Here is a 57,671-nt window from a genome sequence, read left to right on the forward strand (position 1 = left end):
TTTAAGGGAATATGTAGGAGGATATGCTACTATAAATCTATCGGGTGCAGTACAATCGGCAACTTCTATAGATGAGCGTATTAATAACGATGGTTCTAAAGGAACTAAAAAACCGGGGCCATTTATTCCGGTAGCTCAGGGATTTTTCGTGAATACAGTTTTAGACCCGGGTCTGGCGCCTGGTTTAAGCATAAGCGGAGGAGATATTAACTTCAATAACGGTCAAAGAGCTTTTGCTTCCGAAGTTAACCCAAACAATTCCCAATTCTTAAAACCGAACGAGCTTACCAAGGGGCAAAAAACCGAAATAACTAAAGATTCACGATATAAAATAAGGTTGAACTTTTCTTCCCCACTTGGTTATCAAAGAGAGATTTTGGTTACTGCCGATAATTATACTACAAACGGGTTTGATTTAGGCTACGATGCACTTTTAAATGACAACATTCCTGAAGACATGTACTGGCTTATAAAAGATAGCAAATTTGTTATTCAGGGCGTTCCCAATTTTAACCTGGATCAAAAACTACCTATTGGGATTACTCTTGCTGAAGAAAAGGAATTTAGTATAGAACTTGGGGACTTGGAAAATATGCCCGATATCATTGATATTTATCTACGCGATAATAGTGATAGTTCTTATCACGATTTACAAAAGGCAGAATATAAAGCGAGTTTACCCGCAGGAGAATATAATAGCAGGTATGAAATCGTTTTTCAAGATCCAAATTCAATGCTGGAAGATAAAGAGCCGGGCCAGGGACCTATCGATTACTATTACTCTTTAGCCAATAGAGAATTTGTAATTAGCAATCCCGAACTTCATAAAATTGAACACATCAATATTTATAATATTGGAGGTCAATTAGTAGACCAACACTTTGGTATACCAGACATTAAGGAAATTCATATTCTACAGAAAAAATCCTTAAGCTCGGGCGTTTACATCGTAAAAGTTTATACCGATGCTGGAGATTATGCTAAAAAAGTAATAATTAGAAAAGATTGATTTGGTAGTTCTCGGTTGCAGGATGTGAGTTATCAGTTGTGGGATTTCAATTGTGAGTTTTGGTTTAAAATTTTTTCAACAAAAACAACAAACAAACAAGCAGCGATAAACAAAAACCGAGTTGGTAGTCCCAATTTCAGTAGGCAACACAACAGAGCCAACAACAGATCGCAAGTACTTCGTCCTCGCGATGACAAATCAAGAACTGAGAACAATAAATGTCAGAATCTAGATCGCCACGTGTTTCGGCCTACCATTCACATTTTTTTTAAATTACTTCTTTATTGATTATTAGAATCCAAAAAAACTGCCACGAATCCACTAATCACAAGTAAACTACCTCGAGGTATTACATCCTTTGGAAGTGCCTATAAAATATGTGTATTCATGGCACCAGGAAGTCTAAATTAAACTCAGAATTACCAGGAACTGAAAACCGAGAGCTGAGAGCTAATTCTAGGGTTTATACTTCAAAGGTAAATACACCACTTTTTTTGTATGAAAGAATTCCTCTTCAAAATAATCTCGTAATTCGTGTATTTCAGCTTTCGGATAATCACGAAGTTCTACGCTAAGATCTCCACCTTTAAGATAAAGAATGCCATTTTTAAGTTCGTGATTACTTTTCTTAGCTATTTTCCCTTTGGTCCAATGCACAAAAGTAGGCATGGCAGCTACCGCCCTGCTAACAATAAAATCGAAGGTACCGGGAATCTCTTCTACTCTGGAGTTAGTAGTTTTTACATTGATAAGTTGTAAACCTTCTACCACTTCGTTTACTACTTTTATCTTTTTCCCTATAGAATCTACAAGGTGAAAATTAGTTTCAGGAAATAGAATAGCCAGTGGAATTCCCGGAAAGCCACCACCGGTTCCAACATCTAAAATTTCTGCCCCCGGCTTAAACTTTAAAATTTTTGCTATGCCCAGCGAGTGTAACACATGCCTTAAATAAATTTCGTCAATATCTTTACGCGAAACCACGTTAATTTTAAGATTCCAGTCTTTATACAAGGCCTCTAAATGCGCAAATTTAGCATACTGGTCATCGGTTAAATTGGGAAAGTATTTCTTTATTAATTCCAAAGTTTTCAAATTTTGGACAAAAATACATAATTTGCCGCTTTAAAAATACCGTATATTAATACGTACTGAATTATAGATTAACTACGTAAAAATTTTACCTTTACCGCTTACAAAAATTACATGGAAAAAATTCAAAATCACATAAAGTTCTCCCGAAAAGATTCTACAAAATTCTTTAGGTTACTTAATAAACGCGTTAATGACTACTTCAAAGAAAATAATCTTAAAAAAACTGGAAACTGGAAACTACACCTGAAAGCTGTAGTGATGTTCTCTCTATTTCTAACTCCATATTTTCTAATTCTCACCCTGGATATTTCTCAATGGTGGATGCTATTGCTTACAATGGTTATGGGTGCCGGAATGGCAGGAGTAGGAATGAATATTATGCATGATGGGAATCACGGTTCTTACTCTTCAAAAAAATGGATCAATAAATTTATGGGAGGAACCATATATGTTCTTGCCGGAAATGTTTACAACTGGCAGGTACAGCATAATGTTTTGCACCATACCTACACAAATATACATGGACATGACGAAGATTTAGATGCCGGTAGAATAATACGTTTTTCTGAACACGCTAAATGGTATAGCTTTCACCGCTTTCAACATTACTATTCAGTGTTTTTATATGGTTTATTAACTTTTAATTGGGCCTTAACCACAGATTTTAAACAGACCCATAATTATTTAAAGCGCAAATTATCCTATGGTAAAATGCCTAATCCTGTAACACAATGGAGTATTATAGCCATCACTAAATTGATCTATTTAGCTATATGGATTATTATTCCTATGCTTATCCTGTCTATTGCATGGTGGAAGATTTTGATAGGATTTTTCGTAATGCATTATACAGCCGGATTAATATTAAGTATCGTATTTCAATTGGCCCACGTGGTAAAAGAAACAGAAATGCCATTACCAGATGAAACCGGCTCTATGAAAAACACCTGGGCTATTCACCAATTGTTTACCACGGTTAATTTTGCAACAAAAAACAGAATAGTAAACTGGTTTACCGGCGGATTAAACCACCAGGTAGAACACCATATTTTCCCGAATATTAGTCATATTCATTATTCTAAAATAGCTAGCATAGTTAAAGAGACAGCATTTGAATGCAATCTCCCCTATCACGAATATAAAACCACACGCGCAGCAATAATTGCCCATTTTCAACATTTAAAAGAAATGGGTGCCAAACCTGCAATTTCGTAGATTTTTTTAAAAAGAATTCTACGAGATAGAGATTGAAAAGGATCATTTTATTTTTCTTCAATCTCATTTAGTAAGTAATTAATTTGTAACCATTAAAAAAATGCAAGAACACTTATCCAACCGAATTAACAATTTAGCCACTTCCCAAACGCTGGCTATGGCGGCAAAAGCGCGTGAACTTAGAGCCGAAGGGAAGGACATTATAGGTTTAAGCCTTGGAGAACCAGATTTTAACACTCCAGACTTTATTAAAGATGCTGCTATTAAAGCAATTAACGACAATTACAATTCTTATACGCCTGTAGATGGTTATGTAGAATTGAAAGATGCGATAATCAATAAATTTAAGCGGGATAATAATCTTACTTATGACCATTCTCAAATTGTGGTTTCTACAGGGGCTAAACAATCTTTGGCAAATGTAGCTATGGTTTTATTAAACCCAGGAGATGAAGTTATTTTACCCTGTCCTTACTGGGTAAGTTATGCTGAAATAGTAAAATTGGCCGAAGGTGTTCCGGTTGAAGTTCCAACTTCAGTAGAAACCGATTTTAAGATGACTCCGGAGCAACTAGAAGCAGCAATCACCCCAAAAACCAAAATGATTTGGTATAGCTCACCTTGCAACCCCAGTGGTATGGTTTACAGCAAAGAAGAGCTTAGGGCCCTTGCCGATGTATTAAAAAAGCATCCAGACATTATTGTGGTAAGTGACGAGATTTATGAGCATATTAATTTTGTAGGCGGGCACGCTTCTATGGCTCAATTTGAAGACATGTACGATCGCGTAGTAACCGTGAACGGTGTTTCAAAAGCTTTCGCCATGACCGGCTGGAGAATTGGATATATAGGTGCCCCAACCTGGATTGCACGTGCCTGTAACAAGATGCAGGGACAAATTACCAGTGGTGCCAATTGTATAGCTCAGCGAGCAGTGATTACAGCCCTGGAGGCTCCGGTTAGTGAAATTAGCTATATGGTAGACACTTTTAAGAAAAGAAGAAAGCTTATTATAGATCTACTAAATGATATTGAAGGTTTTGTAACCACTGAACCCGAAGGTGCTTTTTATGTATTCCCGAATGTTTCCCATTTCTTCGGAAAAACAATTAAAGGACATAAGATTGAAAACGCCACAGATTTTTCTATGTTTTTATTAGAAGAAGCCCTGGTAGCTACCGTTACCGGCGATGCATTTGGAAACCCAGATTGTATAAGAATTTCTTATGCGGCAAGTGAATCTCAAATTGAAGAAGCGCTGAAAAGAATTAAATCGGTACTCTCTGAAGCTTAGATTTTAAGTGCTTAATAATATTAAAAAAAAAATCCTGATGCGGTTAAAACCCATCGGGATTTTTTTATTTCACTTAAACCATTAATAGTTCTAATTTTTATTCAATATTTTAATCTTGAATTTGTTTCAAAGCCAACTCCCTAATTTATTCGAAGATGCAGGTTGTTGGAGAATAAAAAACGGGTTAGAATACCGAAGCAAATTCTTGATAAAGTCTGAAACGAATTCAACTTGACAGAAAATTATTCTTTTAGACAAGTTTTCTATTTTCTTAAATAGAATATTAATATCACCTATTTCTCCAGAAAAATGGTGTAAGAAGTATAAGCACCGTAAAAAGTTCTAACCTTCCAATAAGCATTAGAAAAGAACACCACCATTTCCCTAAAGGCGGTAGAATATCGTAATTATTTACCGGCCCCAAAGCCCCAAAAGCAGGACCAACATTCCCCAGGGAAGAGGCTGCTCCACCAATTGCTGTTTCAAAATCAAGACCCAGCCCACCTAAAACAACAGACCCAATAATAAAAGACAACATATAAAGGATAAAAAAGCCCAAAATATTAAAGGTTACTCCTTTTCCGATAGATTTTCGGTTAAATCGTACAGGAAGAATAGCGTTTGGGTGTAATGCCCGTTTAAATTCTATCCCTCCATTTCTTATCATAATGATATGTCGCATCACCTTAACCCCACCCGCAGTTGACCCTGCCGAGCCACCCAGAAAAAACATTCCAAAGAAGAAAATTGTAAGGAAGGGAGTCCACATGGTATAATCGGCGCTTACAAAACCCGTGGTGGTAATAACCGCTAAAACCTGAAAAAGTGCATGCCTAAATGCACTTTCGGCCTCTCCCCAAACCATGGGATGATCTATTTGCGAAAGCGCAACATCGGCTTCAAAATAAATAAATAATGAAGCTACGAGGGTAAAAATACCTATAAAGTAAAAGTACCATTTAAACTCATCGTCATGCAAAACCTTTTGAATTCGGCCTTTAAAGCTATAATAGCTTAAAACAAAATTAGCACCCGCCAAAAACATAAAAAGCATAATGATATACTGAATAATAGGCCTATCGTTCCAGTAAGCAACGCTAATGTTCTTAGTGGAGAACCCACCGGTAGAAAGCGTACTAAGGGAATGATTTATTGCATCAAAAAAACTCATTCCGGCTACCTTTAACAAGATAGTTTCAGCCGCAGTATAACTTACATAAATTAGCCATAGTCTTTTAGCAGTATCGGTAATCCTTGGCTTAAGTTTATCGGCACTTGGGCCAGGTGCTTCCGCAGCAAAAAGCTGCATCCCTCCTATTCCTAACAAAGGCAAGATTGCTATAGCAAGAACAATTATTCCCATACCACCAATCCAATGGGTAAGGCTTCTCCAAAACAACACACCTTTTGGAATAGATTCTATATCATTTAAAATAGAAGCGCCCGTCGTGGTATACCCAGACATGGTTTCAAAAAAGGCATCGGTAAAGGCAGGAATAGATTCGCTTAAAACATAAGGCAATGTTCCGCTTAAAGCCATAAAGATCCACCCAAAAGTTACAATAATGTAACCTTCCCGCTTTTTTACTTCCTTGCGGTGACCTCGTGTGGTAAACATAAAAAGCACCCCCAAAAACAAGGTAATGAAGGCTGCAGCCAAAATATCTATAGTTACACCGTCTTCATAAAACCAACTCACTAAAACCGCTGTAAGCATAAAGCCACCATTACAAAGTAACAGCAGCCCCATAACATGCAGAATAATTTGATAATTGAGTCTAGGCATTACAGAAAGAGTTTTTCAACCTTTTTTATAGATCTTGGCAGGCAACATACCACTATACGATCTCCACGAGTGATAGTAAACTCGCCTAAGGCAATTATACCCTTCCCATCTCTTATAATTCCACCAATTATAGCCGATCTCGGGAAATCGAGGTTTTTAATCCTTTTGTTGCAAACTTGCGAATTTGGCTTTACTATAAACTCCAAAAGTTCAGCGTTCATATTATTAATCTTGGTCATTGCAACTACCTCGCCCTTTCGCACATATCTAAAAATGTTATTTGCAGCAAGTAATTTTTTATTGATTAGAGTATCAATTCCTATAGAATGACTCAATTGATAATAATCCATATTCTCCACCAAAGAGATAGTTTTCTTTACACTTTTGGATTTGGCCACAAGACAGGACATAATATTTGTTTCTGAATTGCCTGTAACGGCAATAAAAGCATCCATATCATGTACATTTTCTTCTTCCAGCAGTTCTACATTTCTACCGTCTCCGTGAATAATTAGTGCATTGGGCAACTCATCGGCAAGATCGTAAGCTTTTCCTTTGTCACTCTCCACCAATTTCACATTAAAATTATTTCTGCAGAGATCCTTGGCTGTTTTTTTCCCAATTTTGCTTCCACCCAGAATCATAATATTTTTAATAGACTGCTTGGTTTTTCCGGTAAGCTTATAAAGATTTTCCACACCGCTTTTCAGGGTAATGAAATTTACCTGATCCCCCTCCTTAAACTGTGTATCCCCTCGCGGAATTAATGTATACTGCGTTCCATAACGCTGTATGGCTATAGGCACAAAATTAAGGTCTGGAAAAATATTAGCTGCTTCTTTTACTGTTTTTCCCACAAAAAGTGCGTTGCGGGAAAGGCTAAGGCCTATCATAGTTAGTGCACCATTTTCAAATTCATAACTATCGTTAAAAGCAGATTGATTTAAAAGTAGGGCAATTTCCCTGGCGGCCAATGCTTCAGGAGAGATCAACTCGTCTATACCAAAGCGTGTAAAACCAATTTCCTCCTTATTTTCAAGAAATTCTGTATTAGAAATACGGGCTATTGTTCTTTTTGCACCCAATTGTTTGGCCAAAACACAGGCTGTAATATTAGTCGCTTCGCTAGAGGTTACACTAATAAGCATATCTACATGCTTTACCTGTGCATCCTTTAAAATAGCAATAGAAGTAGCGTCTCCTTTAATGGTCCTTATATCCAAATGTGTATCGGCATAACTAAGATTGTCCCGGTTGGTATCAATCAATGTAATATCCTGGGACTCGAAAGAAAGCAATTTTGCCAAATGAAAGCCCACTTCACCCGCTCCGGCAATAATTATCTTCATATAACAGCTTGAAATTGAAAAGAAGAACAAATGTAAGGTATTTTAGACAAACCAAAAACCAAAGTCTGTTACAACAAATCCTAAAAGTTTCAGGTACAATTATTTCTTATCGTGTATCTTTGACGCAAAAATAGTACTATGGGCAAAAAATTGACTCCATATCAAGACTCAGGTCTCAATAAAAAGAAGCAGGTTGAGCAGATGTTTGACAAAATATCTGGGAAATATGATGGCTTAAACCGGGTTATTTCCCTGGGCACCGATGTTAAATGGAGAAAAAAAGTTATTGCTTTGGTAAAAGCGCACCAACCAACTGCTGTGTTGGATATTGCTACCGGCACCGGAGATCTAGCTATACAAATGGCAAATATTAATGCCAGGAAAATTGTTGGCCTCGATCTTTCTGAAGGTATGTTAAAGGTGGGACGTAAAAAAATTGCAGCTAAAAACCTAAGCGATAAAATTGAGATGATTCAGGGAGATTCTGAAGCACTGCCCTTTGAAGACAATGCTTTTGATGCCATAACCGTAGCTTTTGGTGTACGCAATTTTGAGGATTTAGAAAAAGGGCTATCAGAAATAAGAAGAGTGCTAAAACCCGGTGGAATTTTTGTAGTTTTGGAAACTTCGGTACCTACTAAATTCCCGTTTAAACAAGGTTATAAGCTCTATTCAGGCCACATACTACCTTTAATTGGACGAATATTTTCTAAAGACCGTGAAGCTTACTCTTATTTAAGTAAAAGTGCAGCCGAATTTCCTCATGGGGAAGCTTTCAACAATATTTTAAAGAAAACTGGGTTTATAGATATAGAAAACAAGCCACAAACTCTTGGAGTTGCAACCATTTACACTGCTTCAAAATAAAATTATGAAGAAACTTTTTGTTATTACCTTTCTTTTTTGTGTTCAATTTGGAAACGCACAAATTTTTGGAGGAGATAAAATTATAAATAACGAGAATTTTGACAGACAACGTTGGTCCTGGGGATATTACCTGGGTTTTAACACCTACGATTTTAAATTTAAATATAATGACGAAGTAGCTCCCAACGGGAATGACCTCATTATTGAAAAAACCCTTGGTTTTAACGTAGGCCTGGTTGGGAATTTAAGACTAAACAACAATCTGGACCTTCGGTTAGAGCCGGGTGTTACTTTTAATACGCGTAATTTTAGACCTCCTTACACCAAAGATATTGAAGAGATAAATGCTACTTATGTGCACATTCCTTTATTGTTGAAGTTTTCAGCAGACCGAAAAAATAACTTTAAACCATTTGTTGTTGGAGGTTTATCTACATCAATAAATCTTTCCAGCAATGAGAACAACCCAGATGTAGACACGCGTTTAAGAACCAATAATTTCCACTATGAAGTTGGGCTGGGAATAGACCTTTATCTTTATTATTTTAAGTTCTCACCTTCAATAAGAGGTGTGTTTACCATAAACAATGAAATGGCAGAAACGAAATTCCAGGCTGTAGATGCCATGCGATCACAAGCTGTTTTTCTCAACTTCACATTCCAATAAAACGGTTCTGAAGGCTATTTAAGAAGCATATCTTAACTTCCCGGCAAACCAACACGGATTTTCGGGTTTGATTTGTTGATATTTTGAAGCAGATATCTGCAGGAAAATAGCAAACCAGAGGCTTTAAGTAAAACTTTTGCGTCTAAATTCACTTAAGAGAATTGCTGTTGCCGTGGCCACATTAAGACTTTCGGTTTCTTTTAATTCTCCAAAACGCGGAATGCTTATTTTCTTTTCTACCAATGCTTCAATTTCTGTTGAAACTCCATTGGCTTCATTCCCCATTACCAAAATTGCCTTTTCCTTAGTTTCAGCATTGTAAACATTCTCCCCATCCATAAAAGCTCCGTATACGGGCAATCCTGATTCTTCAATATAATTCTTTAAATCACGGTATACAATATTCACGCGGGCCAAAGACCCCATAGTTGCCTGTACTACTTTGGGGTTAAAACAATCTACCGAGTCTTTAGAGCAAACCAGGCTCTTTATTCCAAACCAATCACAAAGTCTAATAATAGTACCCAAATTTCCAGGGTCTCTAATTCCGTCTAAAGCCAGAATTAGGTTTTCATCTTTAATCTCAAACTCCTGTGGAATTTTAAATAAAGCCAATGCAACCTGTGGGGTTTTAAGAAAGCTTATTTTCTTAAGTTCCTTTTCGTCTATTTTTTGAATTTTACCGGCAGGAACTCCAAAATCCCGTTCGGTAGTAAAAAGTCGCTCTAAAGAAAATTTCGAGTTTATAAGCTCGTTTATTGTTTTAATACCCTCAGCTACAAAAAGTGTATGTTTAGAACGATATTTTTTTTGTGCAAGACTGGTTATTAACTTAATTTGGCTTTTACTAACCATACAAAAAATGTAATTTTGATCTCTTAAAAATGTGTGTTTGAATCGGCATTTCGCAAAAATATCATTATTTTTTTTAAGCTTGCTTTTTTTAATTTCCTGTAATGCCGTAAAACGCGTAGAGGGTGATGACAAACTGCTCACTGGCAATGAGATTTTCGTAAATAACGAAAAGATTAAAGAAAGCCGTATTTATAATCAGCTCTACCAGGAACCAAACACCAGCTTTTTGGGCATACCGCTACGACTTCATTTTTATAATCTTGCCCGCCCCGATATAGATTCGATTTTAAGCGAAAAATACTTAAAGAATGAAAGTAAGAAAAATACGCTTACAAATATTCTATCATACAAGCAGTTTGAAAAATTATTACATTCAAAAAAATCTTTAAATGAATGGATAAAAAGTACGGGGGAAGCTCCGGTAATTGTAAGCAAAGAAGAAACTCAAAAATCTGTTAATCGATTAAATTCGTGGTATTGGAACAATGGATGGTTTAATGTAGAAACCAATTATGAGATAACCCCTTCAAATAAAAAAAAGAAACGCGCCCATGTTACTTATAATGTAACGACTGGAGAAGCATATCAGTTAGATTCTATCACTACCAGCATCTCTTCTAAGGTTTTAGACTCTTTATATGAGTTGCATAGAGATAAATCTATCATAAAAGAGGGCATGCAGTATAAGACACTAGACATTAATGAAGAAAGAGACCGGCTTACTTCTCTTTTTAGAAATAGCGGTGTTTATAATTTTGACCAGGAATACATAAGCTTTAATGCAGATACCATAAACACCGGAAAAAAGGTAAACACGGCCCTTATTATAAAAAATCGTTTCGCATCTGAAACCGACACCAGTTCAAGGGTTCCATTTAAAATCCATCAAATAAGCAAGGTTAACATTTTTACAGATTATAAATACGCTAACCGAAATCAAACACTTACAGATAGTATTACCACCGAAGATGGCTACACGCTTTACAGTTTTGAAAAGCAGCGCTATAAACCGCAAGCCATTACCGATGCCGTTTTTATAAAACCCGGAAATACCTACAGTGACATTTCTCGTTCCAGGACCTATAATCGCTTAAACTCTTTACGAATTTTTAAATATCCCAATGTACAATTCACCCCAGATCCTGCAGATTCTACCCGTAGTGACCTTATCGCTAATATTTTTTTAACGCCACAACCAAAATATTCCCTGGGATTTGATTTTGATGTTTCACAAAGTAATATCCAAAAATTCGGGATTGGTTTTGGGGGGTCACTTTTAATAAGAAACGTATTTAAAGGAGCTGAAAATTTTGAAATTTCAGGCCGTGGAAGCATAGGTTCTTCTACAGACGCCGCTATAAGTGGCAATGACGATCGCTTTTTTGATATTTCAGAAATTGGAGCCGACCTAAAACTTACTTTCCCACGAATATTTCTACCTATTAATACAGATCGTTTTATTCCAAAATACATGCAACCCTTTACATCACTTAGCCTTGGGGTTAGCACTCAAAACAATATTGGGCTCGACAAACGTAACCTAACGGGCATTCTTAATTATAGATGGAATCCTTCTTCAAAGCTTTCAAATCGCCTGGATTTTTTAAATATTCAATATGTAAGAAACCTGAATATAGATAATTACTTTAATGTATATAGGAATTCTTATAACGATCTAAACCAAATTATCCAGTCGGGAAATATAGTGACCAATCCTTCGTATTTAAATTCAGAAGGCTTGTTAAGTATTCCTACGGGTGCTGAAAATTTTATTAGGGACATTTCTAACAATACCGGAGGAACCACTGGCTTAAACCAAGACCAAAAACGACTGGTAAATAACATAGGAGAGCGCAAAAAGCGTCTTACCGAGAACAACCTTATATTCGCTACCAATTACACCTATTTATGGAATACCAAGAAGAATCTATACGACCAGGAGTTTACCCGATTTAGATTTAAAATAGAAACTGCCGGGAATGTACTATCTGCCATTTCTTCCCTGGCCGATTTTACCAAAAATGAGAATGGAACTTATAGTGTATTAGGGGTTAATTATTCCCAATATGTTAAAACCGAACTCGATTTTATTAAGCATTGGGATTTAGGCAGGGACAATATCTTTGCATTCCGTGCTTTTGGAGGGGTAGCCATTCCTTATGGAAATGCAAACAGCATCCCTTTTGTAAGAAGCTTTTTTGCCGGAGGCCCTAACGACAACAGAGCCTGGCGAGCCTACGACCTTGGCCCCGGAAGCAGTGGCGGCCGAAATGAATTTAACGAGGCTAATATGAAACTGGCCCTTAATGCCGAATATCGTTATAATTTATTTGGCTCTTTAAATTCGGCCGTTTTTATTGATGTTGGAAATATTTGGAATGTCCTGGATATTGTTGAAGACGAAAAAGCGACTTTCGAGTCTTTTGCAGACCTTAAAAACATCGCCATAGGTTCGGGTTTTGGACTAAGGTACGATTTTAACTTTTTTGTTTTAAGATTTGATATTGGCTTTAAAACCTACGACCCTGCCCTGCCTGAAGGCAATCGCTGGTTAAGAGATTACAACTTTAATCACGCCGTCTACAATGTAGGTATCAATTATCCTTTCTAAGCTAACATATTTTCTTATTTTTGTATTTCTAATTCAACTAAAATTATGAGTCATAACATTAAACCTGGCGTAGCTACAGGAAAAGAAGTACAAGAAATTTTTAATTACGCCAAGAAAAAGGGCTTTGCCCTTCCCGCAGTAAACGTAATAAGCTCCAGCAGTATGAATGCTGTAATGGAAACCGCTGCCGAATTAAATTCTCCGGTAATCATTCAGTTTTCCAATGGGGGTGGCCAGTTTAACGCTGGAAAAGGTTTGTCTAACGAAAATGAAAAAGCTGCTATTTTAGGAGCTGTAGCAGGCGCTAAACACGTACACGAACTTGCTGAAGCTTATGGTGTCGTGGTAATTTTACATACAGACCATTGCGCGAAAAAATTACTTCCCTGGGTAGACGGTTTACTTGATGCCAGTGAAAAACATTTCGAGCAATTTGGAAAGCCATTATACAGCTCGCATATGATAGATCTTTCAGAAGAGTCGCTTGAGGAGAACATTGAAACCTGCAAGAAATATCTGGAAAGAATGAGCAAAATGGGAATGACCCTTGAAATTGAGCTTGGAGTTACCGGAGGTGAAGAAGATGGTGTAGATAATACCGATATCGATTCTTCAAAATTATACACCCAACCAGAGGAGGTAGCTTATGCCTATGAAGAATTAAGCAAAGTAAGTGACCAATTCACTATTGCTGCTGCTTTTGGAAACGTACACGGGGTTTACAAACCAGGAAACGTAAAACTTACACCAAAAATTCTTAAAAATTCGCAAGAGTATATTTCAGAAAAATATGGTGTGGAAGAAAACAATATTGATTTTGTATTCCACGGAGGTAGCGGTTCTACAGTTGAAGAAATTCGCGAAGCAATTGGCTATGGCGTAATTAAAATGAATATAGATACAGACCTTCAATATGCTTACCTTGAAGGAATTCGCAATTATATGGGAGAAAAGAAAGATTATCTTGCTGCCCAAATTGGTAATCCTGAAGGAGACGATGTACCTAACAAAAAGCATTACGATCCAAGAAAATGGTTACGTGAAGGAGAACTTACTTTTAAAGCCCGACTAAAAAAGGCTTTCGAAGACCTTAATAACGTAAACACTCTATAAATTTAATTTTTTAAAACAGCTGGAATTTTAAAATTCCGGCTGTTTTTATTTTAAGTAAAACTTTTGGTTTATTTCCCATACAATAAACCAAAACCTGAAACCTGAAAAATATATGGCTTGGTTTAAAAGAACACAAAAAGGAATTCAAACACCCACAGAACACAAAAAAGATGTTCCAAAGGGTCTTTGGTATAAATCACCTACCGGTAAGATTGTAGATGCAGAGCAATTAGAAAGTAATTTTTATGTAAGTCCGGAAGACGGATATCACGTAAGAATTGGTAGTAAAGAATATTTTAAAATCCTTTTTGATGATAATAAATTCAAAGAATTGGATAAGGGTATGACTTCTAAAGACCCTTTAAACTTCAAGGACACTAAAAAATATACCGAGCGCTTAAAAACAGCTCAGGAAAAGACCGAGCTTAACGATGCCGTGCGTACCGCTGTTGGAAAGTCTAAAGGAAAAGACCTTGTAATTGCCTGTATGGACTTTAGGTTTATTGGTGGCTCGATGGGTTCTGTTGTAGGTGAGAAGATTGCCCGGGCAGCAGATTATTCACTAAAAAATCAAATTCCCTTCATGATTATCTCTAAATCTGGTGGGGCGAGAATGCAGGAAGCCGCTTTATCTCTAATGCAATTAGCAAAAACTTCGGTTAGGCTGGCACAATTAGCAGAAGCTCGTATTCCGTATATTTCACTAGCCACAGATCCAACTACCGGAGGTACTACCGCCTCTTTCGCGATGTTAGGAGATATCAATATTTCAGAACCTGGTGCTTTAATTGGTTTTGCGGGCCCACGGGTAGTAAAAGATACTACCGGGAAAGACCTTCCAAAAGATTTTCAAACTTCAGAGTTTTTAAAAGAACACGGCTTTTTAGATTTCATAACAAAAAGGTCTGAGCTTAAGGATAAAGTAAATCTTTATTTAGATCTTATTCAAAATCAACCAGTAAGGGCTTAAAATAAATTTTTCTTTGAGTAGGTAATTATATTTAAAGTAGTATCTTTGCCGCCTGACGGAAAAACTGTCAATACATAAAAATCATTAAAATTAATATTGGAATGTATTTAGCCAAAGAAAAAAAAGAAGAAATTTTTGAGAAACACGGAAAAGGCAAAACCGATACCGGTTCTGCAGAAGGACAAATTGCATTGTTCACTTACCGAATCTCTCATCTTTCAGACCACTTAAAAAAGAATCGTAAAGACTTTAACTCAGAACGCTCTTTGGTAAGATTGGTTGGTAAAAGAAGAAGCTTACTTGACTACTTAAAAAAGAAAGATATCATGAGATATCGTGCTATTATTAAAGAGTTAGGATTAAGAAAATAAATTTCAGAGGGGGCTTTACGCCCCCTTTTTTTATAATAATAATTTATAAATCACTTTGTTTTAGGTGCGTTTATTAAACTAAAAGTAATTGCCCTACCCGAAGTAATTTAAATCTCGATTATCAAATAAAGTATCTCTAAGAGACCTTATACAAGAGGATTATCGAGAAAATTGTCGCTCAAAGAGAGTAGTTTTTCATTGGTCTACACAACACACAACAACACAACACCCGGCCGTCCGGTATAGGCGGAGACCATTGTTTAACAAAAAGATCTGGTGAAGTTATTCAGATCAAACGAAGAATTCAAAATTATGATTCCACAAACATTTAAAGAGGTTATCGATTTAGGAGATGGAAGAGAAATCTCTATCGAAACCGGAAAATTAGCAAAACAGGCCCACGGGTCGGTTGTTGTTCAAATGGGCAACGCTATGTTGCTTTGTACCGTAGTATCTTCTTACAAAGAAAGTACTATGGATTTCTTTCCACTAACTGTAGATTACAGAGAAAAATTTGCTGCCGCAGGACGCTACCCGGGTGGTTTCTTTAAAAGAGAAGCAAGACCAAGTGACGGCGAAGTTTTAACCATGAGAATTGTAGACCGTGTTTTGCGCCCGCTTTTCCCATCAGATTATAAAACAGAGACCCAGGTAATGATTCAGCTGATGTCTCATGACGAAGAAGTAATGCCAGATGCTTTGGCAGGACTTGCTGCTTCGGCTGCTATTCAACTTTCTGATATTCCTTTTGAAACTCCTATTTCTGAAGCCCGTGTAGCAAGAATAGATGGAGAGTTTATAATAAATCCAAGCCGCAGCCAGTTACAAGATTCAGATATTGATATGATTATTGGTGCTTCTGCAGATTCTGTGATGATGGTAGAAGGTGAGATGAAAGAAATTTCTGAAGAAGAAATGGCTGAAGCCATCCAATTTGCCCACGAACATATTAAAAAACAAATAGACGCTCAAGTACGCCTTGCAGAAGCTTTTGGCAAAAAACCGGTTAGGGAATATGCTACCGCTGAAGAGAAAGAAGATATTGAGCAAAAAGTTCGGGAAGCTGCCTACGATAAAATCTACGAGATTGCCAAAGGTGGCCACAGCAAAAAAGAACGTAGTGAAGCTTTTGCTGCCGTAAAAGAAGAAGTACTGGCTTTATTTTCTGAAGAAGAATTAGAAGAAAACGAAAAGCTAATCAAACAATATTATAGCAAAACCGAAAAAGAGGCAGTAAGAGAACTTACTCTTGCCGAAGGTATTCGTCTTGATGGTAGAAAAACCGACGAGATTAGACCTATTTGGTGTGAAACCGATTATTTACCATCGGTACACGGTTCGGCTATTTTTACCCGTGGGGAAACTCAAGCATTGGCAACGGTAACTTTAGGTACTTCCAGAGAAGCCAATACCATAGACATGCCAACACACCAGGGTGAAGAAACTTTTTACCTACATTATAATTTCCCTCCATTTTGTACAGGAGAAGCTTACCCAATTAGAGGTACTTCAAGACGTGAAATTGGACACGGAAACCTTGCCCAGCGTGCATTAAAAGGAATGATTCCTGAGAACAACCCTTACACGGTAAGAGTAGTTTCAGAAGTATTAGAATCTAACGGATCGTCTTCTATGGCAACGGTTTGCGCCGGAACTATGGCCATGATGGATGCCGGGGTAAAAATGACAAAACCTGTATCTGGTATTGCTATGGGATTAATTTCTGATGGCGAACGTCACGCGGTACTTTCAGATATCCTTGGAGATGAAGATCACCTTGGAGATATGGACTTTAAAGTAACCGGAACAGCCGACGGAATTACTGCTTGCCAAATGGACATAAAAGTAAAAGGACTTCCTTACGAAATTTTAGTAAAAGCCTTGAAACAAGCGCGTGCAGGAAGACTACATATCCTTGAAAAACTTACTGATACTATTGCTCAACCAAATGAGCAGGTAAAAGCACATGCTCCAAAAATTATCACCAGAAGAATTCCTAATGAGTTTATTGGTGCACTTATTGGGCCTGGTGGAAAGGTAATCCAGGAACTGCAAAAAACTACCGGAACTGAGATTGTGATCAATGAAGATCCAGAAACCGAGGAAGGTATTGTTGAAATTCTAGGAACAGATCAGGCGGGAATTGACAAAGTTCTGGCTAAAATAGACTCAGTTACCTTTAAACCTGAAAAAGGAAGCGTTTACGAGGTGAAAGTAATTAAGGTATTGGACTTTGGTGCAGTAGTAGAGTATGTAGACGCTCCCGGAAATGAGGTGCTATTACATATTTCTGAGCTTGCCTGGGAAAGAACCGATAATGTTACTGATATTGTAAACCTTGGTGATATAATAGATGTAAAGTACTTTGGTATAGACCCTAAAACCCGAAAGGAAAAAGTTTCAAGAAAGGCTTTATTGGAAAAACCAGAAGGTTATCAGTCTCGTCCGCCTAGAGATAGTAATCGCGATAACCGCGGCTCTAGAGACAATCGTAGTCGTGATGATCGTCGAGGTAGAGATCAAAAAGATCGTAGAAATAAAGACTAATTAGTCTTAATCTTTACAAATTAAATCCCCGGGAATTTTTTTCGGGGATTTTTTTATGCCTTTTCTTATATGTTAGAAATGTATTAGTAAAACTTCGGCGATTGCAAACTACATATTTACCTGAGTTGTTAGTGGGTAAAGGCTAGTAAGTTTATGCATTCCTTACATCGTGATTCGTTAGTTTGCTACACTGAAATATATACTGTTACCCCAACTGCAAACTTAAGACTGAGACTGCAAACTTTTTTATGCGTTAGGGATTGCAGTGGAAAACCCACAGTGAGTGCAACGAACGCGGACTTGCAACGAAAAGCCCGACCCGTAGGGGAACGTCTACGAAGTACCTAAAACCTAAAACAATATACTATTTAATGAATAAGTTACCTGGCTACCTATCAACAAAGCATTAAATTATAAGTGTAGTATGCAATCTACGTTACAGGTGATATAAGCTTTTTAGCGAAAATAATTTTTAAAAGCATCCAATTCATCAAAAAAATTTTTGACGACAAAAAGCGTGTATCATCCTATATACCAATCAAAAAGCTATAAAAAACTCTACAAGGTTTTTTAAAATAAAAAAATAATTACGGTTTTCTGTAACATTTAGACGAGTCTTTACGTATAAACTAATACAAGAGCTATTCACAATTAAAATCCAAGGAGACGATAGATGAGACAACTTAAGATTACGAAGCAGGTAACGAACCGTGAAACTGCTTCGCTAGATAAGTATTTGCAAGAAATTGGTAAGGTTGATCTAATTACTGCCGATGAAGAGGTAGAATTAGCACAACGCATTAAAGCGGGTGATGACCGCGCTTTGGAAAAATTAACCAAAGCGAATTTACGTTTTGTGGTGTCGGTGGCAAAACAATATCAAAATCAGGGGTTAACCCTACCCGACCTTATTAATGAAGGAAATTTAGGATTGATTAAGGCTGCGAAACGTTTTGATGAGACTCGTGGTTTTAAATTTATCTCCTATGCTGTATGGTGGATTCGCCAGTCTATTCTTCAGGCACTGGCAGAGCAATCACGTATTGTTCGTTTACCACTAAATAAAATTGGATCTATAAACAAGATCAACAAAACCTTTGCTTTTCTTGAGCAATCTCACGAGCGGCCACCAAGCGCAGAAGAAATAGCGAAAGAGCTGGATATGACTATTAATGATGTTAAGGAATCTATGAAGAATTCCGGACGTCATGTTTCTATGGATGCTCCACTGGTAGAAGGTGAAGATTCTAACCTTTATGACGTTTTACGTTCTGGAGAATCTCCAAATCCCGATAAAGAACTTTTACACGAGTCTTTAAGAACCGAGATAGAGCGTGCTTTAGAAACTTTAACTCCGCGTGAAGCTGATGTAATTCGTTTATACTTTGGGCTTGGAGACCAGCACCCTATGACGCTTGAAGAAATTGGGGAAACTTTTGATCTTACCAGAGAAAGAGTTAGACAAATTAAAGAAAAAGCAATAAGAAGATTAAAGCATACTTCAAGAAGTAAAATTTTAAAAACCTATTTAGGTTAAGATATTTAAGATGACAACAGTTAACTCCGGCGACGGCCGGCTAACATAACTGTTCGTTTTTTGATTGATGAATGACCCCGGCGTGATGAACCGGGGTTTTTTTATATGCCTTTATTAATTACATTTAACAAATTAGAATCTAAAAGCGTTTCTCCTCTCTAAAAACATAATTACCATACTTTTTAAACCGTCCAATATTTAAGTTTATGATGAAGTTATATGAAATAAAAACTGCCTCTTAAATAATTTTACAGAAAGCATCAAATACGTATAATCTTGTTATTTTTGCGTGTACATACATACAGCACAAAAACTATGACAACAAAACTTATTGCTCCATCTATACTTGCTGCCGATTTTGCCAATCTTCAGCGTGATATTGAAATGGTGAACAAAAGTGAAGCCGACTGGTTTCATATAGATATTATGGATGGTGTTTTTGTACCCAACATCTCCTTTGGAATGCCCGTACTTCAGGCTATTTCCAAACATGCAGAAAAGACCATTGATGTTCATTTAATGATTGTAGATCCTGATCGGTACATTAAAGAATTTGCAAAATTGGGAGCCGATAATCTAACGGTACATTACGAAGCCTGCCCCCATTTACACCGTACGCTGCAAGCAATAAAGGCCGAAGGAATGAAAGCCGGTGTAGCCATAAATCCCCATACGAATGTAGATTTATTGAAAGATGTGATTAATGATATCGACCTAGTATGCATCATGAGTGTAAATCCAGGTTTTGGCGGGCAAAGCTTTATTGAAAACACTTACCAAAAAGTGCAGCGTTTAAAGGAGCTTATCGTTACGCATAATGCCGCTACTTTAATTGAAATTGATGGTGGAGTAACCAATGAAAATGCTTCTCAACTGGTAAAGGCCGGTGCAGATATTTTGGTGGCCGGCAGTTATGTCTTTAAAGCTGAAGATCAGGTAGAAACCATAAAAGACTTAAAAAATCTTGCAAACTCCTAAAAACATTTACGATTTAATTATAATAGGTGGCGGCCCTATTGGTATTGCCTGCGCCCTCGAAGCAGAGAAAAAAAATCTGTCGTACCTCATCCTGGAAAAAGGTTGTTTGGTAAATTCGTTATACCATTACCCGAACAACATGACCTTCTTTTCTACATCAGAAAAACTAGAGTTGAATGGCATCCCTTTTATCAGCAACAACCCGAAACCCAGAAAAGCCGAGGCGCTAGAATATTACCGGCGAATAGCCACTTCAAATAAAATTAACATCAATTTATTTGAAAAAGTTACCAAAGTAAAATCGCAAGGAGAAATTCACAAAATAACCAGTTCTAAAGGAGAATACGAAGCAAAGAATATAGTGGTTGCCACCGGTTTTTACGATATCCCAAATTATTTGAATATCCCCGGAGAAGATTTGCCTAAAGTGGCCCATTATTACGGAGATCCGCATTATTATGCCACCTTAAAAACCGTTGTGGTTGGTGCTAGCAATTCGGCTGTAGATGCAGCCCTTGAAATATACCGAAAAGGTGGTGATGTTAGCATGATAGTTAGAAAGGAAGATATTGGCTCCAGGGTAAAATATTGGGTTCGCCCTGATATTGTTAACCGAATTGAAGAAGGTAGCATTAAGGCATTCTTTAATGCCAACTTAAAGGAAATTAGGCCAAATCAGGTAGTTATTGATACTCCGGAAGGCTTAACAACCCTGGAAAACGACTTTGTACTCCTGCTTACCGGATACCGTCCTAATTTTGATTTTCTGAAAAGTATGGGTATTAATCTATCTGATGATGGAAAAAAAATCCCGCAATATAATAAGGAAACAATGGAAACGAATGTAAAGGGAATTTACCTTGCAGGAGTTATTTGTGGCGGCGTAGAAACTCATAAATGGTTTATAGAAAACTCTCGGATACATGCTAAAATGATTATGGAAGATCTGGCTAAATAAGTTACGGCTTACTTTAAAGATCTTCCAAAAATTCTTTTAAAACTAAGGCGTGATTATGCTTTTTATCCTTAGATCCGTATAAAAGTTGAAGCGTTTTTCTTTTATCCAGTTCTTCTAAATCTTTTAAAATGTTTTCTTTATTATTCTTTAATTCTATCCTATAACTTTTTCTAAACTCATCCCAGGAAACTTTATTTGAATGAAATTTCTTTCGTAAATCATCTCCTGGCGCCCATTCTTTATGCCAATAACCTAAAGATGCATCTTCTTTAGAGATGCCCCGGGGCCAGAGCCTGTCGACTAAAATCCTTATATTTTTCGAATCCTTTTTATCTTCGTATATTCTTGCTATTTCTATATTCATATTCTAAAAATAAAAAGCAGATATATAAAAACCGCCTACATAACTTTATTCGTTTTACTAAAAAAAAAGAACAACGAATAAAATTACTTAGGCGGCTAATTACTGGTGATTAAATCCTTATCTATTCATCAAAACAATTTCAGAGGAATTAAAGTTATCATTCCTATTTAGAAGTTTCCCATAAAATTCTAAATCTCGTTTTTGATCTTTAAATGATTTATCCAACCATTTTACCGCTTTCTTTACCGGAAATTTATAAATTTTAATGTCCGGATACGTGTCTGGAGCTTCAGAAGCCTCAATCCCTATTTCAATTTGCTGTTTCTCTTTGTTATAGTAAACATATTTAGCACAAAAATTATGTTTAATCAGGCTAACAAATTCATCAGAGAGTTGTTTACAAGATTCGCACTCTTCAACATATTGTTTCACCAGTTGCTGAAGGCTCAATCTTATTTCGTTGGTATTCAAGTAAGATGCCATAGGTGTTAATTTTATTGGTTTGTTTTAGGCTAAATTATAGGTATACTTAACGGGCAGAAACTTTTTATGCGAAATTTAACTCCTAGTTGTTAATATATCTAAATTAATTCAATTTTTCGTAACAAAAAAGTACTTAAAAGACTTTTTTGTTACCGAATTACAGACAAAAACACAATTACACTTTTAACTTTTTATTAGTAGAACACCTGAAAATAGTTGGAAAATAAAGGGTTTATGTGGATTTTCTGTAAGGATTTCTCACCTATTTCGGCTATGTACAGATATAAAATACACCTAAAATGGATATAAAATTAAGGGATATCCCCTATTCGATTCTTGAATTGGCCACCGTAGCTAGAGACTCTAATGTTAAAGAAACTTTTGACAGAAGTTTAGACCTTGCACAAAAAGCCGAAGTACTGGGATACAACAGGTTTTGGCTTGCCGAGCATCATAACATGCTAAGTATTGCCAGTGTTGCCACTTCAGTATTAATAGGATATATTGCAGGTGGTACTTCCAAGATTAAAGTAGGCTCAGGTGGGATTATGCTTCCTAATCACTCCCCTTTAATTGTTGCCGAACAATTTGGCACCCTGGGCACACTATATCCCAATAGAATAGATTTAGGACTGGGAAGAGCTCCTGGCACCGATCAAGTTACCGCACAGGAAATCCGCTCAGATAGAATGAAGTCGGTTTTTAAGTTTCCCGAGGAAGTAAAAAAAATCCAAAACTATTTTTCTGCAGAGAATACAAAGGCACAGGTACGGGCCACCGTGGCAGAGGGTGTAAATGTTCCTGTTTATATTTTGGGTTCCAGTACAGATAGTGCCCAACTCGCGGCTGAACAAGGCCTGCCATACGTTTTTGCCAGTCATTTTGCACCTGCCCAACTACACCAGGCGCTTAGTATTTATCACAATAATTTCAAACCATCAAAATTTCTACAAGAACCCTATACTATGGCCGGGGTAAATATAATCGCTGCCGACACAACGGCTAAAGCTGAAAAAATATCGACATCGCTTATTAAAATGATGCTTGGCGTGATGAGCGGAAATATAGATTATATGCAGCCTCCGGAAGAGTTTACCAGTGAGCATAAAGAAATTCTTGCTCACCCAGGTTTTCAACGAATGCTTAAATACGCATTTATTGGGGATGCTAAAACAGTAAAAGAAAAAACCAATGCTTTTATTCAAGAAACAGGTGTAAATGAGATTATTGCAGTTTCCCACATCTATGACCACAATGATAGATTACGATCTTTTGAAATATTTTCAGAGATTATGAAGGGAGAGATTTAGAAGAAAAATGGTTGGTTCGGGATTCGTTAGTTCGTTAAGTTGGATATCGAAAGCTTCATGTCTAGTGCGCTGGATAAAAATCTATAAAAAATGCGTGCTGAAACCGCATACTGCATACTAAATTACTGCTTACTGAAACTGCACACTGCCTACTGAGTTACTGCTTACTGAACAAGAAACCCTTCCGGCACCTCTGCGATGCACCACCTTCCCTTACAAAGGGAAGGAGCTTTTTAAATTTTAGCTACAAAATTTATAAAATTGAATAATGCATACTGAGACTGCCTACTAAATTACTGCATGCTGAAACTGCATACTGCCTACTGAATTACTGCTTACTGAACAAGAAACCCTTCCGGTACCTCTGCGATGCGCCACCGTCCCTTACAAAGAGAAGGAGCTTTTTAAATTTTAGCTACAAAATTTATAAATTTGAATAATGCATACTGAGGCTGCATGCTGAAACCGGTAAGAATAAAATTTAGAGCTCTTTTCGCAAGTTTATACCCAGGCCGTATAAAGGTTCTGCAAGGTTGCTTACTTCCAGCCCTAGTTGCAGATTTAACTCCACAAAAGATTGCAATAAACGTATATCAAACAAACCAGAATAGACATCTTTATTAGGCACGAAAAAAGCGCCATGCCTTCCTTCATTATGAGAAAAGCTTAACAACAACTTCCAGGGATAACTTACAAAATAATTAGAAAAACTCCCTGAAAGTCCCAGGTGGTGAGCACTAAACTTATTGTTCACAACCCGATCCAAGGCTTTATCATAAGTAAAAAACGGTGCTCCAAGAATTCTATTTTCATACGTAAAACCAGAATGATAGGTTAGAAAATTGTTCAAATAATTATCATTGTTATGGGGAGCCCCCGAATTAATACTCTGGTTTCTCGTATAGTAAAATTCATATAATATACCATTAAGCAAGCGACGCTTATCATCAAAATCAAGGAAAAGTCCGTAGCGTCCATCGGGGAAGTTTGAAAATCGGCTTCCGGTTCCATCTTCAAACATATGGTTATAAATAAATTGCAATTGCATTTCAGAAGAAAGCCTTTTTCTTATTTCCAGCTCATAAGAACCTAAATGATTACCCAAAACATTAATTTGATCACCATTAACAGCATTCTTCCCACCTTCTCTTCCCATAACCACTTTAAGGTAATCTGAAAATCCATCTGGTTGTTTTCCTGATTCAGGGGAATCGCCGGCCCACTGTGCAAAATGACGAATTCCGGCTTTTATCTCAAAGTCGGGACTTGGGCGATATACCAGCTTAAAGCCTTTGTGGTGTAAAAGAGTATTCCTTACAAACCGATCTTTTCCCATCAAATAATCACTCCAATGCGCTTCGAAGCCAAAAGCCGATTGAGGGCTAAAAAAGATTGTGCGGTTGGTGGCCAAAGATATCCCGGGCATTGGTCTTGCATTTAAAGACCAAAGTATACTTTCGTTGGTGGCACTAAGGCCTTTATAAAGCTCTTTTCTCTGTTTTCTTCCTATTATAGCTTCCAGCCAGGAGTTATTATAAGCTGCATAAACCTCATCTAAAAAGATTTTATCCCTTATTCCATCCTGATATAATATCCCTGCTCCAATCTCCAGAGAATTTCCATTATTGAACTCCCTAAATGTCCTGGTTGAAATCCAGCCCGAAATATTAGTTTCTTCAGAAACCCGGGCACGCTGATTATGGTACATCCAAAATGGAAGACGTTGTAATTCGCCATCATGAAGGTAAGCATTAAGATTTACTGAACCTGAAAAATCCCATTGTGCATAACTGCCCAGGGACATTAAGCTGAGAAAGCCTGCCAAGGCTATTTTTTTTATCATTGATAGATATTAATTGAGTTGTTAATAGCATTCGAGTTAAAGAGGAAAAGATTGTCGCGTCATCAATTTCCCTCTAATCGATCGATTTCTCGCAAAGACGTGATTTCACTTCGAGTGTGACGATAGAATCGGGATGTATCGAGAAGTAGTTGTCAGTTGGCGGTTGGCGGTTGGCGGTTTCAATTCTCGGTTGTGGGTTGATTAGTTGTAGTCGTCTTTTGTTTTCTCCTTCACTCTTCTCCTTCTTTACTATTTTCTCTACAACAAGAGATTGCCGCATTGGTTCTCGCCTTTTCGCAATGACGTTAGGCTAAACAAAACCGTCATTGCGATCCCGGTTTTCATTGGGAGAAACAATCTGTTTTTAAAATTGAAAAGCAATTCAAAAGATTGCCGCTTTATCTTTTAGTCTACGGAAAAAAGATTTTTTCTCTTCACCATAGGCATATCCGTACTTATTTCCGTAACCAAAATTAGCGAGCTCTACATCATTCAGTACAAAACTAACATCGTGCAGCTTGCCTTCATTTTTAGAATCTTCGGCAAATCCTAGCAATTTCTTTTCGGTATAACCCGCTCTTACAACATATAAGGTTAAATCGGCATACTTATTTATCAAAAAAGTATCGGCTACCAACATAGCCGGTGCTGTATCAACAATAATATAATCATATATTTCCTCCAATTCTTTTAATAAATGCCCCATTCGGTCACTTCTAAGCAATTCTGATGGGTTTGGTGGAATATTGCCAGAAGCTATAAGATCTAATTTTTCATTCGCTTTAGATTGTGCTATAATATCCTGAAGCTTCACTTTATCGTTATATAAATAATCACTAACACCTGAATATTGACGGGCATTAGACTCATAACGCTGTAATTGCGGGTTTCTTAGATCGGCCCCAACAATAATTACCTTTTTGCCCATATTTGCAAAAGTAATGGCAAGATTAAAGGCTGTAAAGGTTTTACCTTCACCTTTCACTGTAGAAGTCACAAATAATTTCACCCCCTTATCTTTATAGCCTGCATTTACCAGTAAATACTGGAGATTGGTAACCATAATCCTAAAAGCCTCTGAAAGCACCGACCTATCGTTTACAGCTATTAAATCATTTTCCTTTCTCGAAATCCTGGGAATTTCTCCAACAATTGGTATTGTTTTCGTCGCACTTTCTATATCGGTTCTATCGGTAACTTTATTATTTAATAAATTCTTCAAGTAAATAATGAGAAAGGGGATTAGCAAGCCTAAAATAAGAGCAGCTAATAATATAATCTTTGATTTTGGAGATACCGGTTTATTTCCACTATAGGCATTGTCCACAATTTTTGCTTTAGGAGCCGTAACCGCAAGTGAAAGCGAATTCTCTTCTCGTTTTTCCAGCAAGAATAGATACAATGCTTCTTTAATATTTTGTTGTCTTTCTATGCCCCGATATTGTCTTTCCTTTGCAGGAACAGAAGATATTTGCGAACCAATAACCGCCATTTGGCGGTCTAAATCTTCCTGGGCAATCCTAAAGTTGTTGCGCATTCGTTCCAAACTTCTTAAAACATTAGTGCGCATTTGGTTTATTTGCGAATTTAGCCTTAAGACTACTGGATTCTCTTCGGTTGAGCCACTTAAAACCCTGTTACGTTCAAGAACTAAAGTATTATACTCCTTGATAAGATCGTTCACTCCATCTTCCTGAATCCCCAAGTTTGCCGGTAGAAGATCTGAATTAGTACCTGTTTCCAGATAAGTTATCATGGCATTGGCAAGTTCCAATTGAGTTCCAACCTCCTGTTGTTGCTTTTTATAATCGCTGGCATTTTCAATAAACTGCTCCGATTCGACCTCTATATTTGTAAGCTGATTCGACTCTTTAAATTCCTCTTTACCTACTTCTACTGAATCCAGCTCCTGATTTATTATAGCTAGCCTTTCATCTATAAACTTAGCGGTATTACTCGCCACCAAATTTTTATCTTCAATTGCCTGCTGATTATATTCTAAAATTAACTGATCTAAAATATCCTGTGCCTTTTCCTTTACCGGATCTACCAAATTCAATTGTAGTAAACTTGAATTCTTATCGGTTAAATTAACCTGAACTGCCCCTCGATACTTTGCAATTACAGACTCCATCGGACTAAAACGAACAGCAATTTTCCCTGCATCCTGTTCCTGGTTTATTCCGGTTTTTTCCACTATAATTGTGGCAAAATCTATTTCTAACGTTACTCCAAACTTCCCTTCTATTTCTTCACCCGTCTCTACATTAATCAAATGAAAATATTCGTCAGATTTCGGGATAATATAATATGTATTCCCTAAACCTTCATTAATAGCATGTACCAGGTCTTTCTCATTCAGCTGGAGCGCTACAACTTTAAAAGGTGTTTTAGTATAAAGTTCTTTAGTCTTTAGACTCTCTTCTTCAAAATAAGTAATATTAAGATTCAATGCCTTAATGGTTTGGGTCATTAAAGTCTTAGACTTTAAAATACCAATTTCATTTTCAATACTACTGGCTCCCATACCACTTAAAAGGCCTAGATCGGTAAAAGCGGCCATTTCAGAAGTTGGACCTTTACCTTTCTCGTCTTTAATAATAATACTGGCAGTAGTACTATATTGAGAAGTAGTAAGTTTAAGGTATGAGACCCCAATTAACAAACATAGGATTACGCCCATCACAAACCAGGGCCAATAATATAAATATTTTTCAATTTCTTCCCTCAGGTTAATCTGATCTTCCTGAGGTCGATTTTGTATAGATTGTTGAGACATAATTCTTATCTTGTTAAAAGTACGGCTACTGAAACTAAAACTGAAGCTATAGAAATATACACACCCGCATTCCGGTTATAACTAGCGCTTTGACGTTGTGGGCCGTTGGGCTCTACATACACCACATCGTTTTGCTGTAAATAATAATAAGGTGAATTAATAACATTAGCATCACCTAGATCTAGATAGGCATGGGTAGTGACTCCATTTATTTCCCGCATTACTAAAACATTATCCCTTTTTCCGTAAATGCTTAAGTCGCCTGCCATCCCCAGGGCTTGTGGTAAAGTGAAATAAGCATCCTGAATATCAAAGGTTCCTGGGCGATTGACTTCACCCAACACACTAATTTGAAAATTAACCAGCCTTACATTTACAATAGGGTCCTGAACATATCTTCTAATTTTTTCTTTAAGTTTTGCAGCCAATTCCTGTTGGCTATGGCCTTCGGCAACTATATTACCTAATACAGGAAAATCTATCTTGCCATTATCTTCTACCAGGTAGGTTTGCAATTGTTGCCTTCCAGTAACGCTCATACCCATATCTGAACCTCCTTGAGACACTCCAATTACCGGAAGGTTAAAGGGTAGAGCTGCAGTTTGTTCGGCTGCCGAAACACTTATAGTAAGTAAATCGTTGGGCTTAATCTTTAGGCTATTTTCTTTTTGTTCATCCATTACTGCTTCAGCCTTCTCCAGTCCTTGAAAGTAAACTATTTCCTCTCGCGAAACACAGGAGCTGGTAAGGCTTAGTATGAATAAAACTATAGCAGGAAACTTAAAAAATTTGGGGAATCTTATCATTATTTAAAATTATATTGAAAGTTACTTTTGTTTAAAAACTTAATAAGGTCTTGATTTCTAACTGTGCCTAAGTAAAAAGGCATAATCTCTTTTCTTTATTTTCTACTCTTCCTTTGGTACTTCCGGTTCGGCCTTTTTAATAATTCTTTGTTGCGCCTTCTTTTTTAGACCCGCAAAAACGATAGCAACAATCAAAAAGACACCAAGCATTGCCAGGCTCATTCCAGTACTTTTTAATCCCCGACTTAACTCTAAATAAAAAATAATAACCGAAAGGTTTAGCCCTCCAAGTACAAAACTGGCTTTTTTGTGGCTTAGTCCATTATCCAATAATACGTGGTGCATATGGTTACGATCGGCCTCAAAGGGGGTTTTTCCATTTTTTAAACGAATAATAATTACGCGCAGGGTATCAAAAATGGGCAAAAACAAAACAGCACAGGCAAACAGCAGTCTATTCTCTGGAAGAAGACCTCCATCTACTACAGCCTCATAAGGTTGCATTGTTAAGATTTTAAGGCTTAAGAAAGCAATCATAAAGCCTATAATAAGACTACCACCATCTCCCATAAAGATTTTCTTTACGCCAGGCGAAAAATTAAATCTTAGAAAAGCGCCTAAAATACCGGCTATACATAGACTTATCAACACAAAATAGGGATGGCCAGTTGCATAAAAAACCCAGGAGTATGTAAGGGATATTACAATTCCGGCTATCCCGGCCAATCCATCTATTCCATCAATAAGGTTATAAGCATTAATTAAAGCAACTACTATTAACAGCTTTAGAGCGTACCCCAGTATTTCCGGAATCTCAAATATTCCTAAAAATCCATGTAAATTTGTTAGCTGTAATTCTGGTGAGAAAATAATGAACCCGGCGGCAAATAGCTGACTAATAAACTTGAGTTTTGCAGAAGAAATTACGAGATCATCTTTTAAACCAGCCATAAAAAGAAAGGTAAGACCAACAAGAAGATGATTCCCTGTAGGCGAAGTTCTTAAGGCCTGCAGTATACTTATAATTAGCACAAGGACAAGGAAGAAGGAAACTCCACCAAAAGGAGGAATAGCCTGGGTGTGGGAACTCCGCTCATTAATTTCCTTCATTAATACTTTTTCGCGACTTACCCATAGTACTTTTGGTATAAAGTACCAGGTTAATACAAAGGCTAATAAAAAGACGCCGATAGCAAAAAATAGATAATACCTCTGAAATAGCTCCAGAAGCACATTTTGTTCTAAAATATTCATAATAAGTAGGTTGGGTTTGGTAACTTTGATCTAGTAAGAGACCTGAAATTGTATTATGTCGCAACAATGTTTGGGGTAATTATTAGACTAATACAATTTTACTTGAGAATCTTACATATTTTAAATCTTAATACTGCTGGGATTCATACTCAACAATATTGTTTTTTATAAGGTCTAATAAATATTAAAAATAAATTTTCAGAAAGAATACTGGACTCTTCTTTCCTAAAGTATTTAAAATTGAAGTTTTTTTAAATCAAAAAATTAGTAAAGCCGTTCTTTAAAAAATAAGATTGAAAAGTTTAATTATAGCTTATTTTATAAAGTAGAAAACAAGTTATCTAAAATATTAAAGTAAATTATTGTTAGAATTCTATCTATTTGCTCTAAAAGCATAATTTTCTTTATCTAACATACCATCATAGATATTAAGGAGATGTTTCCAAATCATTTTGGAATCAAAACTATTATATACCCATTCCTTTCCTTGTGTACCTAATCTATTTCTTAAATTTGGGTTCAGAATCAATTCTTCTAACTTTTTTGCGAATACTTGTGCATTTATTTCTGAGACCAATATTCCAGAAACCTCATTTTTAATACTTTCCCTACAGCCAATAACATCAAAACCAATGACGGGCAACCCCATTGCTGAAGCTTCTATGGCTACATTGCCAAATCCTTCTCTATGACTTGGAAAGGCAAAAATATTTGAGGCTGCATAATAGCCTTCTATATCTTTTTCCCAACCGGCTTCTATTATTCTAGGGTTTTCTTTAATAATCTTTATGACTTCCGGGCTTAGTGGGTCAAAATAATCATACTTTCCTTGAATTAGTAGGTATACATTTGGATGCTTTTGGCACAATTCATTAAAAGCATCTACTAACTCATTAATGCCCTTATCTTTTCGTATTCTTCCAGAATATAGAATGAGTAAATCATCTTTCCCTATATTGTATTTTGCCCTAATTTGATTTCCTTTTTCTAAAGTATTTTTATCCCTGGAGAATTTACATAAGTCTACCCCATTACTGGATCCAGATCCTATAGTGAAAATTTTGTCTTCTTCACAAATACCCTTTTTAATAATATCTTTTCTCAATTCGTGTGAGATACAGAATACTTTTTTAGCATTATTGCAAACAAATTTTTCAATAAACTCATAAAACTTCTTTTTAAAACCTGTAGCGTCCTCATAGGCTCTACCTCTTAAAGTATAAATAATATTATTTTGTAAGGAGATTTTAGCTGCTAACGTACCAACTAAAGACGCTTTTGGAGTTGAAACACTTATAATATCAAATCTATTAAAAATAAAAAAATAACTTAGTTGAAGTACACTAAATAGATCATTAAAAATAGAGGGGGGTCGTTTTAAGTGAATCACTTTAGTTTTAACACCATCCTTTTGCAACCAATTATGTTCTTCTCCGGAAGGAGCTACACCTGTAACTTCATAACCATTTTTCATTAAATATTTAAATTGATCTTTGTAAAGACTATTTAAATTCATAGCAGAACCTATTACTATGCATATTTTATTTTTCCTCATATTCCTAAAACTTAAGCTAGCTTAATTATTTGATTGATTTTTCGAATTCCGCCCTGGAGGAGAACGATGGTTTTGTATCTACATTATCCTTAATGATCCTCGCAGGAACACCGCCTAGTATTTTAAAATCGGGCGTACTTTTGGTAACCGATGCATTCGCAGCAATTAAATTACCCTTACCAACTTCAACACCACATTTAACTGAAACATGAGAAGCCAACCAGGACCCCTTTCCAATTAAAACAGGGTTTGCTATACTCCCACCAAAACGCACCGAATTATTATCAAAAACATGTTGTGTAGTACTAATAACAACGTAAGGAGCGAAAATAACCTCATCTTCAATTGTTAATCCAGCCATTGCATTTAACCAACAGCCCTTAGCTATATAAACATGATCACCAATTACTAAACCTTGTGGATTATTTATTATAACACCTTTAGCAATTGTAAAGTTCTTACCACATTTCTTTATAAAAAAACTTGCCAAAAAACCTCTAAATCTAATAGTAAGCCTATTATCTGGGAGCCAACTTGTTATTAAAAAAACAAACCACAAAGGAAGCACATACCTCAATTGATTTTTTAACTCTCTCATAAAGTATTTCTTAATGATTTTAGTAATTTATTACGCCTGGCTTGAAGTATAGAATTTTCAAAACCTTTTGCAGTATTAATATTTCTTAGACTTATTTTTTCCAGCTTCTCGGCCGAAGAGCCACTTATGATCCCGTTTAATTTATCCGCTATTTGCTTATATGCTCCAACAGAAAACAGATATTCGCTCTCTAATAATTCCGAAATCCCACCTCTATCTGAACCTAAACAAATTAACCCCCTTGCCATAGCTTCTATAAGTGCCCTGGGCATTCCCTCATTAAAAGAAGGGAGAACAAAAAAATGAGCCTTATCCAATAAGTTCACTATATTATTAAAACCGGTAACCTGCCCATGGAAAGACACTTTTGAAGAAAGCTGTAGGTCTTGAACTAACTGTTCACAAGAAGCTCTTGTTGGGCCATCCCCTATAAAATCCAGTTTAGCCTGCGGGTATTGTTCTAAAAGAATTTTAAAAGATTGGATTAAGTCCTTCTGATTTTTTAAGGGTATAAAAGAACCGATATGAATGATTTTAATTGATTTTTCAAAATCAAATATTTTTCGATCCTGTAAAATATATTGGTCATCTAATCGAATGCTTGAAATAGATTCTGTGCTTTTACCCTGCTGTATTGGATATTTTTTCTGTAAATGAGCTATACTTACATAGCTTCCAGATTCTGCACCATATACAATCTCTCTCTTTCTGTTTTTTAGGATGTGTCCAAAAACCTTACTGGGTATTCTTTTTACTACAGAATCTTCTGAAGAAACCATAGCGTCTTCAGGATCACCAATAGATTCAAATATAAAAGGTAATCGCTTTAATCTATTTAAACGAAATATTTCCCAGGCTGCCATTGATGGTAATCTAAAGCAGAAGCAATCTGTATTAAAAATAGATGATGACTTTTTCTTGATATAGCGCTGAACATTTAAAAACCATTTAATACCATGCTCATTTGGTAAAGCAATAAAATTAATTTTAGGTCCACTAGATTTAACTAGTTTACAATCTAGATCATTTATCTCTTGCACTCTACACACCACTTCAACTTCATCGAAAACATCTAAATAGTTCTTAAAAAAATTATAGTCAAAAACATAATCATCATATATCTGGTTTTGATGATTAAAAAACCGATGATCTGTAACAATTGTAATTTTCATAATTTCAAATAAAATTTATCAAACCATTTTTTTGCAGAAAAATGACTGATTGCCCAATCTGCTAATATTAATTTGTTAGGTTTATCTTCCTTAATTTCCAATAATCTATCTACGGCCAGGTCAATCTCTAAAGGTGACACAAGACAATGGTGTAACTCTTTTGGCACTGTTTCTTTTATAGGATCGATATCGGAAGCTAAAAAGGGAAGCCCAGCCACCATCGCTTCTATTAAAGCATTAGGTTGACCTTCATTAATTGAAGGGAAATAAAAGCAATCTAAAGTATTTAACACCTTTACCACATCCTTTCTATATCCCAGCAACTTTATTTGCCCCTCTAAACCTTCGGCCTCTACTTTAGCTTTTAATTCCGTATCTACTCCATTACCACAAAGCAGAAATAAAATATTGGAATGTTTCTTACAAAGTGCTATGGCTACCTCAATAATGGTTCTATGATTTTTAGCTTCATTGTAACGCCCCACGTGACCAACAACAAAAGCTTCTTTGTCAATTTTCAGCTCGTTACGTAAGTTTTCATCACTGTCTAAAAACCGAGAGGCATTTATCCCATTGTAGATCACTTCAAATTTAGGGTCGTCTTTCCATATACCATTATGGAAAAAGTTCATAGCGGCTTTAGAATTTGCCAACACAGAAGTAGCTACGATAGGTAACTGCTTATTAATGGCCTTGTTGTAGACCATTTTAATAGGAGTTTCTTTAAATCTATTGTTAGACCCCCTATGGAAAGCAAGCCTATTTTTTATCCCAGCTAATTTTGCTAAATAAAGTGGAATTGCAGCAAAATTACCGGTAAAGTCACATACCGAATCAAATTCGCCCTTCTTTAAGATTTGATATAACTCATAAAATTTTGCAGCATTAAAATAACCGATTTCTATCGGAATAATATTCACACCGAGATTTTCAAAATCCTTTTTCAATATACCTATGTAACCTCCCTTACAGACTACAGTAGCATCAATCTTATTTTCATAAAATGTAAGGAAACGAAGTAGGTAGTTTTCTAAACCACCTGAATTGAGCCCTGTTACCAGGAAAGCAACTTTTTTCATCGGTACTGCTTTTTTAAGAATAAAATCATATAAAACACTATGATTATAGCAAAACTTGCGGGTTGTAAAACAAATAATAAGACTGCAATCACTATGGACAGTAGTTTGAAAATTGCATTTCTACTTTTTGATTCAAAATGTAAAATGATTATAATAATGAGTGGAGCTATAAGAAAGCCAAAGCTTCCTAAATTAGATATTGCTTCCGCAATTATGTTAGTTGTAAAACCCCAACCATACAAGTGATAAGATCCAAAATCGCCAAAAACAGCATTAGTAAAATAAACAGCATAAGGATATGGTTTTTCTTCCCAATAACTTCTAGGCACAAATTGTAAAACATTAAAAATGTAAGAATCAAATTGGTTGGGCAATATATTTCTCTCAATAATTAGGTCATTATATATTGAAAACTTAACACTATAATCCCTACTATAATCCATTCGTAATCGCTTGTATGTCTCGCTAAAATCATTGGAGATATTTTTACCATAAAAGGAGTTAAAGCCTATAAAAAAGAAAACAAACAGAACTAAACGTTTTAAAATTCTTTTTCCATTATATAGCTTGGTAATGAAAAACATGATAAATAGTGCAGCGAAGAAAATAGCCACAATACTTCTTTTCCCATGGATCCATATAGCACTAAATGTAAAAAAGTACAAAAGTACACGTAAAGGTAAATTGGAACCTGTAAGCTTTTCTTTCTCCTTTAAGCCCAAAACCGAAATCACTAATGCTGAAAAAAGTACACCTAAAAAACAAAATTTAGTAACCAAAATATGGAGTGGTGGCGCTTCCATATCCGACTTAAAAATAGAGTAGGTTAAATAATAAGAAGGATTACCTGAGATGAAAACCGCTAAAAGCGGGCTAACAATTATCAGCCATATTATTAGTTTATATTTATTGTAAATCCTTATCAAGGAAAATCCAGATAAGAAATAATTGTCTTCTCCAAAACTACGTTTATACCTTGCTAAAAAGGTAAAAACCAAAACAAAAGCCCCTATATAGAAATTGTAAATTACTTGGGTTGAACTATCCTGTAAAGCTTGTTTGATATACCAGTAACTATCAAATTGTAAATTAAATAACCAATCGGTAAACAATGGAATAACATAAAATAAATATATTATTGGTAGTACTATTAAATATCCAGAAAGATGATTTTTTCTTATAAGCTGGAATACTGAAAGTACACTATAGAAAAAAGAAATTCCCAGGAATAATTTGGATAGACTAATTACTAAATCCATATAAATAAAAGGAGCCTAACTAAAGCTATACCAGAAGTTAGAGGTTAAATTTTCTTTTATAGTACTTAGCATTATACTCAATTACACCATTAGAGTAGTTCTTTAAACTTGCTTTAAATGGTTTAACGCTATAATTCGATTTTACTTTATTAGTCTTTATAAATTGAGCGAGACTGGCAATCCAAATAAGTTTTTCTTCGTAGGTATGACTTCCCTTTATAGGTTTTTTGAAACACAACTTCACTAATTTGGAAAGCAACTTCATATCAAATATTCCCAGTTGAGAAATCTCATTTGAAAGAATTTGATCTTTCAAAGATGGTAAAAGTTCTTTTCTAAATAATTCTCCGTAGTTATGATGACTTTTAGAAAGGCCATCTGGTTCTCCTTCCTTATCGGGATAAACTAATCCAGTTCTAGCCCAGGGAATCTTCAATAATTTAGGCTCATATTTCTCTAAAATCCTCTTATAAATTAAGTCATCTCTTAAATGAGGGTTTAAAGACCAGATAAAACCGAAAACCCTGGGAGCCGTAAACATTTGGTATAAAGGAATTTCTCTATCTATTAAAGACATACAAGAATTTAACATGCGTCGCATATAGTGTAGCTGATAATCTTGCTCTGTTTGTTGATACGGCCTATCTTGAGGAAACAGGCTATGATAGTTTTGAATATCTGCTATATTGTTTTCTTTTACAAAGTTTTTAAAATCACTTCTAAGCAAACCAAAAAAGTTCTTAGTGTCTTCAGTATATTTTCCCAAAGCATTAACCTTCACTCCTGAATACTCTCCTCTTCCAATACTATCACCAAAACTACCTGCTAAAATACAATCGAGATGTTTAAAATTGGGCACTTTCTCCATAGCATGTAAGTGAAGTGGAGAGAACTCACACCCCATACTTGCCGTTATAGCGATGTTATTATTCAATTGTACAGTATCTACCGTCAAATGTTCCCATTTCCAGCCAAACATCTGTGTTATCTCAGAAGCATACACAACATCTCTACTGCCCGGCATCCCCCAGGTAATACCAGTAACTTCAACATCTTTATCTATAATATTACTATCTATAAGACTCTTAAGCACACAAGCCACAATCCTACTGTCCATCCCTCCGGTTAGCAGAATTCCTATATTTTTCCCATCGTGCAAATAGTTTTCCATTTCCTCTTTGAGTAGACCAAAAAAGGTGTCCACAATTTCTTCCCTAGAGAACTCTTTTTCAAAATGATTTGGAACACTATAATAAGACCAGGATTTAAAATCTTCCTTTGGCCTTGCCATCCAGGGAGACTTTCTAACTCCCTCAATTATAGTTCGGTCACCCAAAATATAACCGTTACTTAGAACCTGAGCTATAGCTGTAAAATCTATATACTTCTCTTCCCCTATATTATTAATTACCTTACCAAAATCTTCAAATAACTTAATATTCTGGTCTTCCCATATGTAGTAAGGGTTATGAAAACCAAGATGATTATAATATTTAAAATTAATCATGTTCATAGATTTTTTTCATTTTAAAATACTTAAACCACATACCACCTCCCATAATCAATCTCGAAAAGCTTAAGTTTATAGCTGCTCCAATAATTCCAAAGAAGCTAATTAGCGGAAATACCAAAACAAGTCCAATTAAGGATGCTCTAATCGTATTCTTCATTACCAATTTATCGTTACGCTTTACTATAAAATAATTCAACCCAAAAATATCATAAAGAGAAAAGCCTATGATTCCTACAACTAGAATAATAAGTATCAAAAGTGCATCAGGATAGTCTATATTTAAATACCAAAATAAATAAGGGTGAATCAATAATATTCCTATACTTAATATAGAAGTGAATATTAATATTAGTTTCCTATAGTTTTCAAAAACATTTTTTTTCCTATTGATAAGAGGAAAAAAGACTCTCGATAATATATTTATTACTTTAACAGCTAAATCTATTATCCTTTTTATCGCGTCGTAAATACCAACCAGGTTAGTAGTAGTTAAAATCCCCAATAAAAAAGTTGTAGTATTGTTGTAAAGCGTAGGTACAAACTGATTCACAAATACTGGAATATTCTCCTGTATGGTATTCCTAATTTGTCTTTTTTTTAAAAAGACAAACTTTAATTTATATTTTCTCAATAAAATTATTTGTCCTACCAAACCAGCACCAACAAAACCGGCACTTTGTAAAAATGGATATATCCAATAATCTTCCTTTTGCTTTAGAAAGATAAAAACACATACCGTAAAGAAGACTTTTATACCAATGTTTAGGAATGTGATATACTTCATTTTTTCAATACCCTGAAAAAACCATTCAGGAAATAATGCATATCCCAAAAGAAGAGGCATCGATAAAAAGAACACAAGCATCTCTTCCCTGAAGGGAGGATAAACCAACACAATAACCGTAATAAGAATATAAGATAGAAGTAAGAATATTGCTTTTATGGTTATTACCTTACTATAAATTAGGTTTATTTTTTTTTGATTGTGTTTAAATATAGCTACATCTCTAGTCGCAGTTATTTTAAAACTAAAATCTGTTACAGATTGGAAATAAGCAATTAAAGATGCGGCTAAAACAATAATTCCATAATTAGAAAAGCCAACTACTCTTAAAACATAAGGAAGCGTTATTAAGGGCAAAATTAGACCAACAACTTGTAAAGCAGAAAGAGAAAAGAAATTTTCAATCAACGTCCTATTATCTTTATTCTTCAATAAAGATTTTAACTTATTCTTCAATTAAACGATCTTATAAATTACAAATTCTCCCAATACCAGTCCACAGCTTCTTTAATTCCTGCTTCAATTTTAAACTGCGGTTCGTAGCCCAATTTTTCTTTTGCTTTTTCGAGAGAGGCCAAAGAATGCGGGATATCGCCGGCGCGGTTAGGACCGTGTTTAATTTCTATATCAGCTATTTTTTCATCATATTTTGCCAGGTGCGTTTTAAGCATTTCAGTAAGCTCCAGTAAATTAGTACGATCCCCTACCGCCGTGTTATACACCTGATTTACCGCCTCTCTATTTTCAGTAGTCAATGCTAAAATATTCATATGCAAAACATTATCGATATACGTAAAATCGCGTGAATAGGTGCCATCGCCATTAATCACAGGGCTTTCGTGTTTCATTAATTGAATAACGAATTTTGGGATTACCGCCGCATAGGCACCGTTGGGATCCTGCTTGCGGCCAAAGACATTAAAATAGCGTAAGCCAATAGTGTTTAAGCCATAGGCATCATTAAAAATATCGGCATAAAGTTCATTTACATATTTAGTAATAGCATAGGGAGATAAAGGCTTTCCTATAATATGTTCTACCTTGGGCAGATTTTCAGAATCGCCATAAGTTGAAGAACTTGCAGCATATACAAAACGCTTTACTTCTGCATCGCGAGCGGCCACAAGCATATTTAAAAAACCATTAATATTTACTTCGTTACTGGTAATTGGATCGTTAATAGAACGCGGCACCGAACCCAAAGCAGCCTCATGTAAAACATAATCCTGATCCTTGCACGCTTTGTTACAGGTTTCCAAATCACGAATATCTCCTTCAATTAATGTAAAATCTTCGTGAGCCATAATTGCATCAAGATTATACTTATGCCCTGTTGCAAAGTTGTCGAGACAGGTTACCTTAGCTTTTCTATTTAAGAGCTCTTCACATAAATTGGAGCCAATGAACCCGGCTCCACCTGTGACCAGTATTTTTTTGTTTGTTAAATTAGTGTAATTCATATATAATTTTGTGTTCTCGGTATTGTTCTCGACACAAAGCATAATGTATCAGCATTTTATGCTTTTATTCGAACTGATACCAATCGTTTTTTGTTATCGCTTAAAATCATGAATGCTACCTTCCAGTGCTTTCTGGCTGCGTAATCCTGAAAATAATACTCAAAACTTAATTATTTTAAGTTTCACTGAAACTGACGAAATTTGCCTTACCAAATTCGTCAGTTCCAGCGTCCCAAATTTTCATCAGGGTTACACCCAGATTAAAGCTTCCCGTCTACTTCTTTTAAAACGCCCTTTACATCATAAACAATAGCAGCGTTATTTTTTAAAGGATCTAGGTCTAAACTTAAAAACTCCTGGTGAGCTACTGTCAAGACCACCGCATCATATTTAGCATTGGGTAACTCACGGGTGGTTTCCAAATTATACTCATGTTTTACTTCCTCGGGATTTGCAAGGGGGTCGTAAATAGTAAGTTTGGTGCCATAAGATTGCAGTTCTTCAACCACATCTACCACTCTGGTATTCCGCACATCGGGACAATTCTCTTTAAAAGTGATTCCCAATACCAGGATGTTGGCACCTTTTATCTTAAGCTCATTTTTCAACATTAACTTCACTACTTCTGAAGCCACATGTTTCCCCATAGAATCGTTCATTCTTCTTCCCGCAAGAATAATCTCTGGATGATAACCTATTTCCTGTGCTTTTTGCGCCAGGTAATAAGGGTCTACCCCTATACAATGCCCTCCAACCAAACCGGGTTTAAAAGGAAGAAAGTTCCATTTGGTAGCAGCAGCTTCCAACACATGATTGGTATCTATATCCATCATATTGAAAATTTTCGCCAACTCATTTACAAAAGCAATATTAATATCTCTCTGGGAGTTCTCTATAACCTTAGCGGCTTCGGCCACTTTTATTGTTGGCGCCAAATGGGTACCGGCAGTAATCACTTCTTTATAAAGTGCATCTACCTGCTCTCCTGTTTTAGGGGTTGAGCCTGCGGTAACTTTTAAAATCTTTTCTACAGTATGCTCTTTATCTCCGGGGTTTATTCTTTCGGGAGAATATCCCACAAAAAAATCTTCATTGAATTTAAGTCCGCTGTGCTTTTCCAGTACCGGCACACATTCATCCTCTGTTACACCAGGATAAACCGTAGATTCATATATTACTATATCTCCCTTCTTTAAAACCTTAGCTACAGTTTCGCTAGATTTATATAAAGGCGTAAGATCTGGTCGGTTATTTTTATCTATTGGGGTTGGTACAGTAATAACGTAATGATTGCAATCTGCAATTTCTTCCAGGCCGTAGGTAACATATAAGCCTTTAGCAGCTTGAATGGTATTAGATTCCAAATCCTGCTCAGGATAAGGATTACCCGAACTCGATGCCGTTTCCGAGACTTTTCCGTTTAATTGTTCAACAACAATAGGATTTGATTTAAGTAGAACGCTTTGCAGAATTTCATCTTCTACTTCCAGTGTACTATCATGCCCCTGGCGCAATTCTTCTATCCGGGCTTTATTGATATCAAACCCGATTACCGGAAATTTTGTAGCAAACAATCTTGCCAATGGAAGGCCTACATAGCCCAGGCCAATTACAGCAATTTTAGTGTCTTTTTTCATTTTTTGAGAATTGGTTTATCATTTTTTTTATTTTTAGACAAAAGCATAGCTGTAAACACTTTTTTAAGTGTTTAGTTTTAATAAATAATATTTAAGGATTTTTCTCCGCTGAAACGCGGTTGCGAATTATACCATAAACATTTTTAGTGCTCTTGCAATTGTAGGATTTTGCAAAAGTTGTGATTAATTAATCCCGCTTAAGAACGGGCCGTAGGTTAATTTGTTTGTCCGTAGTCTTTAGACTATAGACGGTAGATTTGATTTCAAACGGTTTACAGTTATTAGGTGCTCGGCTTTAGTATGGATATACATAGCCGATAACTGCAAGCTGAACATGGCTTCGCCACAGTGAGTCACATTTTGACTCTCACTAATTCTGAATTCAACTTTAAATCTGTTTGTAATATCTTAGAACGACAACAATCAGAAATAATTATAAAAACAGCAATAAATATTTGCTTTCCGTTTAGATTGCCAAAGATAAAGAAGTAAAAAAATCTCAAACAAGCTTTACTTGTTAATTTTTGTAGGAATTTATAGAGCATTCATTATCAAACGATAACAGTTTCATAACACTAAAATATATAGTAAGAGATCTTATTTTTAGTAATAAGTCAAACTCGATCAATAATGTAAAAAATCACCAATTTTTTATCAAATTAATAATATTCATATTCAAAAAATTTCATATGCCTAAAATACCCCCAATTATATATTTTTTATAAAATCAACATTGCTAAAAACCTTAACATACTCAAGAAGGCTATTAACTATTTTTATACTCCATTTCAAACTAATATTACTGCTTTTCGCAACAAAGCTTCAGGTGGGTTAAAGTTTACCTAAAGCACTTTCATCAATCTCTATTAAAAGGTAGTTTTAAGCTATGATTGAGAAAAAAATTTTTAACGATACCGCTACAGCATTTAAATTAAAATCTGATTTAGAACTTAACAGAGCCTTGTTACTATTTAATGTAATGGGAGTTCCTTCCCTCATTAAACCGGGAATTTTTCTAACCAAATTCTCCCTAAAAGCAAAGCTCCCTATACAGCCCCTTATAAAAAATACTATTTTCGATCAGTTTTGTGCAGGTACCAGTAAAGAAGACTGCAAACCGGTTATTAAAGAAATGCATCAGGTAAACCTCTCCAGTATTCTTGATTATTCTGTAGAAGGAAAGAAAACTGAAAAAGAATTTGATTCAGCATTTCGCATAAAAAAAGACCTTATACAGTTTGCCAGGGAAGAAACTGAAATTCCTTTTGCAATTTTTAAACCCACCGCACTGGGTAGTTTTGAAATATGGCACAAGCTGAGTTCGCATATTAATCTTAACGATAGCGAAAAGGAAGAATGGAAAAAAACAAAAGCCCGCGTAGAAAATCTATGTAAAGAAGCCTATAATCACGGTGTTAGATTATATGCCGATGCCGAAGAAAGTTGGATGCAGGATGCAGCCGATGACCTTATGGAAGAAATGATGGAGAAATACAATACTGAAAAGGCTTTAATTTTTAATACTTTTCAGTGTTATCGTTGGGATCGTTTAGACTATTTAAAAGAGCTGCATTCCAGAGCAAAAGAAAAAGGCTTTAAAATAGGTGCTAAAATAGTTCGCGGCGCTTATATGGAAAAAGAGAATAAACGAGCCAAAAAATACGGCAAGAAATCCCCTATTTGCGAAAATAAAAAAGCAACCGATCTTCATTTTAACAATGTGTTGGCCTATTGCCTTGATAATATTGAGGATATCGCGGTTTTTATAGGAACCCATAATGAAGTGAGTAATTATTTAGCCCTACAAATTATGGAAGACCAGGGTATTGCTAAAGACGATCCCAGGGTTTGGTTTAGTCAGTTATACGGAATGAGCGATCAAATTAGTTATAATCTTGCCAACAAAGATTATAATACTGCCAAATTAGTTCCCTTTGGGCCGGTTAAAGATGTAGTTCCTTATCTTTTAAGGCGGGCTGAAGAAAATTCTTCTGTTGAAGGACAAACCAACAGAGAGCTTAATCTACTTCGCAGGGAAAAGAAAAGAAGGAAAATGGCCTCGGAAGCAAGTAAAAACGACGTTAGGAGACAGGCTTAGGCTGAATTTGGCTGTTTTTAAGTAATCTTTTAGCGTTAGGCTGTAGGTTTGGAATTGAGTGATTTAGTGAATTTGGGATTGGTTAATTGGTTAAATAGTTAATATGTTAACTCCGGATTCGTTGGTTCGTTATTCGGATAAGGAAAGATTTGCCTAATGGTCTATGTATTAAATAGAAACTTGCAGAAATCACGGACGGCATACTAAGTTACCGCATACAAACACTGCCAACTACCTACTAAACTACTCCTCATTGAAACTGCCTCTGCACACTAAATTACTGCGTACTGAACAAGAAACCCTTCCGCCACCTTTACAATGTGCCACCTTCCCTTAGAAAAGGAAGGTGCTGCTGAATTTTGGTAACCAAAATCCATAAAACTGCAAACTGTTTACTGAATACTGCCTACTAAATTACTGCCTACTAGAATAGTCTATCCCCAAATCGTTGTCACGAACTTTCCTTAGTTTAGAATTAAGCGCCTCCTTCATTTTTAGAACAACATCGGAATACAAAGGATTATAAGCTAAATTATTAAACTGTTGCGGATCAATTTCCATATCGTATAACTCCATGCCCGATCCGGCATCTTCATCATATTGAATATAGGCCCATTTTTTATTCCTAATTAAAAATGACTTCCCACCCTGGGTTACCGAGAATATCATATCCCGAACTTCAAAATCTGGATCATCTAAAGTTTTTCCAATATCCATTCCCTGCAGGTCTTTAGAGGCCTTAAGTCCTACCAGGTTGGCCACAGTTGGATATAAGTCCAGTAGCTCTACAAACGAATGACTCACTGCCGGTTTTTTCCCGGGAACTTTTATTATTAACGGTACCCGAACCGATTCTTCGTGTAAGCTTACCTTCATCCAAAAGCGATGTTCATTTAAGTGAAACCCATGATCTGAAGTAAAAATAACAATAGTATTATCTTCCAAACCTTCATCTTCCAAAGTTTGTAGTACCTTACCCACCTGAGCATCCATAAAAGAAACAGAGGCATAATAGCCTGCTATAGCTTTTTTCTCCTGTGCTTCCGTCATTTTTGCATTTACGCTGGTTACATAATTAATTCCGCGTTGCGGAATATCATCCCAATCATTTTCTACCTGGGGAGGCAATATCATTTCCTGGTAGGGATAAGGCTCAAAATATTTTTCAGGAGCTACAAACGGTACATGCGGACGAACAAAACCAACTGCCAAAAAGAAAGGTTCATCTTTATGCTTTTTAATTAAGTTGATTGCTGTTTTTGCCGTTTTCCCATCAGATTGAATAGTATCATGCCCTTCTGCTTTTACTATAGTCATAACATTACCACCCTGGCGTGGCTTATGTCCATATGGATTATTCTGTACCAGTTCTGCCTCTCCTTCCGATTTCCATTCGGCTGCCTGGCTGTTAAAACGTTCTGTCCAGGAAGCAACATCATCTTCGCCATGAGCACCTGTTTCTATATCTATAGGAACACCCATATGATAAATCTTACTCACCCTGGCCGAATAATAACCATTATCTTTAAATAGTTGAGGCCAGGATTTTCTGTGGGGCCCCATATTTTCTCTTCCACTCACATATCCATAAGTGGTACTTGCAGTTGGATAATACCCAAACATCATAGATGCCCTGGATGGTCCACAAACCGGATATTGCGAATAAGCACGAGTATACTTCACCCCTTCTGATGCAAGCTTATCTATATTAGGAGTTTCCGGTACCGGATTCCCATAAGCTGAAACCGCAGTTGTGGTTAGATCATCTGCAATAATGAAAAGAACATTATATTTCTTTGATTCTTGCGCCTGAATTGTGGTTAAACCTATAAAAAAAGAAAAAAGTATTATTCTAATCATTGTTGATGTCTTTATATTGAATCATTTCCTATTAATGGGTTTTCGCCGTGATTTTCTGCTATTAACATAAATAAAATCTCTATTATAATATTTCCTCTAAAATAGAATAACGAACATTAAACAGATACTGATATTATAATTTTTGTCTTAAAAAAATTAAAGTCTAAGCAAAAAATAGCAAATTTAATTACTAAATCTAAGACTAATCTTCAGCTTAAAAGATATAAATATCTTCGGCTTTTGAACAATAAAAAAGCCTACATTCCCATGTAGGCTTTTTACTTTTGTGACCCCGGCAGGATTCAAACCTGCAACCCTCAGAGCCGAAATCTGATGCGCTATTCAGTTGCGCCACGGGGCCGTTTTTCAGTTTGCAGTTTGCAGTTTGCAGTTTGCAGTTTGCAGTTTGCGAAACTAAAAAATATTTCTTTTCAAATTTATTTTGAAAATTACTTACTCAATTTCTTCTTAACAATGGTAGAAATAGTCTTGCCATCGGCTCTACCCGCCAATTCAGCACTTGCCATTCCCATCACTTTTCCCATATCCTGCATTCCGCTGGCTCCGGTTTTAGCAATTACTTCATCTACTTTTGCTTCAATTTCAGCTTCACTTAACTGTTCAGGTAAAAAAGACGCAATTACGGCAGCTTGCTTTTCTTCAGGTTCAGCCAGGTCTGGCCTGTTTTGTTCCCTGTAAATCGCAGCACTATCCTTACGTTGTTTTACCAGTTTTTGTAAAAGCTTTAATTCTTCATCTTCAGTTAAACCATCTTTTGCAGAACTTTCGGTATTTGCCAGTAGAATAGCACCTTTTACCGAACGTAAAGCCTCTAGCTTTTCGCTGTCTTTAGCCTTCATAGCGGCCTTCATCTCTGCCATTACTTTATCCTGTAAACTCATAGTTTAAAAATCTTATTTCTGCAGCGAAGATAAAATATTAAAATTAAAATACACACTTATTGTCCTTTGAAAATTAAGTATCTTCAAACCATTAAACATAGCTTTTATTATGAAAAACCTATTTATTAGCGCGCTTCTTCTTCTAAGCTTTTCTGTTTCAGCACAGGAGCGATTTATAAACGATTCTTTTGAATTAAAAACCAAAGAAACCAGAACTTATGCTATTAAAAACAGTGAGGAATTAAAACTAGATATCTACCAACCAGAAAAGGATACCATGCAGCAAAGGCCTGTGATTATTTTTATGCACGGTGGTGGATTCTCAGGCGGCAGCCGAACCAATCCCGCCGAAGTAAAATTTGCTGAAAATGCAGCTAAAAAAGGCTATGTTGCTGTACAAATTTCCTACAGGCTTACCCGAAAAGGACAATCTTTTGGCTGCGATTATAAAGCTTCCGGAAAGATTGAAACATTTAAACTGGCTGCTGAAGACTTTATGGATGCAGTAGATTTTATGATAAAAAACAAGCAGGAATTCAACATAGATACTTCAAAGGTAATTGTTGGAGGAAGTAGCGCCGGGGCCGAAGCGGTATTGAATGCAGTCTATAACGATCGTTTAATGTTTGAAGATGCTACAAAACATAGGAAAATAAATTTTGCCGGGGTTTTCTCCCTGGCCGGTGCCGTTGTAGATGCACGATATATTACCGGGCAAAATGCTGTGCCCGGAGTATTCTTTCACGGCACCAAAGACAACCTTGTGCCCTATGCTTCCGCCCCACACCATTGGTGTGACCCGGCCCAACCAGGCTATATTATGCTAGACGGCTCTAAAACAATTACCGAAAAACTGGCAAAATTAAACACTTCCTATATGCTGTATAGCTTTAATGGCGGAAAACACGAACACGCAGGAATGCCATTTGATTATCTACCTGAGGTTTTCAACTTTTTTAAATCGGTGTTTTTAAATGGGGAAAGCAAACAAGTTGAAGTCTATAAGTAAATAAACTCGTAGCAGGCCCGGGAGTATTAAATCTCGATTATCGAGTAAGATGAGTTTTGCAGTGAAAAACAACGCAGTATATTAGTAAACTACCTCGGGGCAAGCCCACGAGGCATTCGTTGAAAACAAATTTTTAATTTCGAGGCAAGCCTCGGGGTATTACAGCCTTTGGCGGTGCCAATTAAAAATCCCGCCGAAGCGGGATTTGAAATCCGGGAGCAGTAGGGCACCTCCCGGAAACTTGCATTAATAAACTACCTTGAGGTATTACAGCCTTTGGCAGTACCAATAAAAAACAAAAACTTTACTCCTCTACAGTAAAAGTTCCGGTGAATTCGTGGTCTGAACTTCCGGCTACGAAAAATTCGAATTCGCCGGGTTCTACTACAAATTCCAGGTTTGCGTTATAGAACTTAAGGTCTTCCGCAGTAATTTTAAAACTTACTTCTTGAGATTGGCCTTTCTTTAGGCGTATCTTCTTAAATGCTTTTAATTCTTTTTTAGGTGGTGTGATGCTTCTCACTTTATCGTGAATATACAGCTGCACCACTTCTTCCCCATCAAAATTACCGGTATTTGTCACCGTAGTGGTAACTGTAATACTTTCGTTTGCACTCATTTTATCTGAACTTAGCTTAGATTCACCATATTCAAAATCTGTATAGGAAAGTCCGTGACCAAAGGCTAACTCGGGCGTATTTTCCACATCTAAATAATTAGATTTGAACTTCTGAAATTCAGATGGTGATGCCGCAGGTCTTCCCGTAGTTTTCATTCGATAGTAAATAGGAATTTGACCTACATTTCTCGGCCAGGTAGCGGTTAATTTCCCCGAAGGATTATAATCTCCAAAAAGCACATCGGCTATGGCATTTCCAGCTTCCACACCCGGATGCCATACCTGAAGAATATTTACCGGCAATTTCATTTCCTCTGAAATCACTAATGGCCTGCCACTCATTAAAACCAACACAACAGGTTTACCGGTTTTTACAAGTTCTCTTATCAACTCTTTCTGACTATCGGGAATATTTAAGTTAGTACGGCTGGCAGCCTCCCCACTCATTTCACTGGCTTCCCCAACAACAGCTACAATTACATCGGCATCTTTAGAAACCTCTAAAGCCTCTTCCAGCATAGCCTCTGGAGATTCCTCTGAAATTTCAATACGTGGGCCAAAGACATTTACTTTTTTAGCAAAAGCCGTATCATTGCTAATATTAGCTCCTTTTGCATAAGTAATTTTAGCATTTGGCGCTACATTCTTTAAGCCCTCCAGAATTGGAACTGAAAGTTGCGGGTTCCCGGTTGGTGCCCAGGTTCCAAGCATATTATTTTTGTTATTGGCCAATGGCCCAACCAATGCAATTTTCGCATCTTTGGCTAAAGGCAAAATGTTTTCGTGCTTTTTCAATAATACAAAAGAACGTCTTGCTGCTTTTCTGGCTACCGCTCTGTTTTCTTCAGAAAGAATATCTTTTTCGGGCCTGCTTTCATCTGAATATAAATAAGGATCGTCTAAAAGACCCAATTTATGTTTTGCTTCCAGGATTCTGCGAGCGGCTTTAGTAATTTGTTCTTCGGAAACTTTTCCTTCCTCCACAGATTTTTTAAGGGTGGTTAAAAAACCTTCTCCCACCATGTCCATATCCAACCCGGCGTTTATAGCTAAAGCTGAAACATCTTGTAGATCACCCATTCCGTGGGCAATCATTTCATTTACCGAAGTATAATCTGAAACTATAAAACCTTCAAATCCCCAACGCTCACGAAACAAATCTGTAAGCAACCATTTATTTCCCGAAGCAGGAACCCCGTGAATATCATTAAAGGAAGTCATTGCACTGGCAACACCGGCATCTACCGCCGCTTTGTATGGCGGCAAATACTCATTAAACATTTTGATCTTGCTCATATCTACCGAGTTATAATCCCTGCCGGCTTCAGAAGCTCCGTAAAGTGCCAAATGTTTTACCGTAGAAAGCATGGTATGTGGTGCAGTAAAATCGTCTCCCTGGTAACCTTCTACCATGGCTTTAGCTACCTGAGATCCTAAATAAGGATCTTCACCTGCACCTTCTGCGATACGCCCCCATCTTGGGTCGCGAGCTATATCTACCATTGGAGAAAAATTCCAGTTAATTCCATCGGCGGTAGCTTCTTTTGCCGCAATTTGTGCCGTCTCTTTAATAAGTTCCATATCCCAACTAGAGGAAAGTCCTAGTGGAATTGGGAAAGTAGTTTTATACCCATGAATAACATCAGATCCTATTAGCAAAGGAATACCCAAACGCGAGTTTTCCACGGCCAATTGCTGTGCCTGCCTTACTTTTTCGGGGCTGGAAACACCAAAAACACCTCCAACATTTCCCGCTTTAATTTTAGTTTCTACATCTTCACTCACCACCGATCCGGTAGCTACACCACCTCCGGGAGTAACCAGGTTTAACTGACCTATTTTCTCCTCCAGTGTCATTTTTGTTAATAGTTCCTCAACCTCAGGTATTCTTTCCTGGGCATTTAGAAACGAGAGCCCCATAAGCATTACAAGACTCATTGATAGATAAACTCTCCTCATTTTTTCCTTTTCTTTTAAATTATTTTTTTTTGATTATTTCACTTTTACTACTTCAGAGCTTTTAGAAATCCCATTTTCATTAAAGGCTTCAATACTGAAATAATATTCTGTATCCCGATCCAGGCTACGCATAAAATGTTCGCTCTTCTCGTACACTAACCAGGAATGGTATAATTTGTTTGGTGCAATTCCCCAGCGAATATTGTAGCCCTGAGCTCCCTTTACCTCATCCCATTTCAAAGAGATATCCCTCCTGTCTTCCTGGCGGATAATTTCGAAGTTTTTCACCTTCGCCGGCTTTTTACCAAAACCTTTTCCAAAGACCCTAATTTCAGATAAAGCCAGGTTATTCCCGGGAACTTCAATATTTTTATAGCGCACATATTTCGCTTTCACAGCCTTATTAAGTGGAATATAGGCATTGGGTGTATCTTTAAAGCTTTCGCTTCTGTCTACAATAGTTTTCCAGTTTTTACCATCTTCTGAAACTTCCAGGGTAAACCTATGCCGTAAACCCTCGGTTCGGGTATAAATTCCGGATTCCTGATCGTGAAAATTTAATTGAAAAGCATAAATTTTTCCCGGAGAGAGCATTTCTATCTCTACCCATTGCTGATTGTTATTTGCTTCGGCGACCCAGAAAGATTTAGGGCTTTCATCGGTTAATACTTTCGAGATTATCTTTCCCTTACTATTCTTTTCCAATGGCATTTCTTTAATATCAAAATCGCCATCGGTAGCGGTACTTTTACTTATCTGCATTTGCGAAGAAGACACTGTGGCTTTCCCTCTATAAGAAAGCAGCATCCAACCATTATGCTGTCCCGCTTTGGTAGGATGTTTGGGCCCGTGAAGTGGATAATCCCCATAAGCGGTAATGGTGTACATTAAGCCTTCCTTATCAAAATAAGTTGGGAACATAGCCAACCTTCTTTCCCAGTGAGAATTAGAAGCAAGGGCCATAGTTGCAAAATGCCAATATTGACCGTTTTTTTGTTTCATAGTAATCCCGTGGCCGGCCCCATTGGTGAACCCGCCGGGTTTAAAGCTCATGGGATTGTTCTTCATATAAGTGAATGGCCCAAGTGGTGAATCGCTAACATAGGCAGCATCGGCATATACGTTAAACTGTGTACCGGGTGCGGCATATTGCAAATAGTATTTACCATTGTGTTTGGTCATGGAAGCTCCTTCCATATAGCCTTCTTTTAAAGTGGGGTGATAATTGTTTTCTCCAAAGCGTTCCCAGCCGTGCTCTTCTTCTACAAGATTAATAAGCTCTTTTTCAACACCAGTTTCAATAAACCGATTGTCTTTATCCAGCATCTTTACTTTTAAAGGATGCACATTGGAGGAACCCCAATATAAATAGGCCTTCCCGTCATCATCAATAAACAATTCGGAATCCTGGATATTTGTTGAAATAGATGCAGTAGGTGTCCATTCTCCTTTTTTAGGGTCATCGGTATACAGAATACTCCCATAACCGGCCGGATCTCCTGCAAAATAAACCAATGAATCTTTATAATTAAAAGCAGTTGGCGCATTAGAGCCTTCAAAGAACCATTGTTTTGGCTTTATAAATTCCCAATTTATTAGATCTTTAGAATGCCAATAACCGAATGACCGGGTAACAAACATATAATACTCCCCCCTGTATTCAATAACTGCAGGATCTGCCCCAGAGCGATAAGAAATATCCCTATGGGAATTGTAAACCATATAGGTATAGTCTATATCTAAAGGATTGATATAGGTTTCCGGGATTACTTCTTCTGTTTCCTGTGCAGAAGCAACACTCGTAAACAACAAAATCACTGCAGTAAATAAGTAATTAAGTTTTTTCATTTTCTCCCTCATTATTATTGGTTCGACTTATCGAATGAAAACAACCAGGGTAATAAATTAGGCTCTGCAAATGCTGAGTCCCAACTATTGTGATTATCATTTGGGTATAGCGAAAGTTTGGCATTACCACCGTAATGATTAATAGATCGAGCCATGGCTTCAGAATATTCCGGAAGAACTACCTTATCTTTTTTTCCGTGGAAAAGCCAAATATTAAATCCTTCGGGATATTCCTTAGCAATTTCAGGATTGGCACCACCACAAATAGCAAAAGCAGCGGCAAACATTTCAGGTTTTTTATAAATTATTTCAAAAGTTCCCATTCCTCCCATGGAAAGTCCGCCAACGTAAATTCGGTTTTTATCCACATAATTTTCAGCAGTTATTTTATCCATCAGTTCCATAACTAACTGTAATGATGTTGTAGCGGGCTTTTTATTCATATAACCAAATTGAAAAGGAATGGTATCACGGTTCACTTCTACCTTTGCCCAGTAATCTTCTTTTGGTGACTGCGGAAAAATAACTATTGCAGGAAATTCTTCCTGATTGTTTAGAAACAACTCACTACCGTGCATTAATTGTGAGTGATTATCACTACCTCTCTCCCCTGCCCCATGAAGAAACAAAACCACAGGATATTCTTTTTCTTCAGAAAAATTCTTCGGAAAAAGAATACGGTATTTCAGGGTATCAGAATCTTTAATAAAGTGCTCCTTTTTAAAAGCTTCTTTTTCCTGTGCTCCTACTGAAGACGGTACAATTAGTAAAGCAACCAGAAAAACTACTAAAACATGTACAAACCTATTTTTCATATTTATTATTATTTATATTAATCTTACAAAATTTAAGTTTTTGTAAGATTTAGTGTTAGTAAGAGAACCCAAGTTTATCCAGTCCTTCCTGTATTTCGGGGGCTCCCATAAACAAGTTCCAAATAAGTCCTGATCTATAATTCTCTATCATTACCACCATAGGACCCTGGTCTATAGCCAGGTATCTTTGGGCTACCCAGTTTTCATCTTCTAAACTATAGGCATCATAAAATCCGGCCGGTCCCCAAAGCAAGTCGTTTTGATCTTCAAAAAAGTAACGCATGGCTTTTAGGGAAAGCTCTGGAGTATAAGCAATAGAGCTAATGGCGGCAGTTGGAGAAACCACTCCACGATCATTATCGGGTGAATGGGCCGTGTAACCTATTCCATTATCTTCGTTTCTGGTATAACTGGCAGTTAAGCCCCAGGAGTTTTCGTTATAAGTTTCAAAACCCTTAGGGTTCTCCTGAGCGTATTCATAATTAATTTTGGTATGGTTTACATTTAAATCCCAATAATTAGCATATTTATCTTTCAGGCCTTTGGGATTTAAGCCCAAATAAGAATAATGTGCCCAAAAGAGCGGTCCTGCTTTATCTCCACTAGTATTATGTTTTAAAACCAGGGGAATTCCGTATGCTTCTTTATCGCTAACTATGTTTCCGCTACGCGCCCAGCCTTCGTGATATGCTTTAGCATCAATGGCATGATCTGGAGACGAAGCAGCCATCACATAAGTAATTAAACATTCGTTATAACCTTCTATCATAAAATCCATTTCCCACTGATATTCTGGAGACCAGTGCCAGTATAGTCCATTTTTATTATTGGTATACCATTCCCACTCTATACTCTTCCAGAGCGCATCATATTTTTCGGCAACTGCTTTTTCCTTTTCATTTCCATTTTTCAGGTATTCACGAACAACAATAAAGCCCTGGGCCAAAAATGAAGTTTCAACAAGATCTCCCCCATTATCTTTCTCACTAAAAGCCTGGGTTTCGCCTGTTTTTCCGTTTAACCAATGTGCCCAAACCCCATGAAATCTTGGGGCATTGTCTAAAAAATCGGCAATTTTATCGAGGCGGGCTACAGCAGAGTCTCGCGGAATCCATTCCCGTTCCATCCCCGAAACTATAGCCATAAGTCCGAAGCCGGAACCTCCTGTAGTTACTACATGGGCATCGTTTTTCGGATATTCCCCATCGGGGTGATAACGTTCCCGGGCCATACCGGAATTTGGCTCGGCATAGTCCCAAAAATATTTTAAGGTTTGCCTTTGAACCGTATCCAGTAATTCTTCTTTTGAAAGGGATAGAGTTTTATTTTTGTTTAAGTCCTTTTCTTCTTTTTTTGATTCATTTTTACAGCTTAATAGCAAAAAACCAATAAGAAAAATACTTAAAACTGATTTATAGTTAGTCATTTTGTATAATTTTTAATTTTCGGAATTAATAATTAAACCCCAGTTTGTTTAAACCGGTTTGTATTTGTTTTGAAAATATAATTCTCAAAATATAACTGCTACTAAGTTGTTGTAGCTACTTCAAAAATTGCATACAAAGCCCTTTACCAAGCCAATAAATAATGGTACTTGATTTTAAAAATATTCTTGAAAGATATTTTAAAGTTCCGCGACCATGCATGCCGCGGAACCTAAAATTTTATATTTACTACCAACCCGGATTTTGTTCCATGTCTGGTGTTTGGATTATTTGATTCTCAGGAATAGGAAATAAATAATGTTTTTCCTGGAAATCCTTACCGTGTGCAGCCATTGCTTCAGGTGCCTGGCCGGTACGAAGAAGATCAAACCAACGATCGTGTTCAAAAGCAAGCTCCAACCTTCTTTCGTTCCATATTTTTTCGATTAATTCTTGCTGGGCAAGTCCACTTACGGGTTCAAGCTCTACCCTTTCACGTACAAGGTTAAGTGCTTCCGTGGCAGCTTGAAGGTTACCTATCTGTGCTTCTGCTTCCGCCTTTATTAAAAGGATTTCGGCATATCTAAGTACACGAATATTTTTATCTCCATCGCCATCACCAACACTTGCACTAGAATAAGCCTTTTCGCTATAACGTGGGTTTTCTACAGAGGCACTAACTTCCCGGCCATCCCATAGGGTCTCCCCTGCAAAAATTATTGTGGCATTTTTTCTAATTTCATCGCCTTCGGCATCAAAAGCTTCTACAAGATTTTCAGAAGGAGTATTGAACCCCCAGCCCCAACCGCTGGTACCTCTTGCACCCTGGGTTTGTGAATATTGTTGAACACCATGGGCAATAGATTCTCCACGCGCCTGAATTTCAAAAATAGATTCCACACCGTTTTCAGAATATTCTCTCCATACATCTTCATAATTTGGTTCCAGGCTATACTCTCCCGAAGAGATTACTCCATTTGCCTGTTCTATAGCTTCACTCCATTCTTCCTGATATAAATGTACCTTAGCCAGTAGCCCTTGAGCTGCACCACGTGTTGCCCTACCTAAATCTTGTGCTGAATATTCACTCTTAGCCGGTAAAACACCAATAGCATCTATTAAATCCTGTTCGATATACTCGTAAACTTGCTCCTGGGTATTCCGGGAAGATAAATCTACGTCCTGATCTACTACTGCTTCACCGTTTACAAATTCTATTTCACCCTGAATAGTAACTCCACCAAAACTTCTTACAAGAAAAAAATAAGTGTAAGCCCTAAGAAATTTAGCCTCTGCAATTAGCCTATCTGTATTAGTACCTCCTTCTTCCTGAGCAAATGCAATAGCATAATTTGCACGGCCTATAGTTTTGTACCAATGTTCCCACATGGTAGCGCTTGAGGGTACGGTACTTGTAAATTCCAAATCATCCAGTAATTGCTTATCAGTCCCTGTATCTGTTGGCGAACTTCCTTTATCTGCATTATCTGAAATTATTTCAGTAATTCCAAGGTAAGCAAATGCGTAATCAAATTCAGTAAACATTCCGTAAATCCCAGTCACAAAATCGTCAGGGGTAAAATTCTCGTCTCTGTCTTCTGCATCAATATTTTCCCTGGCATCAACCTCCAGGAACTCTTCACTACAGCCAATACTCATAAAAGTGGCGAAAGTGAAAACTGCTATTTTATATAATCGTTTCATATACGCTATTGTTAAATTTTATAATTGAATATTAAAACCAAACAGGAATGTACTGGTTAATGGGTATGCCGAAAGCTCTATACCAGTGGTTCTATATGGTCCTTGAGCATTGGTATCATTAGGGTCGTAACCGGAGATTTCTGGGGTAAAACCTGAATATTTTGTAAAAATAAATGGATTCTGAGCTGATACATATACTCTGGCCTTTGAAATAAACCTGGTCATTTCAGGGAAAGTATAACCCAATGTTATATTATTAATCCTAAAGAAATCACCATCTTCCAGGTAGTAATCTGAGGCTCTGGCATCACGATCTGCTCCCGGATTAACATTTGTGCTTCCCGGCCCGGTCCATCTATCATTAAAGACCGATACAGGCACATTTTCACCACCAATCCTTGTATTTAAGAGCGCATTGTAAACCTTGTTGCCTCCTGCGCCATAACCATCTAAACTAAAGTCCCAGTTTCTATAATTAAAACCAATATTTAACCCGTAATTATATTTTGGTATATAAGAGCCATGATAAGTTTTATCACGGTCATCTATTACGCCATCGTTATTTTGGTCGGTATACCTTAAATGTCCCGGTCTTGCTCCCCCTATAGAAGCATTATTATCTATTTCTTCTTGCGTTTGCCATACTCCTTCGGCTTCAAATAACCACCAGGAACCTAAGGGTTGCCCTTCGGCTAAACGCTTAGTAATTTGCCCATTACCAAGATCTCCACCCAATTGGCCTTCATAATTTCGCTGCACACTTTCAACAGTGTTTTTATTGAATGAGAAATTACTCCCAATACTATAACTAAAATCCTCTGAAATCTCATCACTCCAGTTTATAGCAAATTCGAAACCTTCATTTATCACTTCTGCTCCGTGATCAAAGAAGTTTGTAGAAAATGTAGAATTCAACAAGGGACGAACCTCAAGAATAGTATTCTCTGTAGTACGCAGATAGTAGTCTAAACTACCCGTTAATTTGTAATCGAATAATTCGTAGTCTAAACCGGCACTATATTCACTAACAACTTCCCAGCTAAGGTTTTGAGCAGGAGAGCCAATATATGCACCAAATATTAGGTCCTGACCCGGCCCAAACACATAATTTTGCTCTCCACTATCGGGATCGGTAAGAATTTGAGTTGAATTTAGTGGTACATTGGCATTTCCTAATTCCCCCCAAGATCCTCTTAACTTCAAAAAGTTTATGGTTTCGTTATTTGCAAGGAATTCTTCTTCAGTAAGCGTCCACCCTACACCAAGAGCTGGAAATGTCCCCCAGTAATTGGCATTATTTTGAAAAGTACTTGATCCATCACGTCTTAAGGTACCGGTAAAATAATACTTTCTATTAAAGTTATACTGAACCCTTCCAAAATACGAAAGGAAATTTGTTGGGGTTAGATAGGTTTGATTAACCTGTTTATCGTATTGATCACTAGCGTGCTTTAAACTCCAGTATTGCTTTTGCTCCGGAACATCCCATGCTCGATAATCATCTCTCATGCCAATTCCTATTTGCTCCTTAGACCCTCCTAAAGTAACATCAAGGTTATGCTTACCAAAATTGGTATTATAATTTATAAAATTATCCCAGTTATATTTATAATTCTCACTAGAATTAAAAGACAATTCGTTATATGCATATTGCAACTGTTCAGGATTTTGAGCTTTTAAATTTTCAAATTCCTCTACGGTTCTGGTAGGATCACTATTTAACCAACGTTGCTGAATCGGGTTGTATACCCGGCCCCTTGCAAATTCTTTTCTTGCACCAAACCGAGATGTAAAAGTAATATCATCGGTAATAGAGAGTTCAGCTGTTACACTTCCCTGTAATCTAACAGAATTAAATCTTTCATTTTGAAAAGCCACATCAGCAACAGGGTTTCCGTGACTGGTTAAATTCCCAATACTTTCCCCGGGCCCTGCTATATATGTTGCTTCGCCGGTAGCTCTGTTATAATAAGAACCTCCATATCTTCCATTTGGATAAAAAACAGGAACCAAAGGAGATTGACGATAGGCAGTATTAAAAGCCCCGTAAGGTTTGCGGTTTTCGTTCCTGGTAGAAATATTTAGATTTTGAGTGATTTTTAGGCGATCTTCAAATAACTTAAAGGTATTGTTACTTGTAATTGTAGATCTTCTAAATTTTTGATCTTCCAGCAAGCCTTGCTCTTCATAATAATCGTAACTAAAAAAGTAATTAATATTTTCGCCTCCGCCATTAATATCGAAAACCGTATTATTTACAAAGCCTGTTTGCAGCACCTCGTCATACCAATCTGTATTATACTCTTGGGTTTGGT

Annotated in this window: 43 protein-coding genes and 1 tRNA gene (2 of these 44 cut by a window edge); 16 read left to right on the top strand and 28 right to left on the bottom strand. The window is 36.6% G+C overall.

The window, feature by feature from the left end; genetic code table 11:
• Window positions 1–1,009, top strand: partial view of a LamG-like jellyroll fold domain-containing protein gene (locus GUB10_RS11245; protein ID WP_193711553.1) — the 3' portion only. Its footprint begins 5,291 nt before the window's first position; the window shows 1,009 of its 6,300 coding nt (coding positions 5,292–6,300); its start codon lies off the left edge, out of view; its stop codon occupies window positions 1,007–1,009.
• Between the two features lie 456 nt (window positions 1,010–1,465).
• On the opposite strand, the gene rsmG is transcribed toward GUB10_RS11245, so the two are convergent.
• The gene (gene rsmG / locus GUB10_RS11250) at window positions 1,466–2,095 is read right to left on the bottom strand and encodes a 16S rRNA (guanine(527)-N(7))-methyltransferase RsmG (protein ID WP_193711554.1); all 630 of its coding nucleotides are present in this window, start codon (window positions 2,093–2,095) and stop codon (window positions 1,466–1,468) included.
• Window positions 2,096–2,215: 120 nt separating this feature from the next.
• On the opposite strand from rsmG, the gene GUB10_RS11255 reads away from it, so the two are divergent.
• On the top strand, window positions 2,216–3,319 hold the full coding sequence (locus GUB10_RS11255) for an acyl-CoA desaturase (RefSeq protein WP_193711555.1): 1,104 nt from the start codon (window positions 2,216–2,218) through the stop codon (window positions 3,317–3,319).
• Window positions 3,320–3,419: 100 nt separating this feature from the next.
• Entirely contained in the window at window positions 3,420–4,613 is a 1,194-nt protein-coding gene (locus GUB10_RS11260) for a pyridoxal phosphate-dependent aminotransferase (RefSeq protein ID WP_193711556.1), read from the top strand.
• A 289-nt stretch (window positions 4,614–4,902) separates the two neighbouring features.
• On the opposite strand, the gene GUB10_RS11265 is transcribed toward GUB10_RS11260, so the two are convergent.
• Window positions 4,903–6,399, bottom strand: a complete 1,497-nt coding sequence (locus GUB10_RS11265) for a TrkH family potassium uptake protein (RefSeq protein WP_193711557.1) — start codon at window positions 6,397–6,399, stop codon at window positions 4,903–4,905.
• The gene (gene trkA / locus GUB10_RS11270; RefSeq protein WP_193711558.1) at window positions 6,399–7,748 is read right to left on the bottom strand and encodes a Trk system potassium transporter TrkA; all 1,350 of its coding nucleotides are present in this window, start codon (window positions 7,746–7,748) and stop codon (window positions 6,399–6,401) included. Before trkA ends, GUB10_RS11265 begins: the two co-directional genes overlap by 1 nt.
• A 138-nt stretch (window positions 7,749–7,886) precedes the next feature.
• Here trkA and ubiE point away from each other — a divergent pair, with 138 nt between their 5' ends.
• Together ubiE and GUB10_RS11280 are read left to right on the top strand one after the other, a co-directional pair.
• Window positions 7,887–8,615: a bifunctional demethylmenaquinone methyltransferase/2-methoxy-6-polyprenyl-1,4-benzoquinol methylase UbiE gene (gene ubiE / locus GUB10_RS11275; protein WP_193711559.1), complete on the top strand. Its 729-nt coding sequence runs from the start codon at window positions 7,887–7,889 to the stop codon at window positions 8,613–8,615.
• A 4-nt stretch (window positions 8,616–8,619) separates the two neighbouring features.
• On the top strand, window positions 8,620–9,282 hold the full coding sequence (locus GUB10_RS11280) for a porin family protein (protein WP_193711560.1): 663 nt from the start codon (window positions 8,620–8,622) through the stop codon (window positions 9,280–9,282).
• 123 nt (window positions 9,283–9,405) lie between these two features.
• Here the strand turns inward: GUB10_RS11280 and GUB10_RS11285 are convergent, their stop codons facing one another.
• Window positions 9,406–10,137 carry an RNA methyltransferase gene (locus tag GUB10_RS11285; protein ID WP_193711561.1) on the bottom strand — a complete coding sequence of 244 codons (732 nt, stop codon included), beginning with the start codon at window positions 10,135–10,137 and terminating at the stop codon, window positions 9,406–9,408.
• Window positions 10,138–10,174: 37 nt separating this feature from the next.
• Here GUB10_RS11285 and GUB10_RS11290 point away from each other — a divergent pair, with 37 nt between their 5' ends.
• The 8 genes from GUB10_RS11290 to GUB10_RS11325 all read left to right on the top strand — a co-directional run bounded on the left by GUB10_RS11290 (window position 10,175) and on the right by GUB10_RS11325 (window position 21,222).
• Window positions 10,175–12,748, top strand: coding sequence for a BamA/TamA family outer membrane protein (locus tag GUB10_RS11290; protein ID WP_193711562.1), 2,574 nt, complete (start codon window positions 10,175–10,177; stop codon window positions 12,746–12,748).
• A gap of 45 nt (window positions 12,749–12,793) precedes the next feature.
• Complete coding sequence (gene fbaA, locus GUB10_RS11295) at window positions 12,794–13,861, top strand: class II fructose-bisphosphate aldolase (RefSeq protein WP_193711563.1); 1,068 nt, start codon at window positions 12,794–12,796, stop codon at window positions 13,859–13,861.
• Between the two features lie 112 nt (window positions 13,862–13,973).
• Complete coding sequence (gene accD / locus GUB10_RS11300; protein ID WP_193711564.1) at window positions 13,974–14,831, top strand: acetyl-CoA carboxylase, carboxyltransferase subunit beta; 858 nt, start codon at window positions 13,974–13,976, stop codon at window positions 14,829–14,831.
• A gap of 101 nt (window positions 14,832–14,932) precedes the next feature.
• Window positions 14,933–15,202, top strand: coding sequence for a 30S ribosomal protein S15 (gene rpsO, locus GUB10_RS11305; RefSeq protein WP_193711565.1), 270 nt, complete (start codon window positions 14,933–14,935; stop codon window positions 15,200–15,202).
• A 312-nt stretch (window positions 15,203–15,514) separates the two neighbouring features.
• On the top strand, window positions 15,515–17,749 hold the full coding sequence (locus GUB10_RS11310) for a polyribonucleotide nucleotidyltransferase (RefSeq protein WP_193711566.1): 2,235 nt from the start codon (window positions 15,515–15,517) through the stop codon (window positions 17,747–17,749).
• Window positions 17,750–18,422: 673 nt separating this feature from the next.
• Window positions 18,423–19,286, top strand: coding sequence for an RNA polymerase sigma factor RpoD/SigA (locus GUB10_RS11315; RefSeq protein WP_011708302.1), 864 nt, complete (start codon window positions 18,423–18,425; stop codon window positions 19,284–19,286).
• Window positions 19,287–19,601: 315 nt separating this feature from the next.
• Entirely contained in the window at window positions 19,602–20,264 is a 663-nt protein-coding gene (gene rpe, locus GUB10_RS11320; protein ID WP_193711567.1) for a ribulose-phosphate 3-epimerase, read from the top strand.
• On the top strand, window positions 20,251–21,222 hold the full coding sequence (locus tag GUB10_RS11325; RefSeq protein WP_193711568.1) for a YpdA family putative bacillithiol disulfide reductase: 972 nt from the start codon (window positions 20,251–20,253) through the stop codon (window positions 21,220–21,222). The genes rpe and GUB10_RS11325 overlap by 14 nt, the downstream gene beginning before the upstream one ends.
• A gap of 13 nt (window positions 21,223–21,235) precedes the next feature.
• Here GUB10_RS11325 and GUB10_RS11330 read toward each other — a convergent pair whose 3' ends face one another.
• Window positions 21,236–21,586 carry a DUF488 domain-containing protein gene (locus GUB10_RS11330; protein WP_193711569.1) on the bottom strand — a complete coding sequence of 117 codons (351 nt, stop codon included), beginning with the start codon at window positions 21,584–21,586 and terminating at the stop codon, window positions 21,236–21,238.
• Window positions 21,587–21,703: 117 nt separating this feature from the next.
• Entirely contained in the window at window positions 21,704–22,069 is a 366-nt protein-coding gene (locus GUB10_RS11335) for a hypothetical protein (RefSeq protein ID WP_193711570.1), read from the bottom strand.
• Between the two features lie 305 nt (window positions 22,070–22,374).
• On the opposite strand from GUB10_RS11335, the gene GUB10_RS11340 reads away from it, so the two are divergent.
• Window positions 22,375–23,379 carry an LLM class flavin-dependent oxidoreductase gene (locus tag GUB10_RS11340; protein ID WP_370591097.1) on the top strand — a complete coding sequence of 335 codons (1,005 nt, stop codon included), beginning with the start codon at window positions 22,375–22,377 and terminating at the stop codon, window positions 23,377–23,379.
• Between the two features lie 481 nt (window positions 23,380–23,860).
• On the opposite strand, the gene GUB10_RS11345 is transcribed toward GUB10_RS11340, so the two are convergent.
• The 13 genes from GUB10_RS11345 to GUB10_RS11405 all read right to left on the bottom strand — a co-directional run bounded on the left by GUB10_RS11345 (window position 23,861) and on the right by GUB10_RS11405 (window position 41,118).
• Complete coding sequence (locus GUB10_RS11345; RefSeq protein ID WP_193711572.1) at window positions 23,861–25,222, bottom strand: capsule assembly Wzi family protein; 1,362 nt, start codon at window positions 25,220–25,222, stop codon at window positions 23,861–23,863.
• Window positions 25,223–25,604: 382 nt separating this feature from the next.
• Window positions 25,605–28,001, bottom strand: a complete 2,397-nt coding sequence (locus GUB10_RS11350) for a polysaccharide biosynthesis tyrosine autokinase (RefSeq protein ID WP_193711573.1) — start codon at window positions 27,999–28,001, stop codon at window positions 25,605–25,607.
• Window positions 28,002–28,006: 5 nt separating this feature from the next.
• Window positions 28,007–28,807: a polysaccharide biosynthesis/export family protein gene (locus GUB10_RS11355; protein ID WP_193711574.1), complete on the bottom strand. Its 801-nt coding sequence runs from the start codon at window positions 28,805–28,807 to the stop codon at window positions 28,007–28,009.
• Between the two features lie 102 nt (window positions 28,808–28,909).
• Window positions 28,910–30,061 carry an MraY family glycosyltransferase gene (locus tag GUB10_RS11360; RefSeq protein WP_193711575.1) on the bottom strand — a complete coding sequence of 384 codons (1,152 nt, stop codon included), beginning with the start codon at window positions 30,059–30,061 and terminating at the stop codon, window positions 28,910–28,912.
• A 373-nt stretch (window positions 30,062–30,434) separates the two neighbouring features.
• Window positions 30,435–31,616: a glycosyltransferase family 4 protein gene (locus GUB10_RS11365; protein ID WP_193711576.1), complete on the bottom strand. Its 1,182-nt coding sequence runs from the start codon at window positions 31,614–31,616 to the stop codon at window positions 30,435–30,437.
• Window positions 31,617–31,641: 25 nt separating this feature from the next.
• Window positions 31,642–32,214, bottom strand: coding sequence for an acyltransferase (locus GUB10_RS11370; protein WP_193711577.1), 573 nt, complete (start codon window positions 32,212–32,214; stop codon window positions 31,642–31,644).
• On the bottom strand, window positions 32,211–33,386 hold the full coding sequence (locus GUB10_RS11375) for a glycosyltransferase family 4 protein (RefSeq protein WP_193711578.1): 1,176 nt from the start codon (window positions 33,384–33,386) through the stop codon (window positions 32,211–32,213). The genes GUB10_RS11370 and GUB10_RS11375 overlap by 4 nt, the downstream gene beginning before the upstream one ends.
• Entirely contained in the window at window positions 33,383–34,465 is a 1,083-nt protein-coding gene (locus tag GUB10_RS11380; RefSeq protein ID WP_193711579.1) for a glycosyltransferase, read from the bottom strand. Before GUB10_RS11380 ends, GUB10_RS11375 begins: the two co-directional genes overlap by 4 nt.
• Window positions 34,462–35,724, bottom strand: coding sequence for a hypothetical protein (locus GUB10_RS11385; protein ID WP_193711580.1), 1,263 nt, complete (start codon window positions 35,722–35,724; stop codon window positions 34,462–34,464). Before GUB10_RS11385 ends, GUB10_RS11380 begins: the two co-directional genes overlap by 4 nt.
• A 37-nt stretch (window positions 35,725–35,761) precedes the next feature.
• Window positions 35,762–37,231 carry an asparagine synthase-related protein gene (locus tag GUB10_RS11390; RefSeq protein WP_193711581.1) on the bottom strand — a complete coding sequence of 490 codons (1,470 nt, stop codon included), beginning with the start codon at window positions 37,229–37,231 and terminating at the stop codon, window positions 35,762–35,764.
• On the bottom strand, window positions 37,224–38,477 hold the full coding sequence (locus GUB10_RS11395) for an oligosaccharide flippase family protein (protein WP_193711582.1): 1,254 nt from the start codon (window positions 38,475–38,477) through the stop codon (window positions 37,224–37,226). Before GUB10_RS11395 ends, GUB10_RS11390 begins: the two co-directional genes overlap by 8 nt.
• A 17-nt stretch (window positions 38,478–38,494) precedes the next feature.
• The gene (locus GUB10_RS11400; protein WP_193711583.1) at window positions 38,495–39,481 is read right to left on the bottom strand and encodes an SDR family oxidoreductase; all 987 of its coding nucleotides are present in this window, start codon (window positions 39,479–39,481) and stop codon (window positions 38,495–38,497) included.
• 260 nt (window positions 39,482–39,741) lie between these two features.
• Complete coding sequence (locus GUB10_RS11405) at window positions 39,742–41,118, bottom strand: nucleotide sugar dehydrogenase (protein WP_193711584.1); 1,377 nt, start codon at window positions 41,116–41,118, stop codon at window positions 39,742–39,744.
• 886 nt (window positions 41,119–42,004) lie between these two features.
• Here GUB10_RS11405 and GUB10_RS11410 point away from each other — a divergent pair.
• Entirely contained in the window at window positions 42,005–43,216 is a 1,212-nt protein-coding gene (locus tag GUB10_RS11410; RefSeq protein ID WP_193711585.1) for a proline dehydrogenase family protein, read from the top strand.
• 414 nt (window positions 43,217–43,630) lie between these two features.
• On the opposite strand, the gene GUB10_RS11415 is transcribed toward GUB10_RS11410, so the two are convergent.
• From GUB10_RS11415 to GUB10_RS11425, 3 genes are all read right to left on the bottom strand, one after another.
• Window positions 43,631–45,076 (bottom strand): sulfatase, encoded by a 1,446-nt coding sequence (locus GUB10_RS11415; protein ID WP_193711586.1) that lies wholly within the window; start codon window positions 45,074–45,076, stop codon window positions 43,631–43,633.
• A gap of 287 nt (window positions 45,077–45,363) precedes the next feature.
• Window positions 45,364–45,437, bottom strand: a tRNA-Arg gene (locus GUB10_RS11420).
• An 88-nt stretch (window positions 45,438–45,525) separates the two neighbouring features.
• Window positions 45,526–45,978, bottom strand: a complete 453-nt coding sequence (locus GUB10_RS11425) for a GatB/YqeY domain-containing protein (protein ID WP_193711587.1) — start codon at window positions 45,976–45,978, stop codon at window positions 45,526–45,528.
• A 109-nt stretch (window positions 45,979–46,087) separates the two neighbouring features.
• Here GUB10_RS11425 and GUB10_RS11430 point away from each other — a divergent pair, with 109 nt between their 5' ends.
• A complete protein-coding gene (locus GUB10_RS11430; RefSeq protein WP_193711588.1) occupies window positions 46,088–46,987 on the top strand; it encodes an alpha/beta hydrolase in 900 nt (299 codons plus the stop codon).
• Window positions 46,988–47,291: 304 nt separating this feature from the next.
• Here GUB10_RS11430 and bglX read toward each other — a convergent pair whose 3' ends face one another.
• The 6 genes from bglX to GUB10_RS11460 form a co-directional block, all read right to left on the bottom strand.
• A complete protein-coding gene (gene bglX, locus GUB10_RS11435; protein WP_193711589.1) occupies window positions 47,292–49,565 on the bottom strand; it encodes a beta-glucosidase BglX in 2,274 nt (757 codons plus the stop codon).
• A gap of 33 nt (window positions 49,566–49,598) precedes the next feature.
• Entirely contained in the window at window positions 49,599–51,413 is a 1,815-nt protein-coding gene (locus GUB10_RS11440; protein ID WP_193711590.1) for a family 43 glycosylhydrolase, read from the bottom strand.
• 14 nt (window positions 51,414–51,427) lie between these two features.
• Window positions 51,428–52,228, bottom strand: a complete 801-nt coding sequence (locus tag GUB10_RS11445) for a prolyl oligopeptidase family serine peptidase (RefSeq protein ID WP_193711591.1) — start codon at window positions 52,226–52,228, stop codon at window positions 51,428–51,430.
• 55 nt (window positions 52,229–52,283) lie between these two features.
• Window positions 52,284–53,654 (bottom strand): glucoamylase family protein, encoded by a 1,371-nt coding sequence (locus GUB10_RS11450; protein WP_193711592.1) that lies wholly within the window; start codon window positions 53,652–53,654, stop codon window positions 52,284–52,286.
• Window positions 53,655–53,901: 247 nt separating this feature from the next.
• Window positions 53,902–55,356 (bottom strand): RagB/SusD family nutrient uptake outer membrane protein, encoded by a 1,455-nt coding sequence (locus GUB10_RS11455; protein WP_193711593.1) that lies wholly within the window; start codon window positions 55,354–55,356, stop codon window positions 53,902–53,904.
• Window positions 55,357–55,374: 18 nt separating this feature from the next.
• Window positions 55,375–57,671, bottom strand: partial view of a TonB-dependent receptor gene (locus tag GUB10_RS11460; RefSeq protein ID WP_193711594.1) — the 3' portion only. 820 nt of this gene lie beyond the right edge of the window; 2,297 of the gene's 3,117 nt are visible here — the last part of the coding sequence; its start codon lies off the right edge, out of view — the gene reads right to left on this strand; its stop codon occupies window positions 55,375–55,377.

It is taken from the genome of Salegentibacter sp. BLCTC (assembly GCF_015143665.1).
Classification (GTDB): Bacteria; Bacteroidota; Bacteroidia; order Flavobacteriales; family Flavobacteriaceae; genus Salegentibacter; species Salegentibacter maritimus.

Excerpts from the sequence above, each read along its gene's own strand:
- GUB10_RS11440 (WP_193711590.1), bottom strand. The coding sequence starts at position 51,413 with ATGAAAAAACTTAATTACTTATTTACTGCAGTGATTTTGTTGTTTACG.
- GUB10_RS11410 (WP_193711585.1), top strand. The coding sequence starts at position 42,005 with ATGATTGAGAAAAAAATTTTTAACGATACCGCTACAGCATTTAAATTA.
- GUB10_RS11260 (WP_193711556.1), top strand. The coding sequence starts at position 3,420 with ATGCAAGAACACTTATCCAACCGAATTAACAATTTAGCCACTTCCCAA.
- rpe (WP_193711567.1), top strand. The coding sequence starts at position 19,602 with ATGACAACAAAACTTATTGCTCCATCTATACTTGCTGCCGATTTTGCC.
- GUB10_RS11430 (WP_193711588.1), top strand. The coding sequence starts at position 46,088 with ATGAAAAACCTATTTATTAGCGCGCTTCTTCTTCTAAGCTTTTCTGTT.
- ubiE (WP_193711559.1), top strand. The coding sequence starts at position 7,887 with ATGGGCAAAAAATTGACTCCATATCAAGACTCAGGTCTCAATAAAAAG.
- GUB10_RS11425 (WP_193711587.1), bottom strand. The coding sequence starts at position 45,978 with ATGAGTTTACAGGATAAAGTAATGGCAGAGATGAAGGCCGCTATGAAG.
- GUB10_RS11455 (WP_193711593.1), bottom strand. The coding sequence starts at position 55,356 with ATGAAACGATTATATAAAATAGCAGTTTTCACTTTCGCCACTTTTATG.
- GUB10_RS11375 (WP_193711578.1), bottom strand. The coding sequence starts at position 33,386 with ATGAAAATTACAATTGTTACAGATCATCGGTTTTTTAATCATCAAAAC.
- rpsO (WP_193711565.1), top strand. The coding sequence starts at position 14,933 with ATGTATTTAGCCAAAGAAAAAAAAGAAGAAATTTTTGAGAAACACGGA.
- GUB10_RS11335 (WP_193711570.1), bottom strand. The coding sequence starts at position 22,069 with ATGGCATCTTACTTGAATACCAACGAAATAAGATTGAGCCTTCAGCAA.
- GUB10_RS11285 (WP_193711561.1), bottom strand. The coding sequence starts at position 10,137 with ATGGTTAGTAAAAGCCAAATTAAGTTAATAACCAGTCTTGCACAAAAA.
- GUB10_RS11255 (WP_193711555.1), top strand. The coding sequence starts at position 2,216 with ATGGAAAAAATTCAAAATCACATAAAGTTCTCCCGAAAAGATTCTACA.
- bglX (WP_193711589.1), bottom strand. The coding sequence starts at position 49,565 with ATGAGGAGAGTTTATCTATCAATGAGTCTTGTAATGCTTATGGGGCTC.
- GUB10_RS11360 (WP_193711575.1), bottom strand. The coding sequence starts at position 30,061 with ATGAATATTTTAGAACAAAATGTGCTTCTGGAGCTATTTCAGAGGTAT.
- GUB10_RS11365 (WP_193711576.1), bottom strand. The coding sequence starts at position 31,616 with ATGAGGAAAAATAAAATATGCATAGTAATAGGTTCTGCTATGAATTTA.
- GUB10_RS11415 (WP_193711586.1), bottom strand. The coding sequence starts at position 45,076 with ATGATTAGAATAATACTTTTTTCTTTTTTTATAGGTTTAACCACAATT.
- trkA (WP_193711558.1), bottom strand. The coding sequence starts at position 7,748 with ATGAAGATAATTATTGCCGGAGCGGGTGAAGTGGGCTTTCATTTGGCA.
- GUB10_RS11350 (WP_193711573.1), bottom strand. The coding sequence starts at position 28,001 with ATGTCTCAACAATCTATACAAAATCGACCTCAGGAAGATCAGATTAAC.
- GUB10_RS11390 (WP_193711581.1), bottom strand. The coding sequence starts at position 37,231 with ATGATTAATTTTAAATATTATAATCATCTTGGTTTTCATAACCCTTAC.
- fbaA (WP_193711563.1), top strand. The coding sequence starts at position 12,794 with ATGAGTCATAACATTAAACCTGGCGTAGCTACAGGAAAAGAAGTACAA.
- accD (WP_193711564.1), top strand. The coding sequence starts at position 13,974 with ATGGCTTGGTTTAAAAGAACACAAAAAGGAATTCAAACACCCACAGAA.
- GUB10_RS11370 (WP_193711577.1), bottom strand. The coding sequence starts at position 32,214 with ATGAGAGAGTTAAAAAATCAATTGAGGTATGTGCTTCCTTTGTGGTTT.
- GUB10_RS11345 (WP_193711572.1), bottom strand. The coding sequence starts at position 25,222 with ATGATAAAAAAAATAGCCTTGGCAGGCTTTCTCAGCTTAATGTCCCTG.
- GUB10_RS11315 (WP_011708302.1), top strand. The coding sequence starts at position 18,423 with ATGAGACAACTTAAGATTACGAAGCAGGTAACGAACCGTGAAACTGCT.
- GUB10_RS11385 (WP_193711580.1), bottom strand. The coding sequence starts at position 35,724 with ATGGATTTAGTAATTAGTCTATCCAAATTATTCCTGGGAATTTCTTTT.
- GUB10_RS11445 (WP_193711591.1), bottom strand. The coding sequence starts at position 52,228 with ATGAAAAATAGGTTTGTACATGTTTTAGTAGTTTTTCTGGTTGCTTTA.
- GUB10_RS11355 (WP_193711574.1), bottom strand. The coding sequence starts at position 28,807 with ATGATAAGATTCCCCAAATTTTTTAAGTTTCCTGCTATAGTTTTATTC.
- GUB10_RS11265 (WP_193711557.1), bottom strand. The coding sequence starts at position 6,399 with ATGCCTAGACTCAATTATCAAATTATTCTGCATGTTATGGGGCTGCTG.
- GUB10_RS11380 (WP_193711579.1), bottom strand. The coding sequence starts at position 34,465 with ATGAAAAAAGTTGCTTTCCTGGTAACAGGGCTCAATTCAGGTGGTTTA.
- GUB10_RS11280 (WP_193711560.1), top strand. The coding sequence starts at position 8,620 with ATGAAGAAACTTTTTGTTATTACCTTTCTTTTTTGTGTTCAATTTGGA.
- GUB10_RS11330 (WP_193711569.1), bottom strand. The coding sequence starts at position 21,586 with ATGAATATAGAAATAGCAAGAATATACGAAGATAAAAAGGATTCGAAA.
- GUB10_RS11405 (WP_193711584.1), bottom strand. The coding sequence starts at position 41,118 with ATGAAAAAAGACACTAAAATTGCTGTAATTGGCCTGGGCTATGTAGGC.
- GUB10_RS11400 (WP_193711583.1), bottom strand. The coding sequence starts at position 39,481 with ATGAATTACACTAATTTAACAAACAAAAAAATACTGGTCACAGGTGGA.
- GUB10_RS11450 (WP_193711592.1), bottom strand. The coding sequence starts at position 53,654 with ATGACTAACTATAAATCAGTTTTAAGTATTTTTCTTATTGGTTTTTTG.
- GUB10_RS11310 (WP_193711566.1), top strand. The coding sequence starts at position 15,515 with ATGATTCCACAAACATTTAAAGAGGTTATCGATTTAGGAGATGGAAGA.